60 protein-coding genes and 1 tRNA gene (1 of these 61 cut by a window edge) are annotated in these 54,458 nt (G+C 66.4%); 16 read left to right on the forward strand and 45 right to left on the reverse strand.

Features of this window, described 5'->3' with window-relative positions; translation table 11 throughout:
* Both JC881_RS02355 and JC881_RS02360 read left to right on the forward strand, forming a co-directional pair.
* Positions 1–69, forward strand: partial view of a recombinase family protein gene (locus tag JC881_RS02355; protein WP_198784103.1) — the 3' portion only. Its footprint begins 528 nt before the window's first position; the window shows 69 of its 597 coding nt (coding positions 529–597); its start codon lies off the left edge, out of view; its stop codon occupies positions 67–69.
* A gap of 33 nt (positions 70–102) precedes the next feature.
* The gene (locus JC881_RS02360; RefSeq protein WP_198784104.1) at positions 103–927 is read left to right on the forward strand and encodes a hypothetical protein; all 825 of its coding nucleotides are present in this window, start codon (positions 103–105) and stop codon (positions 925–927) included.
* Here JC881_RS02360 and JC881_RS02365 read toward each other — a convergent pair.
* The 3 genes from JC881_RS02365 to JC881_RS02375 are packed head-to-tail and all read right to left on the reverse strand — an operon-like array spanning position 856 to position 2,995.
* Entirely contained in the window at positions 856–2,055 is a 1,200-nt protein-coding gene (locus tag JC881_RS02365; protein WP_198784105.1) for a DUF4417 domain-containing protein, read from the reverse strand. The two genes, JC881_RS02360 and JC881_RS02365, sit on opposite strands and share 72 nt — an antisense overlap.
* A gap of 6 nt (positions 2,056–2,061) precedes the next feature.
* A complete protein-coding gene (locus JC881_RS02370; RefSeq protein ID WP_198784106.1) occupies positions 2,062–2,427 on the reverse strand; it encodes a hypothetical protein in 366 nt (121 codons plus the stop codon).
* On the reverse strand, positions 2,396–2,995 hold the full coding sequence (locus JC881_RS02375; RefSeq protein WP_198784107.1) for a hypothetical protein: 600 nt from the start codon (positions 2,993–2,995) through the stop codon (positions 2,396–2,398). Before JC881_RS02375 ends, JC881_RS02370 begins: the two co-directional genes overlap by 32 nt.
* Positions 2,996–3,098: 103 nt before the next feature.
* Here JC881_RS02375 and JC881_RS02380 point away from each other — a divergent pair, with 103 nt between their 5' ends.
* Both JC881_RS02380 and JC881_RS02385 read left to right on the forward strand, forming a co-directional pair.
* Complete coding sequence (locus tag JC881_RS02380; protein ID WP_198784108.1) at positions 3,099–3,470, forward strand: hypothetical protein; 372 nt, start codon at positions 3,099–3,101, stop codon at positions 3,468–3,470.
* 80 nt (positions 3,471–3,550) lie between these two features.
* A complete protein-coding gene (locus JC881_RS02385; protein ID WP_198784109.1) occupies positions 3,551–4,054 on the forward strand; it encodes a Shedu immune nuclease family protein in 504 nt (167 codons plus the stop codon).
* 213 nt (positions 4,055–4,267) lie between these two features.
* Here JC881_RS02385 and JC881_RS02390 read toward each other — a convergent pair.
* The 6 genes from JC881_RS02390 to tolB (JC881_RS02415) form a co-directional block, all read right to left on the reverse strand.
* Positions 4,268–4,343, reverse strand: a tRNA-Lys gene (locus JC881_RS02390).
* A 49-nt stretch (positions 4,344–4,392) separates the two neighbouring features.
* Positions 4,393–5,223, reverse strand: coding sequence for a tRNA threonylcarbamoyladenosine dehydratase (locus JC881_RS02395; RefSeq protein WP_443083332.1), 831 nt, complete (start codon positions 5,221–5,223; stop codon positions 4,393–4,395).
* A 31-nt stretch (positions 5,224–5,254) separates the two neighbouring features.
* Entirely contained in the window at positions 5,255–6,004 is a 750-nt protein-coding gene (ybgF, locus tag JC881_RS02400) for a tol-pal system protein YbgF (RefSeq protein WP_198784111.1), read from the reverse strand.
* The gene (gene pal, locus JC881_RS02405; protein ID WP_198784112.1) at positions 6,004–6,525 is read right to left on the reverse strand and encodes a peptidoglycan-associated lipoprotein Pal; all 522 of its coding nucleotides are present in this window, start codon (positions 6,523–6,525) and stop codon (positions 6,004–6,006) included. Before pal ends, ybgF begins: the two co-directional genes overlap by 1 nt.
* A gap of 24 nt (positions 6,526–6,549) precedes the next feature.
* Positions 6,550–7,719 carry a Tol-Pal system beta propeller repeat protein TolB gene (tolB, locus tag JC881_RS02410; RefSeq protein WP_198784872.1) on the reverse strand — a complete coding sequence of 390 codons (1,170 nt, stop codon included), beginning with the start codon at positions 7,717–7,719 and terminating at the stop codon, positions 6,550–6,552.
* 190 nt (positions 7,720–7,909) lie between these two features.
* Positions 7,910–9,226, reverse strand: a complete 1,317-nt coding sequence (tolB, locus tag JC881_RS02415; protein WP_443083324.1) for a Tol-Pal system beta propeller repeat protein TolB — start codon at positions 9,224–9,226, stop codon at positions 7,910–7,912.
* Between the two features lie 163 nt (positions 9,227–9,389).
* Here tolB (JC881_RS02415) and msbA point away from each other — a divergent pair, with 163 nt between their 5' ends.
* Positions 9,390–11,174: a lipid A export permease/ATP-binding protein MsbA gene (msbA, locus tag JC881_RS02420; protein ID WP_198784113.1), complete on the forward strand. Its 1,785-nt coding sequence runs from the start codon at positions 9,390–9,392 to the stop codon at positions 11,172–11,174.
* 9 nt (positions 11,175–11,183) lie between these two features.
* Here the strand turns inward: msbA and rng are convergent, their stop codons facing one another.
* The 8 genes from rng to JC881_RS02460 all read right to left on the reverse strand — a co-directional run bounded on the left by rng (position 11,184) and on the right by JC881_RS02460 (position 18,198).
* Positions 11,184–12,710, reverse strand: a complete 1,527-nt coding sequence (gene rng, locus JC881_RS02425; protein ID WP_198784114.1) for a ribonuclease G — start codon at positions 12,708–12,710, stop codon at positions 11,184–11,186.
* A gap of 7 nt (positions 12,711–12,717) precedes the next feature.
* A complete protein-coding gene (locus tag JC881_RS02430) occupies positions 12,718–13,320 on the reverse strand; it encodes a Maf family protein (RefSeq protein ID WP_198784115.1) in 603 nt (200 codons plus the stop codon).
* Between the two features lie 112 nt (positions 13,321–13,432).
* Positions 13,433–13,900 carry a 23S rRNA (pseudouridine(1915)-N(3))-methyltransferase RlmH gene (gene rlmH, locus JC881_RS02435; protein ID WP_042579728.1) on the reverse strand — a complete coding sequence of 156 codons (468 nt, stop codon included), beginning with the start codon at positions 13,898–13,900 and terminating at the stop codon, positions 13,433–13,435.
* Positions 13,897–14,586, reverse strand: a complete 690-nt coding sequence (rsfS, locus tag JC881_RS02440) for a ribosome silencing factor (RefSeq protein WP_198784116.1) — start codon at positions 14,584–14,586, stop codon at positions 13,897–13,899. The genes rlmH and rsfS overlap by 4 nt, the downstream gene beginning before the upstream one ends.
* Positions 14,586–15,215, reverse strand: a complete 630-nt coding sequence (gene nadD, locus JC881_RS02445) for a nicotinate (nicotinamide) nucleotide adenylyltransferase (RefSeq protein WP_198784117.1) — start codon at positions 15,213–15,215, stop codon at positions 14,586–14,588. Before nadD ends, rsfS begins: the two co-directional genes overlap by 1 nt.
* Entirely contained in the window at positions 15,212–16,129 is a 918-nt protein-coding gene (gene hemF / locus JC881_RS02450) for an oxygen-dependent coproporphyrinogen oxidase (protein ID WP_198784118.1), read from the reverse strand. Before hemF ends, nadD begins: the two co-directional genes overlap by 4 nt.
* On the reverse strand, positions 16,129–17,427 hold the full coding sequence (purD, locus tag JC881_RS02455) for a phosphoribosylamine--glycine ligase (protein ID WP_198784119.1): 1,299 nt from the start codon (positions 17,425–17,427) through the stop codon (positions 16,129–16,131). The genes hemF and purD overlap by 1 nt, the downstream gene beginning before the upstream one ends.
* Positions 17,428–17,472: 45 nt before the next feature.
* Positions 17,473–18,198 (reverse strand): YebC/PmpR family DNA-binding transcriptional regulator, encoded by a 726-nt coding sequence (locus JC881_RS02460; RefSeq protein WP_198784120.1) that lies wholly within the window; start codon positions 18,196–18,198, stop codon positions 17,473–17,475.
* Positions 18,199–18,315: 117 nt separating this feature from the next.
* Between JC881_RS02460 and JC881_RS02465 the strand changes: the two genes are divergently transcribed.
* From JC881_RS02465 to JC881_RS02480, 4 genes are read left to right on the forward strand one after another with little or no spacing between them, the layout of a single operon-like run.
* Positions 18,316–19,104, forward strand: a complete 789-nt coding sequence (locus JC881_RS02465; RefSeq protein WP_198784121.1) for a class I SAM-dependent methyltransferase — start codon at positions 18,316–18,318, stop codon at positions 19,102–19,104.
* A gap of 2 nt (positions 19,105–19,106) precedes the next feature.
* Entirely contained in the window at positions 19,107–20,141 is a 1,035-nt protein-coding gene (locus JC881_RS02470; RefSeq protein ID WP_198784874.1) for a chorismate transformation enzyme, FkbO/Hyg5 family, read from the forward strand.
* A 44-nt stretch (positions 20,142–20,185) separates the two neighbouring features.
* Positions 20,186–20,983, forward strand: a complete 798-nt coding sequence (locus JC881_RS02475) for a lysophospholipid acyltransferase family protein (protein WP_198784122.1) — start codon at positions 20,186–20,188, stop codon at positions 20,981–20,983.
* Positions 20,950–21,726 carry a glycosyltransferase family 2 protein gene (locus JC881_RS02480; RefSeq protein WP_198784123.1) on the forward strand — a complete coding sequence of 259 codons (777 nt, stop codon included), beginning with the start codon at positions 20,950–20,952 and terminating at the stop codon, positions 21,724–21,726. Before JC881_RS02475 ends, JC881_RS02480 begins: the two co-directional genes overlap by 34 nt.
* On the opposite strand, the gene JC881_RS02485 is transcribed toward JC881_RS02480, so the two are convergent.
* From JC881_RS02485 to JC881_RS02535, 11 genes are all read right to left on the reverse strand, one after another.
* A complete protein-coding gene (locus JC881_RS02485) occupies positions 21,717–23,108 on the reverse strand; it encodes an efflux transporter outer membrane subunit (RefSeq protein ID WP_332875178.1) in 1,392 nt (463 codons plus the stop codon). The genes JC881_RS02480 and JC881_RS02485 overlap by 10 nt on opposite strands.
* Positions 23,101–25,083 carry a macrolide ABC transporter ATP-binding protein/permease MacB gene (gene macB / locus JC881_RS02490; RefSeq protein ID WP_198784125.1) on the reverse strand — a complete coding sequence of 661 codons (1,983 nt, stop codon included), beginning with the start codon at positions 25,081–25,083 and terminating at the stop codon, positions 23,101–23,103. Before macB ends, JC881_RS02485 begins: the two co-directional genes overlap by 8 nt.
* The gene (gene macA, locus JC881_RS02495; RefSeq protein ID WP_198784126.1) at positions 25,080–26,243 is read right to left on the reverse strand and encodes a macrolide transporter subunit MacA; all 1,164 of its coding nucleotides are present in this window, start codon (positions 26,241–26,243) and stop codon (positions 25,080–25,082) included. The genes macB and macA overlap by 4 nt, the downstream gene beginning before the upstream one ends.
* Before the next feature lie 204 nt (positions 26,244–26,447).
* Positions 26,448–26,951 (reverse strand): disulfide bond formation protein B, encoded by a 504-nt coding sequence (locus JC881_RS02500; protein ID WP_198784127.1) that lies wholly within the window; start codon positions 26,949–26,951, stop codon positions 26,448–26,450.
* Positions 26,948–28,045: a sulfate/molybdate ABC transporter ATP-binding protein gene (locus JC881_RS02505; RefSeq protein WP_198784128.1), complete on the reverse strand. Its 1,098-nt coding sequence runs from the start codon at positions 28,043–28,045 to the stop codon at positions 26,948–26,950. The genes JC881_RS02500 and JC881_RS02505 overlap by 4 nt, the downstream gene beginning before the upstream one ends.
* 15 nt (positions 28,046–28,060) lie before the next feature.
* On the reverse strand, positions 28,061–28,963 hold the full coding sequence (gene cysW, locus JC881_RS02510) for a sulfate ABC transporter permease subunit CysW (protein ID WP_198784129.1): 903 nt from the start codon (positions 28,961–28,963) through the stop codon (positions 28,061–28,063).
* Between the two features lies 1 nt (position 28,964).
* The gene (gene cysT / locus JC881_RS02515) at positions 28,965–29,852 is read right to left on the reverse strand and encodes a sulfate ABC transporter permease subunit CysT (protein ID WP_198784130.1); all 888 of its coding nucleotides are present in this window, start codon (positions 29,850–29,852) and stop codon (positions 28,965–28,967) included.
* Entirely contained in the window at positions 29,853–30,869 is a 1,017-nt protein-coding gene (locus tag JC881_RS02520) for a sulfate ABC transporter substrate-binding protein (protein ID WP_198784131.1), read from the reverse strand.
* Positions 30,866–31,441, reverse strand: coding sequence for an RBBP9/YdeN family alpha/beta hydrolase (locus JC881_RS02525; protein WP_198784132.1), 576 nt, complete (start codon positions 31,439–31,441; stop codon positions 30,866–30,868). Before JC881_RS02525 ends, JC881_RS02520 begins: the two co-directional genes overlap by 4 nt.
* Positions 31,442–31,463: 22 nt before the next feature.
* On the reverse strand, positions 31,464–32,105 hold the full coding sequence (locus JC881_RS02530) for a peroxiredoxin (protein ID WP_198784133.1): 642 nt from the start codon (positions 32,103–32,105) through the stop codon (positions 31,464–31,466).
* Between the two features lie 78 nt (positions 32,106–32,183).
* Complete coding sequence (locus tag JC881_RS02535) at positions 32,184–33,152, reverse strand: LysR family transcriptional regulator (protein WP_198784134.1); 969 nt, start codon at positions 33,150–33,152, stop codon at positions 32,184–32,186.
* Between the two features lie 130 nt (positions 33,153–33,282).
* Here JC881_RS02535 and JC881_RS02540 point away from each other — a divergent pair, with 130 nt between their 5' ends.
* Complete coding sequence (locus JC881_RS02540) at positions 33,283–33,930, forward strand: FMN-dependent NADH-azoreductase (protein WP_198784135.1); 648 nt, start codon at positions 33,283–33,285, stop codon at positions 33,928–33,930.
* A 69-nt stretch (positions 33,931–33,999) separates the two neighbouring features.
* Here the strand turns inward: JC881_RS02540 and JC881_RS02545 are convergent, their stop codons facing one another.
* Positions 34,000–34,557: an NADPH-dependent FMN reductase gene (locus JC881_RS02545; protein WP_198784136.1), complete on the reverse strand. Its 558-nt coding sequence runs from the start codon at positions 34,555–34,557 to the stop codon at positions 34,000–34,002.
* Positions 34,558–34,703: 146 nt separating this feature from the next.
* Between JC881_RS02545 and solA the strand changes: the two genes are divergently transcribed.
* The 3 genes from solA to JC881_RS02560 all read left to right on the forward strand — a co-directional run bounded on the left by solA (position 34,704) and on the right by JC881_RS02560 (position 37,657).
* Entirely contained in the window at positions 34,704–35,933 is a 1,230-nt protein-coding gene (gene solA, locus JC881_RS02550; protein ID WP_198784137.1) for an N-methyl-L-tryptophan oxidase, read from the forward strand.
* A gap of 63 nt (positions 35,934–35,996) precedes the next feature.
* The gene (gene panE / locus JC881_RS02555) at positions 35,997–36,929 is read left to right on the forward strand and encodes a 2-dehydropantoate 2-reductase (protein ID WP_198784138.1); all 933 of its coding nucleotides are present in this window, start codon (positions 35,997–35,999) and stop codon (positions 36,927–36,929) included.
* Positions 36,930–36,946: 17 nt separating this feature from the next.
* On the forward strand, positions 36,947–37,657 hold the full coding sequence (locus JC881_RS02560) for an Asp/Glu/hydantoin racemase (protein WP_198784139.1): 711 nt from the start codon (positions 36,947–36,949) through the stop codon (positions 37,655–37,657).
* An 8-nt stretch (positions 37,658–37,665) separates the two neighbouring features.
* Here JC881_RS02560 and JC881_RS02565 read toward each other — a convergent pair whose 3' ends face one another.
* On the reverse strand, positions 37,666–39,024 hold the full coding sequence (locus tag JC881_RS02565; protein WP_198784140.1) for an NAD(P)/FAD-dependent oxidoreductase: 1,359 nt from the start codon (positions 39,022–39,024) through the stop codon (positions 37,666–37,668).
* A 121-nt stretch (positions 39,025–39,145) separates the two neighbouring features.
* Here JC881_RS02565 and JC881_RS02570 point away from each other — a divergent pair, with 121 nt between their 5' ends.
* A complete protein-coding gene (locus tag JC881_RS02570; RefSeq protein ID WP_198784141.1) occupies positions 39,146–40,159 on the forward strand; it encodes an alpha/beta hydrolase family protein in 1,014 nt (337 codons plus the stop codon).
* Here the strand turns inward: JC881_RS02570 and JC881_RS02575 are convergent.
* The 5 genes from JC881_RS02575 to JC881_RS02595 all read right to left on the reverse strand — a co-directional run bounded on the left by JC881_RS02575 (position 40,156) and on the right by JC881_RS02595 (position 44,903).
* Positions 40,156–42,111, reverse strand: coding sequence for a family 2A encapsulin nanocompartment cargo protein cysteine desulfurase (locus JC881_RS02575; RefSeq protein ID WP_233101584.1), 1,956 nt, complete (start codon positions 42,109–42,111; stop codon positions 40,156–40,158). The genes JC881_RS02570 and JC881_RS02575 overlap by 4 nt on opposite strands.
* Positions 42,112–42,174: 63 nt before the next feature.
* Positions 42,175–43,107: a family 2A encapsulin nanocompartment shell protein gene (locus JC881_RS02580; protein ID WP_042579703.1), complete on the reverse strand. Its 933-nt coding sequence runs from the start codon at positions 43,105–43,107 to the stop codon at positions 42,175–42,177.
* Positions 43,108–43,204: 97 nt separating this feature from the next.
* Complete coding sequence (locus tag JC881_RS02585) at positions 43,205–43,474, reverse strand: helix-turn-helix domain-containing protein (protein WP_013541111.1); 270 nt, start codon at positions 43,472–43,474, stop codon at positions 43,205–43,207.
* The gene (gene epsC / locus JC881_RS02590; protein WP_198784143.1) at positions 43,471–44,385 is read right to left on the reverse strand and encodes a serine O-acetyltransferase EpsC; all 915 of its coding nucleotides are present in this window, start codon (positions 44,383–44,385) and stop codon (positions 43,471–43,473) included. The genes JC881_RS02585 and epsC overlap by 4 nt, the downstream gene beginning before the upstream one ends.
* Positions 44,386–44,423: 38 nt before the next feature.
* A complete protein-coding gene (locus JC881_RS02595) occupies positions 44,424–44,903 on the reverse strand; it encodes a rhodanese-like domain-containing protein (RefSeq protein WP_198784144.1) in 480 nt (159 codons plus the stop codon).
* 177 nt (positions 44,904–45,080) lie between these two features.
* On the opposite strand from JC881_RS02595, the gene JC881_RS02600 reads away from it, so the two are divergent.
* A complete protein-coding gene (locus JC881_RS02600) occupies positions 45,081–45,443 on the forward strand; it encodes a hypothetical protein (RefSeq protein WP_198784145.1) in 363 nt (120 codons plus the stop codon).
* A gap of 82 nt (positions 45,444–45,525) precedes the next feature.
* Here JC881_RS02600 and JC881_RS02605 read toward each other — a convergent pair whose 3' ends face one another.
* The gene (locus JC881_RS02605; protein WP_198784146.1) at positions 45,526–46,479 is read right to left on the reverse strand and encodes a TauD/TfdA dioxygenase family protein; all 954 of its coding nucleotides are present in this window, start codon (positions 46,477–46,479) and stop codon (positions 45,526–45,528) included.
* A 145-nt stretch (positions 46,480–46,624) separates the two neighbouring features.
* Between JC881_RS02605 and JC881_RS02610 the strand changes: the two genes are divergently transcribed.
* Entirely contained in the window at positions 46,625–47,071 is a 447-nt protein-coding gene (locus JC881_RS02610) for a hypothetical protein (protein WP_198784147.1), read from the forward strand.
* A gap of 58 nt (positions 47,072–47,129) precedes the next feature.
* Here JC881_RS02610 and JC881_RS02615 read toward each other — a convergent pair whose 3' ends face one another.
* The 9 genes from JC881_RS02615 to JC881_RS02655 all read right to left on the reverse strand — a co-directional run bounded on the left by JC881_RS02615 (position 47,130) and on the right by JC881_RS02655 (position 54,422).
* Positions 47,130–47,345: a TOBE domain-containing protein gene (locus JC881_RS02615; RefSeq protein WP_042579699.1), complete on the reverse strand. Its 216-nt coding sequence runs from the start codon at positions 47,343–47,345 to the stop codon at positions 47,130–47,132.
* A gap of 49 nt (positions 47,346–47,394) precedes the next feature.
* Positions 47,395–47,991, reverse strand: coding sequence for a malonic semialdehyde reductase (locus JC881_RS02620; RefSeq protein WP_198784148.1), 597 nt, complete (start codon positions 47,989–47,991; stop codon positions 47,395–47,397).
* 22 nt (positions 47,992–48,013) lie between these two features.
* The gene (locus JC881_RS02625) at positions 48,014–49,300 is read right to left on the reverse strand and encodes an O-acetylhomoserine aminocarboxypropyltransferase/cysteine synthase family protein (protein WP_198784149.1); all 1,287 of its coding nucleotides are present in this window, start codon (positions 49,298–49,300) and stop codon (positions 48,014–48,016) included.
* Positions 49,301–49,411: 111 nt separating this feature from the next.
* Positions 49,412–50,275 (reverse strand): ATP-binding cassette domain-containing protein, encoded by an 864-nt coding sequence (locus JC881_RS02630; protein ID WP_198784150.1) that lies wholly within the window; start codon positions 50,273–50,275, stop codon positions 49,412–49,414.
* A 4-nt stretch (positions 50,276–50,279) separates the two neighbouring features.
* The gene (locus tag JC881_RS02635) at positions 50,280–51,245 is read right to left on the reverse strand and encodes an aliphatic sulfonate ABC transporter substrate-binding protein (RefSeq protein WP_198784151.1); all 966 of its coding nucleotides are present in this window, start codon (positions 51,243–51,245) and stop codon (positions 50,280–50,282) included.
* Between the two features lie 11 nt (positions 51,246–51,256).
* A complete protein-coding gene (gene ssuC, locus JC881_RS02640) occupies positions 51,257–52,114 on the reverse strand; it encodes an aliphatic sulfonate ABC transporter permease SsuC (RefSeq protein WP_198784152.1) in 858 nt (285 codons plus the stop codon).
* Positions 52,115–52,127: 13 nt separating this feature from the next.
* Entirely contained in the window at positions 52,128–53,297 is a 1,170-nt protein-coding gene (gene ssuD, locus JC881_RS02645; protein WP_198784153.1) for an FMNH2-dependent alkanesulfonate monooxygenase, read from the reverse strand.
* Positions 53,297–54,253 carry a sulfonate ABC transporter substrate-binding protein gene (locus JC881_RS02650; protein WP_198784154.1) on the reverse strand — a complete coding sequence of 319 codons (957 nt, stop codon included), beginning with the start codon at positions 54,251–54,253 and terminating at the stop codon, positions 53,297–53,299. The genes ssuD and JC881_RS02650 overlap by 1 nt, the downstream gene beginning before the upstream one ends.
* Positions 54,254–54,284: 31 nt before the next feature.
* Positions 54,285–54,422 carry a hypothetical protein gene (locus JC881_RS02655; protein WP_198784155.1) on the reverse strand — a complete coding sequence of 46 codons (138 nt, stop codon included), beginning with the start codon at positions 54,420–54,422 and terminating at the stop codon, positions 54,285–54,287.
* Between the last annotated feature and the right edge of the window lie 36 nt (positions 54,423–54,458).

The raw sequence follows: 54,458 nt of genomic DNA on the forward strand, positions 1-54,458 counted from the left end.
CCGAAGGTCGATATCGCAACTGCGCTCGGTATCTCGCGAGCAAGTGTTTATCAGTATCTTAAAAATTGATGAAATATTCTTATCGAGGCAGAATGAACCTCGATGGAGAAAAATTTCTCGAGCCAGTTCGCTGGCTTCTCTGATTCCACTTCTGAGGAACTGCATGCGATAGAAGGTATTGCACTTGCAAGACAGTCAAAAAATTTTGACCTGCTTCGGAGCGCAAAAATCTCGTCCGCGATTGGTACCCTGGAACTGCTTCCACTAGCACGGGTCTGGAAATCTATCGGGCTGCCGGCCGTAGCATCAGTGTGCCAGACAGTCACCTCTGCCATCCAAAGCGGCGAACCAACTGCCAGAGTTGACAAGGGAGTCGTTCACTTCCTCCGCGCCATCGAACCTGGTCCAGAGTCTGATCAGATTGATAGATTCCTATTGACGTTCCGCAAGAGCCTTAAATCTGCAGGTGTTGAAACGGCGTCAGCAATGGCAATCTCAGGGGCATTCGGCGAGATGCACGACAACATTTGGGAGCACAGTGGAAAACCCCAATCTGGGCTCTGCGGGTATGAAATTTACCCCTCTCGTTCCGTCGCTTTTGGGGTCGCGGACAGTGGATGGGGACTTTCGGGTGCGTACGCCGAAGCGCGTCCCTCTGAGCCCCAAAAACTCGCATCACAGCTTATGACAGCAGCCGTTATGAATGGAGCCTCACGCTTCAGCGAGACCGGTCGAGGCACTGGATTTAGCACTTTGCTTCGAATACTTCGCAAGTTCGACGCTTCGATTCGAGTGCGATCTGACGATGTCTCACTGAACCTCAAGCCAAACGGCGCAAGCGCGCATGAAGCCACGTTAAAAAGCCAGGCGCAACTGAGGGGATTCGTCGTTTGCGCTCAGATCAACCTTTGCCACACGAAGTCTTGAGATTCGCGGACTTGAAGAGAGCTTAGGACTCTGGCGAGCTAGGCGGTCAACCTGACGACACTGTTCCATGGTCAATTGGAAAATTTCCCCTACCGGCATCAAAGCTATGCTCGGGTCTGTAATCCAGCGATGGCGGCGATCACCGGTCGCGGGAACTAGTGTTTGTCGCTTACGCGCTTTCATGTGCGCGTTCGTGTCGAGCTGCGTGACAGTTTCAAAAATGCGGTGCAGTGTTTCATAGCGATGAACGCCGCCGCGCACAAAAATGCTTAGCGGCCAAGCTATATCCGCACCCATTCGAGCCAGGCGACTCAGATACCGGTCCATCGCCTCCGACGCACCCGCACCTGTCGCGAACTCAAAGGAAATGGTGCGGCATCCAGTCCCCTTGATCAGCTCAGCGTAAAAGTCGAAATCTGCCTGATTCCGGGCGTTCACATGTAGCGCGGTCGGTAGCCCTGCCCTGTTCATCTCGCTCCACACAATGCCGATCCGCTTGCGAGCGTGCAAATTGTCTGAACGCGGCACATCTGCAATCAAGCTGAAGTTTGGAGATGTCGCAGCAACAATGCCTGACGCTTTCAGGCCCGCGAAAAGTCGCTCTCTACCTGCTTTCCCCAATCTCCATATTTGCTCGATCCGATAGTCTTGGTCAACACCAGTCAGCACCCAACCTCCAGCGGGTGTACCGCCGAATTTCTGGTTCAGCTCTGAAGCGGTCAAGGCTACCAGCCCGTCGGCTGTTCGTTTGCAAGCTGCGTTTATGGGGAGGACGCCGAACTGGATAAGAGCCATATTGAGGCCAAGCATCGGTTTCTCGATAATTGGCAACCACACCGGCAGGCGCGGCCAAGCAACAGCAGGCTTCAATTCGATGCCGTCGAGTCCAAAACCCTCCACCTCATTCAAGCGCCGGACGAAGCGCTGAGGGGCATGCGAGCACACAACGTCGCAGGAATTCGGATCCTCGCAGCTACAAAAATCGAGGCAGTGAACGACCGAGCCATCAAGCTGCAGTCCTCCGCACGAGGTCTTGAGGTGACAGCTACCGCAACCAAGCAGGAGAGACGCGCTTTCTTTGTGCTGGATTTGCGAGATCGGAATCGACTGTTTTTCGTTCGGCAGCATGCGAGATCACTCCAGGATTCGTACGTGGATTAGGCCTGCCTCGGTATGGCGCTCTTCGATGACAGCAGCAAAGTATTTGTGCGGCCGATCAATCATCTCGGACACCAACTGCATCGCAGTCGGTCCCTCGACCGTTGCCACTCGTTCGTCCTTCAGATAGCAGTCAACTTGCCCGCCCCCCTCCGCTTTGAGGAGCAATACCGTCTCTGGAGCTAGCTTCTCAATCGCAGTGGTTGCCCTTGCGAGCAACACACGCGTGACAAACACGGGGGCATTCGCTCCAGTTAAGAGGTCGGCCGCAGCCAACTCGGCCTCTCGCGCCCAAGCTTTGTGGTGGTCCTTAGAGCGCGACCGGATGAACTCGATCCCCATGACGAATCTCCTTAAGAAGAGAGCGATACCGCCTAGAACGCCCTTCGCTTCTCACCGTGACCAAGCCCTTTCCGGCAAGGTCTGTGAGCCGGTTGTGCCAAGCGGTCACCCCCGGAGTTTTGCGAAGCTCAAACAAAGCTTTTGCGTCGCACTCATCTTGCAGAGCAAGCAAATCGAGTGTGTCCGCCAAGGTCTGGTCAATATCACCAACTAGCTTGGTGCATCGAATCCCGCCATCCCCGTACTCGCCAAAGAGATACACGTCGCCGTACTTAGCGGCAACGAACTCGGCTTCCTCGATCGTTTCTGGTGCGGCATTCACAAAGATCGTCGGCTTGTGAAACGTTCCCCCGATGTATTCACGGAGCCCCCGTAGTGATGCTCGAAACGCACTAGCGGTGACCATCTCAACCCCATGAAGATCAACCACCACAAGATCGTCGTCCAGCTTGGGCACACGGGCAATCAGTTCTGCCAACAGCTTCTTCCCTACGGCCTCGCCCGCCCAAACTTCGCCGCCACCAACTCCTTGGGCGGGGAGCAAAAAAAACGTCGGATACTTTTTCATCAAATCATTCACTGAATTCAGTGAATATACGACAATCTCAAGTGTCGCGCAATCTTTTCACTTATCGCTGGTCTTGACCAGCTCACCCAGCGTGGAGGAACGTATGTCTCGAATCGAAGGTCGCCTTGCAAGGACCCTGCTGAACAAGAAGACGGTCGTCACCCGCGCCGTGTTTTGGAAGATTCCACACTCCTCTGAGAAGGAGGACATCCGATTGAAGCTCGGCCGGTACAAAAAGCCAGAGGACTTCGAACTCGATGAGGAAGTTGAACTCCTCGCCCCAAAGAGCGAACTCACACTGGATCAAGAAGAGTTCCAAGCCCTGCTCGCGTTTCTGTCGGAGAGCTACGAACCTTTTCGCCAAGGCGTTAAGGCGTTCTTCCTCTCGACCGTCCTTTTGACACGGAGAACGCCACTCAGATTCGCGCGCTCTTCTCGCTCCCAAACAAGCGCGAGCTCATCCGTTTTATCCTGACGAACGACGTCATTCCGGAGGAGTTGGCGGCAGGCCTACAACAGGCGCGACGTGCGCGCGCCGTTCGAGAATTTGAGCGCATGCTTGCGGACGATCTACGCGAGGCTCCGTGGCAAGAATGGTTTCAACGGAACAGCTGGGTTCTCGGCAGCCAGTTTGTCAGAGTCCTCGACGAACGCCATATCGACACACAGCACATCTCAGACTTCTTGATGGAGGCCTATGACGGTTTCCTGGACGTCGTAGAGATCAAGCGACCTGACGGTGGTCTTGCGTTTTGGGCCGGGTCCCTCGATCACGGAAACTATGTTCCGTCGGTAGATTTGACGAAGGCAATCACCCAGGCAGCACGCTACATCTTCGAGGTCGAACGCGAGGCCAACAGCGTCAAATTTCTGGAACGAGTTGGAGGAGTTAAGACGGTCAAGCCTCGCTGCGTGCTTGTCTATGGTCGGTCAGCCAACTGGAATGACAGCCAAGCCGAGGCGTATCGAATTTTGAACGCGAGCTACCACAACCTAACCGTGCTCACTTACGACCACGTCCTAGAACGCGCGCGCCGCATCTGTGGGGTCAAGTCGTGACACTCCATGGCAAACGAGCCCATTTCAGAGCACCACACTTCGCCTGCAATCTCAAAGAGCGATGAAAACGTCTACGCCCTATCCATGTCATGCCACTTAGCTCCACAACGCATCGTGACATGAATCGTGACACAAGCTTCACCCAAGTTCGTTTGGCAAAAGAAAATGGCCTAGCAATTTCTCGCTAAGCCATTGACTTCATTCAGTATTTGTTGGTAGGACGTACTGGATTCGAACCAGTGACCAACGGATTAAAAGTCCGCTGCTCTACCAACTGAGCTAACGTCCCGGAACCATTTTTTGCTTCTTGCCGACGTTGAATCCGGCAAAGCCAAAGATTATAGCGTGGCGTTGCTCGCGATTTTGTCGAGAACCCAACCCGCCGCACATTGTCCAAAGGTGGCCGTGACGCTCACCACCGAGCCGTAGCCATGGCAATTGAGCGAACCGTCGCCTTCTTCGATCGCGCAGGACGCATCGGGTGGCGCAACGCTTTCGCGGCTGAAGACGCAGGTAACGCCGATCTTGCGGCCTTCGCGCGGCGCGCCGTGGTCCTTGCGCAGGCGCTGGCGAAGCTGGGCCAGCAGCGGGTCGTGCGTGACGAGCGAAAGATCGTCGATGTCGACCTTGTGCGCCTGCCGCTTGCCGCCCGCCGCGCCCACCGTGATGAACGCCGCGCGCGATGCGCGTGCCCACGCGGCCATGGTGAGCTTGGCCTTCACCTGGTCGCAGGCGTCAATGACGGCGGTGGTCGGGCCGTTCGCGGCCTTAGCCGCGTCGAGCAATGCAGTCCAGTTGCCGGGCTCCACGAACTCGTCGAGCGCAAGTACCTTGCAGTCCGGGTTGATCTGCGCGATGCGATCGCGCATGGCCTCGACCTTCGCCTGGCCCACGGTCGTATCGAGCGCGTGGATCTGGCGGTTGATGTTCGATTCCGAGACGTGGTCCAGGTCGACCAGCGTCAGCCGCCCCACCCCGCTGCGCGCCAGGGCCTCGACCGCCCACGAACCCACGCCGCCGATGCCGGCGACCAGCACGTGGGCGTTGCGGATGCGCGCGGCACCGGCCACGCCGTAAAGACGCTCCAGGCCGCCGAAGCGGCGCGCAAAGTCAGGCGCCGCGGTGTCGGTGACGACATCCGCGGCGGCTGGTGTGAACGCTGCAGGCAGGGTGGCGTTCAAGCGGCGTGCTCCGCCGGCACTAGCGCAGGCGCGAGAGACGCTCTCGGCCTGCCTGTGCGGCTTCGGACTGCGGGTACGCCTTGGCCAGGTCTTCCAGCGTGCGGCGTGCCGAGCGCGTGTCCTTCAGCTCGATCTGGCAGTTCGCGATCGACAGCACGGCCTCGGGGGCCTTGGCGTGATCGGGCGCGAGCGAGAGCATCGAGCGGAAGTTCGCGATGGCCTCGTTGTAGTTGCGCGTGGCGTACTGCGCATTGCCCAGCCAGAACAGCGCCGAGGCGTTGTAGCCGCTTTGCGGGTAGCGCTTGACGAATTCGGCGAAGGCCGTTTGCGACTGCGCGAACTGGCCGGCACGGAAGATGCCGAGCGCAGCCTCGAAGTCGGCCTTCTCCTTGGGATCGGCGTTGAACTCGCGGCCGTCGACCGTCACCTTGGACGGCTCGTTCTGCTTGAGCTTGTCGTCGATGGTGCTCTGGCGCGACTGCATTTCGCTCAGCGTGCGCGTGAGCTGTTCGTTCTGGCCGGTCATGCGCGCCAGGTCGCCCCGCATCTGCTCGATCTGGTTTTGCAGGTCGAGCAGGCTGCGGCGCAACTGGCCGTTCTCGTCGGTCAGCCGCTGGTCGGTTTGCTGGCGCATGGCCTCGACGCGCTGGCGCAGATCGAGAATGGCCTTGCGAGCCTCGTCATCCTCGAACAACGCGGCCTGCGATCCCATCGAGACGCACAGCAGGGCGGCAGCCAGCGCCGCGCCCCGCAACAGGACGCGTGGCATCACCGGGTGGTGTAGCGGATTTCAGCGCGGCGGTTCTGTGCCCACGCCTCTTCGCCGGAGCCCTGCACGGCCGGCTTTTCCTTGCCGAAGCTCACGGCTTCGATCTGGCTGTCGCTCACGCCCAGCAGCGTCAGTGCGCGACGCACGGCTTCGGAGCGCTTCTGGCCGAGGGCCAGGTTGTACTCACGGCCACCGCGTTCATCGGTATGACCTTCGATCGAGATGCGGCGCTGCGGAGCGCTCTTCAGGAAGCGCGCGTGGCCGTCGATGATCGACTGGAACTCGGGCTTGACCGTGTAGCTGTCGTAGTCGAAGTACACGATGCGCGCCACGCCCACCGGGCCTTGTGCATTGCCCGCGTTCGGGTCGGCATTGACCGGGGTCACGGCGCTGGCGCTGCCGCCTTGCTGGCCCGCAGAGCCACGGCCATCGGTCACGGGCGTGTCGGTGAGCTTCGTGCCCGACGAGCAACCGGCGATAAGGGCCACGATGGCCAGCGAATAAATTGTGCGTTTCAACATTTCGAACTCCTCAAATAAACCTGATCATTGCTTTTGAAACGGACCCCAGTCCGGTTCCCTGATGTCTCCCGCCTGTCCCGCCAGTCGTGCCTTTATTTTTCCGTCGAGCGTGGTCGTCATGAGCGCTTCGCGGTCCTGAAGGCGCGTTGCATAGACGATCAGCTTGCTATTGGGGGCAAAACTCGGGCTCTCGTCGGCGGTGGTGTCGGTGATGGACGCAACTTTGCCGGTCGCCAACTCCATCACCTGGAGTTTGAAGGCAGTGTCCACGCGCGCGATGTAGGCCAACCACCGGCCATCGCCGCTGACGGACGGAGAAATGTTGTAGGTGCCGCTCGTGGTAACCCGTGTCGGGTTGCCGCCGCTGGCATTCATCTTGTAGATCTGGGGCGTGCCCGCGCGGTCGCTCACGAAATAGATGGTGCGGCCGTCGGCCGAGTACGCGGGCTCGGTGTCGATGCTCGTGCTCTGGGTCAGCCGGCGCGGTTCGCCGCCGCTGGCCGGCACCGTGTAGAGCTGCGAGCCGCCGTCGCGGGTGAGCGTGACGGCCAGCGTGTTGCCGTCCGGTGCCCAGGCCGGCGCGCTGTTGGAGCCCCTGAAGTTCGCCAGCAGGCGGCGCTGTCCGCTGGTCACGTTGTGCACGTAGACAACGGGCTTGCGCGACTCGAAGGACACGTAGGCCAGTTGCTGGCCGCTGGACGACCAGGTCGGCGAGATGATCGGCTCGGGGCTCGCGAGCGCGGCCTGCGCGTTCTCGCCGTCGGCATCGGCCACCCACAGCGTGTTGCGGTTGCCGCCCTTGGTGACGTAGGCGATGCGGGTCGAGAAGATGCCCTTCTCGCCGGTCAGCTTTTCATAGACGAAGTCGGCGATGCGGTGCGACGCGAGACGCAGGTCGCCCTGCGGCACGGTGTAGCTCTGGCCGCCCAGATCCTGACCCTTCGCGACGTCCCAGAGACGGAACTTCACATCGAAGCGGCCGTCGGCCAGCCGGGTGACGCTGCCCACCACCATCGAGCCGGCGGTGCGCTGGCGCCACAGCGACAGGTCGGGGCGCGAAGCCTCGTCCAGTGCCTGGCCCGAGGCATCGACGCCGCGGAACTGGCCGCTGCGTTCCAGGTCGGCCTGGACGATGTCGGAGATCTTCTGGGATGAGCCATCCTGGCCCTTGAAGGGCACGAACGCGACCGGCAGGCCCCCTTCGACGGCGGCAGGCTTCGCAGCGCTTGCGCCGTCTTGCGGGCGCGCACTGCTGCTGCGATCGGGCACCGCCGCTTCATCGGGCTTGGTGTTCGATGCGCAACCGGCGATCAAGGCCACGATGACCAGCGAATAAATCGTGCGTTTCAATGTTTCGAACCTCTGGGGATGCATCTGGTTCTGGTCATTGCTTGCGGAACGGTCCCCAGTCGGGTTCTCTGATGTCGCCGGCCTGCCCCGCCAGGCGCGCCTTGATCTTTCCGTCGAGCGTGGTCGTCATGAGCGCTTCGCGGCCTTGCAGGTGCGTTGCGTAGACGATCAGCTTGCTGTTCGGCGCGAAGCTCGGGCTCTCGTCGGCGCTGGTGTCGGTGATCGAAGCCACATTGCCGGTCGCCAACTCCATCACCTGGAGCTTGAAGGCGCCGCCCACGCGGGAGATGTAGGCCAGCCAGCGGCCATCGCCGCTGATGGCAGGAGAGATGTTGTAGCTGCCGCTGAAGGTCACCCGTGCCGGATTGCCGCCGCTCGCGCCCATCTTGTAGATCTGGGGCGCGCCGCCGCGGTCGCTCACGAAGTAGATGGTGCCGCCATCGGCCGAATACACCGGCTCGGTGTCGATGCTCGCGCTCTGCGTGAGCCGGCGCGGCTCGCCGCCGGCCGCGGGGATCGTGAAGAGCTGCGAGCCGCCATCGCGGCTGAGCGTGACGGCGAGCGAACCGCCATCGGGCGACCAGGCCGGCGCGCTGTTGGAGCCCTTGAAGTCGGCCACCTTTCGGCGCTGTCCGCTGGACACGTTGTGCACGTACACCACGGGCTTGCGCGATTCGAAAGACACATAGGCCAGTTGCTGTCCATCGGCCGACCAGCGCGGCGAGATGATGGGCTCGGAACTGGCGAGCGCGGCCTGCGCGTTCTCGCCGTCGGCATCGGCCACCCACAGCGCATAGCGGGCGCCGCCCTTGGTGACGTAGGCGATGCGGGTCGAGAAGATGCCTTTTTCGCCGGTCAGCTTTTCATAGACGAAGTCGGCGATGCGGTGCGCCACGAGGCGAAGGTCGCCCTGTGGCACGGTGTAGTTCTGGAAGCCCAGTTCCTGCCCCTTCACCACGTCCCAGAGGCGGAACTTCACATCGAAGCGGCCGTCGGCCAGCCGGGTGATGCTGCCGCCGACCAGCGAGTCGGCAGTGCGCTGGCGCCACACCGACCAGTCGGGGCGCGAGGCATCGTCGATCGCCTGGCCCGAGGCATCGACGCCGCGGAACTGGCCGCTTCGCTCGAGGTCGGCCTGGATGATGTCGGAGATCTTCTGCGGCGCGGCGTCCTGGCCCCTGAAGGGCACGAGCGCGATCGGCAATTGCGTCAGCCCGACGCCCGACACCTCGACCCGGAACTGGGCCAGCGCAGGAAGCAAGGGGGTGGCAGCAAGGGCCGCAATGAGCGTGCGGCGTGCAAATAGCGATGAAGAAGGAGTTGGAGTAGGTGTTGTCAACGGCTTGTTCATGCGGTTCGGAGAGGTTTTCGGACAAAAAGTTTCGGTCCGACGCAACGGGCCACATGTTACACACTGGCCCGGCGGCCCCGTCACAAAACGTTTATCCATCGGTGCGGTCCTACACGACTCCTGCGAAAAGCCATCCCCGGGGCGACCCGTAGAATCCGCCGCCATGCAAGCATCCCCTGGCAGCGAGAACGCGCGCCCTCCCCTGATGCGCCGTCTGGCGCGCCTCATGACCTGGTTCGGCAGCTCGCGCAAATGGTGGGCCGTGGGCCTGTCCGGGGCCATGCTGGCGGCGATCACCGAGCCGCTGATGGCCGCCCTTCTGAAGCCTTTGCTCGACCGCGGCTTCACCCGCGGCGAGATGCCGCTGTGGTTCGTGCCCGCCGCCGTGCTCATGCTGTTCGCGGTTCGCGGCATCGCGCAATTCATCTCTCAATATGCGCTCTCGCGTATTGCCAACGAAGGCATGCAGAAGCTGCGCCGGGTGCTGTTCGAGCGCCTGCTCGGCGCCGAACTCGCCCTCTTCACGCGCCAATCGGCGAGCGCCCTTTCGAACACCGTGGTGTACGAGGTGCAGACCGGGGCGATGCTGCTGGTGCAGGCGCTGCTCGGGCTCTCGCGCGACGGCTTCACGCTGATCGCGCTGCTGGGCTACCTGGTCTACCTGAACTGGAAGCTGACGCTGATCGTCGCCTTCCTGGTGCCCAGCATCTCGTGGATCATGAAGGTGTTCTCCAAGCGCCTCTACAAGCTCACGCAGCAGGGCCAGCAGGCGACCGACGAACTGGCCTACGTGGTCGAGGAAAACGTGCTCGCCCACCGCGTCGTGCGCCTGCACGGCGCCGAAGAGGCGCAGGAGCGCCGCTTCGAGCAGCTGAGCCAGCGCCTGAACCGGCTGGCCGTGAAATCCACCATCGCCCAGGCCGCGACCACGCCGCTCACGCAGATGATGGCTTCGCTCGCGCTGTCGATCGTGGTGATGATCGCCCTCTGGCAGAGCGGCAAGCAGGGCTTCACCGTGGGCGGATTCGTCGCCTACATCACGGCCATGCTGATGCTCATTGCGCCGATCCGGCGCCTGGCCGAAGTGGCCGGGCCGATCACGCGCGGCCTGGCCGCGCTCGAGCGCGGCCTGATCCTGGTCGACGAGGTCGCGCCCGAATCGCAGGGCAGCTTCGAGATGGGGCACGCCGATGGCCATATCGAGCTGCGCAACGTGCAGGTCAGCTACCGCGGCGACGACGAACAGCGCGCGCTCGACGGCGTGAGCCTGACCATCCAGCCCGGCCAGGTGGTGGCCTTCGTCGGGCCCTCGGGCTCCGGCAAGACCACGCTGGTCAACCTGCTGCCGCGCTTCGTGCAGCCCAGCGGCGGGCAGGTGCTGCTCGACGGACACGACACCAGCGAATGGCAATTGAAGAGCCTGCGCGCGCAGTTTGCGATGGTGAGCCAGGACGTGGTCATGCTCAACGACACGCTGGCCGCCAACGTGGCGCTGGGCTCGGAGATCGACCGCGAGCGCGTCAACGAATGCCTGGTCGCCGCCAACCTGAGTGCCCACGTCGAGAACCTGCCACAGGGCATGGACACGGTGCTGGGCCACAACGCCACGCAGCTGTCGGGCGGCCAGCGCCAGCGGCTAGCCATTGCGCGCGCGCTCTACAAGAATGCGCCCGTGCTGCTGCTCGACGAAGCCACCTCCGCGCTCGACACCGAATCGGAACGGCTGGTGCAGGACGCCCTGCAGCGCCTGATGCAGAACCGCACCACGCTGATCGTGGCCCACCGGCTCTCGACCATCCAGCATGCGGACCGCATCATCGTGATGGAGCAAGGCCGCATCGCCGAGCAAGGCAGCCACGCGCAGCTGATGGCGCTGGACGGGCTCTATGCACGCCTGCAGACGCTGGCGGTGCGCAGCGCCACGCCGGGACAAGACCCGACGCTCTGAGCCGCTCGCTCAGAGCAGCACGATGTCGTACTGACCCTGCCCGATCGCGGGCTCTGACTGCAGCGAAATCGGCTTGCCGATGAAGTCGCTCAGCCCCGCCAGGTGCTGGCTTTCCTCGTCGAGAAAAAGCTCGATCACCTGCGGCGACGACACGATGCGGAACTCGCGCGGCGTGAACTGCCGGGCTTCGCGCAGGATCTCGCGCATCACGTCGTAGGCCACGCTGCGCGCGGTCTTCACGATGCCCTGCCCGCCGCAGGCCGCGCACGGTTCGCACAGCATGTGGGCCAGCGATTCGCGCGTGCGCTTGCGCGTCATCTCGACCAGGCCGAGTTGCGAGAACCCGCCGGCTGTGGTCTTGACGCGGTCGCGCGCCAGCTGCTTGCGGAATTCCGCCAGCACCTGCTCGCGATGATCGTCGCGCCCCATGTCGATGAAGTCGACGATGATGATTCCACCGAGGTTTCGCAACCGCAACTGCCTTGCAATCGCCTGCGCCGCTTCGAGATTCGTCTTGAAGATCGTGTCGTCGAAATTGCGTGCGCCGACGAAGCCGCCGGTGTTCACGTCCACGGTCGTCAGCGCCTCGGTCTGGTCGACCACGAGATAGCCGCCCGACTTGAGCTCGACGCGCCGGCCCAGCGCCTTGGCGATTTCCTCGTCCACCGAATACAGGTCGAAGATCGGCCGCTCGCCCTTGTAGTGCTGCAGCTTGCCGGCCGCCTGCGGCATGAATTCGAGACCGAACTTCAGCAGCACTTCGAACTGCTCGCGCGAGTCGATGCGGATGGTCTGCGTGTCTTCGATGGTCATGTCGCGCAGCACGCGCTGCAGCAGGCTCAGGTCCTGGTGCAGCAGCGACATCGCGGGCAGCTTGCTCGACGCGTCGCGGATGCGCGACCAGGTCTTGCGCAGGTAGGCGATGTCCTCGGCCAGCTCAGCATCCGACGAGTCCTCGCCGTTGGTGCGCAGGATGAAGCCGCCGGTATTGGCCGGCACCACGCCGCCGCTGTCGGCTGCCGCGGCCGCCTCGATGAGCGTCAGCATGCGCGTGCGCAGCGACTCGCGCTGCTCCGAAGGAATCTTCTGCGAGACACCGATGTGGTTGTCCTGCGGCAGGAACACGAGCAAGCGGCCCGCGATGCTGATCTGCGTCGACAGCCGCGCGCCCTTGGTGCCGATCGGGTCCTTGATCACCTGGACCAGCAGCGACTGCCCTTCGAACACCTGCTTCTCGATCGGCACCATCGGGCCGCCGTTGCGGTGATCGCGCTCGGGTGCCGGCGCGCTCGGCCGCGAGCCCGGCGTGAACGGCGCGACGATGTCGGCCACGTGCAGGAAGGCCGTGCGCTCCAGGCCGATGTCGATGAACGCCGACTGCATGCCCGGCAGCACGCGCGAGACCTTGCCCAGGTAGATGTTGCCGACCAGCCCGCGCTCCAGCGTGCGTTCGACATGCAGTTCTTGCACCGCGCCGTGCTCGACCAGCGCCACACGGGTCTCTTGGGGCGACCAGTTGATCAGGATGTCTTGCATGGAATTCTTAAGTATTGAAACCGGCGCTGCGAAGCAGCTGCGCGGTCTCGAACATCGGGAGTCCCATGATGCCCGAATAGGACCCGCTGATGTGCTCGATGAAGGCCGCCGCGGCGCCCTGGATCGCATAGGCGCCGGCCTTGCCGAGCGGCTCGCCGCCGGCGGCATAGCCGGCGATTTGCTTCTTCGTGATCGCGGCGAAACGCACGCGCGACACGCTGAGCGCCGCATGGCGGCGGCGGCCGTGCTGCAGCGCGACGGCGGTCAGCACGCGGTGGGTGCTGCCGGACAGGAGCGCGAGCATGCGCTCGGCATCGCGCGCGTCCTCCGGCTTGCCGAGGATCGTGCGGCCGAGCGCGACCGTGGTGTCGGCGCAGAGCACGGGCGCATCGGCCAGGCCCAGGCGCTTGCGCCGCGCGACGGCGGCATCGAGCTTGAGGGCGGTCACGCGTTGCACATACGCCGTCGGCGATTCATTGGGCAGCACGACTTCGAGCGACTCGGCGTCTTCTTCGGGCGTGGCCAGCAGCAGTTCATGGTGCACGCCGAGCTGGCCGAGCAGTTGGGCGCGGCGCGGGCTTTGCGACGCGAGGTAGATGAAGTCGGGCAAGTTCAAGGCTCCGTGAGATGCCAGACCCACGCATGCGGCGAGCGCGCAAGTCCGAACAGAAAGTGAAGGACGCGTCGGCGGACGATAGGCATGGCCGCACCGGGCGAGCGCGTCATTCCCGGTGGTACGGATGGCCCGCGTTGACCGACCACGCCCGGTACAGCTGCTCGACCAGCAGCACCCGCGCCATCGCATGCGGCAGGGTCAAGTCCGAGAGGCGGATGCGTTCGTGCGCCGCGGCCTTGAAGGCGGGATCGAGGCCGTCGGGGCCGCCGATGACCAGGGCCACGTCGTCGCCCTCGCCCTGCCAGGCCTGCAGGCGCGCCGCGAGCGCCTTGGTGGTGAGCGCGGTGCCGCGCTCATCGAGCGCCACGATGCGCATGCCGCGGGCGATGGCGCCCTCGATGCGTTCGCGTTCGGCGGCGTAGAGCGTCTCCAATGACTTGGAGCCGCGGGGTTCGGTCTTGACGGCACGCAGCTCGAGCTTGAGCTCGGGCGGGAAGCGCTTGGCGTAGTCGTCCCAGGCAGTCTGCGCCCAGTCGGGCATGCGCTGCCCGACGGCGACCACCAGGAGCTTCATGCGCGGCGGGCGGGCGCCTTCTTGGCAGGCGCCTTCTTTGCCGCGGGCTTGGCCGCAGTCTTCTTTGCGACGGGCTTGCCGATGATCTTGACCGGCGTGCGCGCGGTGGCCGAGGTCTTGCGGGCGGGTGCCTTCTTCGCGGCGGTCTTTCGTGCGGGCGAGCGACGGGCCTTCTCTTCACGGGCTTCCTGCTCGGCGGCCTTGACGGCTGTCTTGGCGGCGCTCGCGCGGCGCAGCGAAGGCTCCTTGGCGGCCGGCTTTTTCTTCTTGTCGCCCGCGTCTTCGGTGCTCGACGAGGTGCTGGCGGCGGGCTTGGCGCCGCCGAGCTTGGCGCGCACCGGCTTGTCGCCCCAGATCTCTTCGAGGTGGTAGTACTGGCGGATGGCCGGCTGCATGATGTGCGCCACGGCCGCGCCGCAGTCCACGATGATCCACTCGCCGTTGTCCTCGCCCTCAATGCGCGGCTTGCCGAAGCCGGCCTCGCGCACCGCGTCGCGCACGCTGGCGGCGAGCGCCTTGGTCTGGCGGTTGGAGGTGCCCGAGGCGACGATCACGCGCTCGAACAGCGGCGACAAGTGCTCCGTGTCGAATACCTGGATGTCCTGCGCCTTGACGTCTTCGAGACCATCGATGATGGCTCGCTGGAGTTTCTGGGTGTCTTTCTTGGCGGCGGCTTCAGTGGTCATCAGGCAGAGCGGTAGAGGTGGTGTTGGTCAATATAGCGTGCAACCGTGGGCGGAACCAGCGAGGAAATGTCCACGCCCAGTGCAACGCGCCGCCGAATCTCGGTGGCGCTGGTGTCCATGGCAGGCAGTTCTAGCGCCTCGAAACGCGCGCCAGCCGGGAGGTTGGGCAGCATGTTCGGATCAAAACGGGCAATGCCGCCCGTCGATAGTGCGCGATACGCTACAGAAACGATAGCAATGCCGAGTATAGCCTGCCAGCCGTGCCAGCTGGGCAGCGCGCCCGCCTGGTCGGCGCCCATGATCAAGACGAGCTGGGCGCCGGGCTGCTCTTTCTGCAACTCGTGCAGGGTGTCCAGCGTGTAGGTCGGGCCGTCGCGCAACACTTCGCGGCTGTCGATGACGACCTTGCCCTTCAAGCCGCTGAAAGCCAGCCGCGTCATCGCGAGGCGATCTTCCTTCGGCGTGAGCGTGCGGCTCTTGTGCCATGCCTGCCCTGTCGGAATGACGTGCAGCTCGGCCAGGTCGAGCTGCGCCAATGCGGCTTCGGCCAGCGCGACGTGCGCGTTGTGCGGCGGATCGAACGCGCCGCCGAAGACGCCGATGCGCGGGGCCGTGCCGGAAGAATTCACAACCAGTCGCGCCTCGGAAGAAAGTCGCTGTAGAGCGCAGCCTCGGGGCTGCCCGGCTCGGGCTGCTGGCGGTAGGCCCAGCTTGCGAGCGGCGGCATCGACAGCAGGATCGATTCGGTGCGCCCGCCCGACTGCAGCCCGAAGTGCGTGCCGCGGTCCCACACGAGATTGAACTCGACATAGCGCCCGCGCCGGTAGAGCTGGAATTCGCGCTCGCGCTCGTCGTAGTGCGTGTGGCGGCGGCGCTCGACCAGCGGCAGGTACGCCGGCAGGAAGGCATCGCCGACCGCGCGGATCAGCGCGAAGCCGTTGTCGAAACCGCCCTCGGCGAAATCGTCGAAGAAGATGCCGCCGATGCCACGCTGTTCGTTGCGGTGCTTCAAGAAGAAATACTCGTCGCACCAGGTCTTGAAGCGCGGGTACTTGTCGTCGCCGAAGGGCGCGAGCGCATCGCGGCACGTGGCGTGGAAATGCACCGCGTCTTCCTCGAAGCCGTAGCAGGGCGTCAAGTCCATGCCGCCGCCGAACCAGCAGACCGGCTCGCCGCCCTCGGGCAGCGCGGCCAGCATGCGCACGTTCATGTGGACGATCGGCACGTAGGGATTCCGCGGATGGAACACCAGCGACACGCCCATCGCCTCGAACGGCGCACCGGCGAGTTCAGGCCGGTTCTGCGTGGCCGAGGGCGGCAGCTTCGGCCCGCGCACCTGCGAGAACCCGCAGCCCGCGCGCTCGAAGAGCGCCCCGCCTTCGAGGATGCAGGTGAGGCCATTGCCCTGCAACGGCTCGCCCGGCGCTTTGTGCCAGGCATCGTGCAGGCAGGTGCCGCCGTCGGCCTTCTCGACCGCCGCGATGATCGACTGCTGCAGCCCGCGCAGGTAGCTGCCGACTGCCGCGGGGTTCGTCTGCTGCATCAGGCTTGGGGGGCGTTGCGCGCATGCACGGCGCGGAATCCGATGTCCTTGCGGTATTGCGCGCCGTCGAAGCGCACGCGCGCCGCGACTTCGTAGGCGCGCTGCTGCGCGAGCTTCACGCTGTCGGCCAGCACGGTCACGCAGAGCACGCGGCCACCGCTGGTCTTCAGGTCACCGTCCTGCATGGTCGTTCCGGCATGGAACACCACGGCGTCGGGCGCCTCGGGCGGAATGCCGGTGATGCGGTCGCCCTTGCGCGGCGAGAGCGGGTAGCCGTGCGCCGCCATCACCACGCCGAGCGCGACGCGCCGGTCCCACTGCAACTCGACCTGGTCGAGCGTGCCGTCGGTGGCGTGCCAGAACACCTCGAACAGGTCGGACTTCAGACGCATCATGATCGGCTGCGTCTCGGGGTCGCCCATGCGGCAATTGAATTCGAGCGTTTTCGGATGGCCGGACGCATCGATCATCAGACCCGCATAGAGGAAGCCGGTGTAAGGGATGCCGTCCTTTTCCATGCCGCGAATGGTCGGCAGGATGATCTCGCGCATCGCGCGCGCATGCACCTCGGCCGTGACCACCGGCGCGGGCGAATACGCGCCCATGCCGCCGGTGTTGGGGCCTTCGTCGCCGTCGAGCAGGCGCTTGTGGTCCTGGCTGGTGGCGAGCGCGGTGACGTTCTTGCCGTCGCACAGCACGATGAAGCTGGCTTCTTCGCCTTGCAAAAATTCTTCAATCACCACGCGCGCGCCGCCGTCGTTGTGCGACACGCCGAACTTGTTGTCGACCAGCATGAAGTCGACGGCTTCGTGCGCTTCCTCGGCCGTCATCGCGACGACCACGCCCTTGCCTGCGGCCAGGCCGTCGGCCTTGACGACGATCGGCGCGCCCTTGGCGTCGATGTACGCGTGCGCCGCTGCGGCATCGGTGAAGGCCTCGTATTCGGCCGTCGGAATCTTGTGGCGCTTCATGAACGCCTTGGAGAACGCCTTGGAGCTCTCCAGCTGCGCGGCCGCCTGCGTCGGGCCGAAGATGCGCAGCCCGTGCGCGCGGAATTCGTCCACCACGCCCGCGGCGAGCGGCGCCTCGGGGCCGACCACGGTCAGCGAGATCTTTTCCTGGATGGCCCACTCGCGCAGCGCGGCGGGCTCGGTGATGTCGATGCAGTCGTAGCGCTCGTCGCTCACGGTGCCGCCGTTGCCCGGCGCCACGTACACGCGGCTCACGCGGCTGGCCTGCGCCAGTCGCCATGCCAAGGCGTGTTCACGGCCCCCTCCTCCAATAACCAGTACCTTCATTCGTGGGCCTTCTTCATTCGCTGTGGATCAATGTTCATTCATTCGCTATTCGGCGAGCAGTGCGTTGTGGAAGACCGCCTGCACGTCGTCAAGGTCCTCGAGCACGTCGAGCAGCTTCTGCATCTTCGCGGCGTCTTCGCCAGTCACGTCCACCGTGTTCTCGGCGCGCATGGTGACTTCGGCCACTTCGGGCTTCAGGCCCGCGGCTTCGAGCGCGTTCTTGACGGCTTCGAATTCGAGGGCGGCGGTGATCACTTCGATGGCGCCGTCGTCGTCGGTGACGACATCTTCGGCGCCCGCTTCGAGCGCCACTTCCATCACCTTGTCTTCATCGGTGCCGGGGGCGAAGATGATCTGGCCGCAGTGCTTGAACTGGAAGGCCACCGAGCCTTCGGTGCCCATGTTGCCGCCGTGCTTGGAGAAGGCGTGGCGCACTTCGGCCACGGTGCGCACGCGGTTGTCGGTCATGGTGTCCACGATGATCGCGGCGCCGCCGATACCGTACCCCTCGTAACGAATTTCCTCGTAGTTAACGCCTTCGAGGTTGCCCGTGGCCTTGTCGATGTTGCGCTTGACCGTGTCGATCGGCAGGTTGACCGCCTTGGCTTTTTCGACCGCCAGCCGCAGCCGCGGGTTGGCGCTCAGGTCGCCGCCGCCGGCGCGCGCGGCCACGGTGATTTCACGGATGGCGCGGGTCCAGAGCTTGCCGCGCTTCTCGTCCTGGCGGCCCTTGCGGTGCTGGATGTTTGCCCATTTGCTGTGTCCGGCCATGGCTTTCTATCTCGCTGTCTTGTGTTTTCAAAGCAAGCTGCGAGTTTACTGTCCGGCGCACACAACGCCCGCCGGCGGCCCCGAATTCGGGCCGGGGCTTTTGGCGATAATCTTTCGATGACGCCATCGCCTACCGTCGGAACCGGGAATCCCGACACCCTCGCGCCTCACGCGCCCCTTCCGCTTTATTACAAGAACGAGGCAGAGCACCAAGCCTTTCTTCGCCGCATCTTCGACAGCACCGCGGCGGACTACGACCGCATCGAGGCCGTGCTGGCCTTCGGCACCGGCCCCTCGTACCGCCGCGCTGCACTGCAGCAAGCCGGCCTCGCCGCGGGCGCACAGGTGCTGGACGTGGGCATCGGCACCGGCCTCGTGGCGCGCGAAGCGCTCAAGATCATCGGCCCCACGGGCAAGCTCACCGGCGTCGATCCCAGCGCCGGCATGATGGAACAGGTCAAGCTGCCCGGCGTCGAACTGCTCACGGGCGTGGCCGAGGCGCTTCCCCGCCCCGACGCCAGCTGCGATTTCGTGAGCATGGGCTATGCGATGCGCCACATCAGCGACGTGGCCGCCGCCTTCAGCGAGTTCCATCGCGTACTGCGTCCGGGCGGCCGCGTGATCGTGCTCGAAATCACCAAGCCCGAAGGCCGCATCGCGACGGCGCTGCTCAAGGGCTACATGCGCGCCGTGGTGCCGCTGATCGCCCGCATGGTCGGGCGCCAGCGCAACACCTCCGAGCTGTGGCGTTATTACTGGGACACCATCGAGGCCTGCATTCCGCCCGAGCGGGTGATGCAGGCGCTGGGCGATGCGGGCTTCACCGACGTGCGCCGCTACCCGAGCCTGGGTGTCTTTTCTTCCTACACCGCCCGCAAACCAGAACAGATCGCTAAGGCCGCTTGACAGTGCGAGTTCAGGACGACACCTTTTCTTCCCACCTGCGCGTCGAACGCCTTTCGCTGGCCGACAGCCTGGCGCTGGCCACGAACGGAAAGGCGCCCTTCGCCGCTCTCGGCTACGGCACGCCGCACAGCGTGGCATGGATGCCGACAGTCAATGCGCGCGTGCTGTCGTCGCACGGCGCCATGGCCGACGTGTGGCATGTGACGGGCGCACACATCGAGTCGGGCACCACCGGCATCGCGCGCTGGCGCACCGACGGGCAGTGGCTCCTGGGCGCCATCGACCTGGACGAAACCGCCGAGAAGCAGGGCCTGGCCGAGCTCGCGCACCGCGCCTACCGTGATCTCTTCAAGACGCTCGCGCAGGCCGGAACGCCCCACCTGCAGCGCATCTGGAACTACCTGCCGCAGATCAACGCCGATGGCGGCGGCCTGGAGCGCTACCGCCAGTTCAACCTCGGCCGGCAGGAGGCCTTCTTCGAAGCCGGCCGCGCCGCCTTCGAGGGCGCGCCCGCGGCGTGCGCGCTGGGCATCCACCAGGGCATGCTGTCGATCCGCTTCCTCGCGGGCCAGGTGGCGCCGCTGCCGGTCGAGAACCCTCGGCAGGTCTCGGCCTACCGCTATCCCGAAACCTATGGCCCCCGCTCGCCGACCTTCTCCCGCGCGGCGCTCTCGGACATCGGCGACGGCAACATCGCGCTCTTCATCTCCGGCACCGCGAGCATCGTCGGGCACGAGACGCAGCACCACGGCGACGTGCAGGAGCAGACGCGCGAGACGCTGCGCAACCTGGGCGCGGTCATCACCGCCGCCAACGAGCGCGCCACCGCGACCTTTTCGCTCGCCGAGCTCGATTGCGTGGTCTATGTGCGGCACCCGTCGGACACCGAGGCGGTGCGCGGCGTGATCGAGGACGCACTGGGCGCCGACGCCCCGATGGCGCGCCATGCGGTGTACCTGGAAGCCGACATCTGCCGCAGCGACCTGCTGGTCGAGATCGAGGCGCACACGGTCGCGGCCGGTGGACTGCGGCCCTGAGCCGCCGCTCGACCGATCGAGGCCCGACCATTCCTTCCTCCATGATGACCCGCGTGCTGCGCACTCTCTGGGCGATCCCGCTCGCGCTGATGCTCTACGCGCTCTTGCTGTTCCTCGGCCTCATTTCGCTGGTCTGGAATTTCGTCGCGATGCTGCTCTACCCGGTGATGCCGATGGGACCCGCGCGCACCCTGGGGCGCATGACGATCGCCTTCGCCTACCGCATGTTCTGGTGGCTCGCCTCGGTGACCGGCATGATGCGCATCGACGCCACGTGCCTGGACCCGATGCGCGACGAGCCCGGCGTGATCTTCGTGGCCAACCACCCGACGATGCTCGATGCGCTCTTGCTGGTGGCGCGGCTGCCGCGCAGCGCCTGCATCATGAAGGCGGACCTGCTGCGCAACATCTTCCTGGGCGCGGGCGCGCGCCTGGCGCGCTACATCAGCAACGAATCGGCGCGCACGATGGTGCGGCTGGCAGTGAACGACCTGCGCAGCGGCGGCCAACTGGTGATCTTTCCCGAAGGCACGCGCACCGTGACGCCGCCTCTGAACGCATTTCGCCCGGGCGTGACGCTGATCGCCAAGCTTGCGCAGGCGCCGATCCAGACGGTGTTCATCGACACCGATTCGCCGTATCTGAGCAAGGGCTGGCCGCTGTGGCGCGTGCCGCCGCTGCCGATCGTCTTCACCCTGCGGCTGGGCCAGCGCTTCTCGCCGACGCCGGACAGCGACATCCTGCAGGCCGACCTCGAACAATACTTTCGCCAAAACATGGAGCAGCGCGCCACCGACGCGTCCCCCGAATGCCAGACGCCTCGCGCACCCACCTTGTCCTGATCCCCAGCTACAACGCGGGCGAACGCCTGTTCTCCACGGTCCAGGGCGCGCGCGCCCAATGGAACCCGGTGTGGGTGGTGGTCGACGGCAGCGACGACGGCACGGGCGAGCGCCTGCAGCAGATGGCGGCCAGCGATCCGGGCCTGCGCGTGTGGGTGCTGCCCCAGAACCAGGGCAAAGGGGCCGCCGTGCTGCACGGGCTGCGCATGGCGAAGGACGCCGGGTTCACGCATGCGCTGACGATGGATTCCGACGGGCAGCATCCCACCGACCTGATCCCCTCCTTCATGCAGGCCTCGCTCGCCCGGCCCGAGACGATGGTGCTCGGGCGCCCCGTGTTCGATGCCAGCGCACCGCTGTTGCGTGTGCGCGGGCGGCGCGTGTCGAACGGGTGGACGCAACTGGAAACGCTCTTCGCGGGCATCGGCGATTCGCTCTACGGCTTTCGCGTGTACCCCATCACCGACCTGATTGCCGTGATGGCGCGGCAGCCATGGATGCGCCGCTTCGACTTCGATACCGAAGCGGTCGTGCGCCTCGCGTGGCGCGGCGTGAAGCCCGTGAACATCGATGCGCCGGTGAAGTACCTCACGGCCGAAGAAGGCGGGGTTTCGCACTTCCGCTATGGGCGCGACAACGTGCTGCTGACGTGGATGCACGCGCGGCTGATGGTCGAGTTTGTCTTGCGGCTGCCCGCGTTGATTTTTCGCAAGCTGCGCGGGGCGCCGCCTTTTCAGGACTGATCGGTTGCCGCGCCGCCCAGCGCCTTGTAGAGCGTCATCGTCGCGTTGAGCTGGTTCAGCCGATTCAGGGCCAGCGACACCTCTGCCGACCGGCGCCTGTCTTTCGCGTCGAGCACCGGTTGCAACGCGGTCGCGCCGGCGCGGTAGCGCACTTCGGACAAGGTCTCCGCGCGCTGCGCCTGCTGCAGCGCCACCACCAGTTTCTCACTTTCGTCGCGCAACTGGGTGCGCGACGACAAGGTGTTCTCCACTTCCGACAGCGCCGTATAGAGCGATTGGCGGAAGCTGAGCACCGCCTCTTCGTACTGCGTCTGCGAGACGGCCACGGTCAGCCGCGCGGTGTTCCATTGCAGGAAAGGCAGCGCCAGCCCCGCGCCGAGCGTGGCGACGGGGTTCTTCAACAATTCGCCCAGTGCAGTGCTCGTCGTGCCCAGTGAACCGGTGAGGCTCAGCGCCGGATAGAAGCTGGTGCGCGTCGCATCGACGTTTGCCAGCGATCCGCGCAGGCGTTGCTCCGCGGCGCGCAGATCGGGCCGGCGGCCGAGCAGGCTGGCGGGCAGGCCGGCGTCGATCACTGGCAGGTCGATGTTCGGGAGTTGCGACGGCTCCTGCGCCGCGGTCTCCGGTGGACGGTCGAACAGGATCGCCAACGCATTACGCGCCTCGACGCGCTGCTGCAGCAGCTGCGTGTGCGCCGCTTCCTGGCTCGCGAGGTTCTGCCCGGCTTGCGCAACGTCGAGTCCCGACACCGCACCTGCGGCGTACTTGGCGCGCACCAGCGCGAGGATGCGCCGCGCGTCCTCCATGCCCGCTTCGCTCAACGCAATCCGCTGGTTGAGGTAGCCCACTTGCCAGTAGAGCCCCGCGGTCGTGCCCACCAGCGAGAGCGCGGTGGCCTGCCGGTCCGACTCGGTGGCTTTCAGCTCCCAGTCGGCCGCGCTGCGCTGCGCCGCAAGCCGCCCCCAAAGGTCGAGCTCATAGCTCAGCGTGACGAGCGATGTCGAACTCGACCCGGCCACGCCGCCGCGCTTCAGGTCGTAGCTGCGCGCCGTGCTGGCCTGCCCCACCACGCTCGGCGTGAGGTTGGTGTTCGCGAGCCCCGTCTGCAATTGCGCGCGCTGCACGCGGATGCCGGCGGCGGCGAGGTCGTTGTTGGTGCGCATCGCGTCGTCGATCAGCGCATCGAGCTGCGGATCGTTGAAGGCGCCCCACCAGCGCGCCGGAAACGCCGCGGCCGCGCTCGGCGTGCCGGGCTGCGGCTGCTGCCACACCGCTGGCACCGCCAACGGCCGCTGCTCGCGCCGCTCGGGCTGGAACAGCGTGCAGCCGCCCAGCGCCAACGCCACGGCGAGCGAACCCAGGGCAAAGCGAGCGCTACTCACGGGCCAACGCCTCGATCGGATCGAGCCGCGCCGCATTGCGCGCCGGCAAATAGCCGAAGAGCACGCCGATCAGCGACGCACACAGAAATGCCGACACCACGGCCCCCATCGAAAAGATCATTTGCCATTGCGTCACGAAGAGCGAAAACAGAAAGCTGATGCCATACGACAGCAGCACGCCGATCAACCCACCCACGAGGCACACCAGCACCGCCTCGGTCAGGAACTGCTGCAGCACGTCGCTCTGCCGCGCGCCCACGGCCATGCGGATGCCGATCTCGCGGGTGCGCTCGGTCACCGACACCAGCATGATGTTCATCACGCCGATGCCGCCCACCACCAGCGAGATCACCGCGATCAGCGACAGCAGCAGCGTGAGCGACTGGCTCGTGCGCTCGGCCGTCTTCACGATGCTGTCCATGTTGAAGGTGAAGAAATCCTTCACGCCATGGCGCAGCGTGAGCAGCCGCACGATGCTGTCCTCGGCCGCCTTGGTCGGCTGGTCGTCGCGGATGCGCACGGTGATGCCGTCGAAGTGCTGCTGCCCGAAGAGGCGGCTCGCGCCAGTGCTGTAGGGCAGCCAGATGTTGAGCGACTTGTTCTCGCCGAACACGCTTTTCTTCTCCTGCGCCACGCCGATCACCGTGCACGGCAGGTTGCCCACCAGGATGACCTTGCCGACCGGCTCGGCGCCGTCGGCAAAGAGCTTGCGCCGCGTGTTCTGGTCGATCACCACCACCTGCGACTGATGCCGCACGTCCTCGGCGGTGAACGCCGCGCCGCTGGCCATGTGCATGTCGCGCACGCGAAAGAACGCATCGCTCACGCCGTTCACGTTGCCGTTGATGTCGGCGCTGCGGTAGCGCAAGCGGAGGCTCCGCATCGTGGCGGGCGTCACGCTGTGCACATAGGGCTGCGCGGCGATGGCCTGCAGGTCGGGCGGCGTCAGCGTGCGAATGCTTGCGGCCTTGTCGTCGCCGAAGTCGCGGCCCGGGTACACGTCCAGCGTGTTGGTGCCGATGGCGCGGATGTCCGAGAGCACGAAGCGCTTGGCGCCCTCCCCGATGGCCACGATCGACACCACCGAGGTGATGCCGATGACGATGCCCAGCATGGTGAGCGCCGTGCGCATGCGGTGCGCCATCATCGAGCGCCAGGCCATGCGGAAGGCCTCGGCGAAGCGGGCCCAGCCGGTGCTGAAGCGTGCGATGCCGAGCTTGGGCTTCGTCATCGCAGGGGGGCCCGATGCATCGGCGCCGACCGCCTGCGCAGGCGCCGCGACGGTCGGCACGTTCGGGCGGTCGCCCACGATCACACCGTCGGCGATCTCGATGATGCGTTCGGTGCAGCTGGCCACCTGCATGTCGTGCGTCACGATGATGATCGTGTGGCCCTGCGCATGCAGTTCGCGCAGGATGCCGATGACCTCCTGCCCGCTCTTGCTGTCGAGCGCGCCGGTCGGCTCGTCGGCCAGGATCACCTGGCCGCCATTCATCAGCGCGCGCGCGATGCTCACGCGCTGCTGCTGGCCGCCCGAGAGCTGGCTCGGCCGGTGCTCGGTGCGGTCTTCCAGGCCCAGGCGCGCGAGCAGCTGCCGCGCCCGCGCATCGCGCGCGGCGCCCTCGGTGCCGGCATAGACGGCGGGCACCTCGACGTTGCCCGTGGCCGTCAGGTGCTGCATCAGGTGGTAGCGCTGAAAGATGAAGCCGAAGTGCTCGCGGCGCAGCTGGGCGAGCGCGTCGCTGTCGAGCGTGCCCACGTCCTGGCCCGAGACGGTGTAGGTGCCGCTGCTCGGCCGGTCCAGGCAGCCGAGGATGTTCATCAGCGTCGACTTGCCCGAGCCCGAGGCGCCGACGATGGCCAGCATTTCGCCGTTGCCGATGTCCAGGTCGATGTCCTTGAGCACCTGCACTTCCTCGTCGCCCGAGGGAAAGCTGCGGCCGATGCCTCGCAGCTTCAGCAGCGGCTCGGTCACTGGCGCTTTCCTCTGTTGCCGCCGCCTTCGCCGCTGCTGGCCGGGTCGAGCGCCGAGGCATCGCCGGTGATGACGGTGTCGCCCTCTTTCAGCCCCTCGAGCACCTGTGCCTGGAAGTTGTTGCTGATGCCCACGCGCACCTGGCGCTTTTCCACGCTCTGGTCGGGCTTGAGCACGCGCACCTCCTGGCGGCCGTCCTTGTCGCGCGCGCCCAGCGCGGTGAGCGGCACCGTGAGCGCGTGTTTCGCCTCGCCCAGCAGGATGGCCACTTGCGCGGTCATGTCCACGCGCAGCGTGCGGTCGGGGTTGGGCACATCGAACAGCGCATTGAAGAACACCGCGTTGTTGATCTTCTCGGGCGAGGGCTGCACCGCGCGCAGCGTGCCGTGGTAGCGCTTGTCAGGGTCGCCGAGGATGGTGAAGTACACCGGCAGCCCCGCCTTCACGCGCACCACGTCGGCTTCGGACACCTGCGCCTTCACGGTCATGGTCGAGAGGTCGGCCAGCTTCATCAACGTGGGCACCTGGAAGGCGGCCACCACGGTCTGGCCTTCAAGCGTGCTGATGGAGACCACGTCGCCGTCGATGGGCGCGACGATGCGGGTGTACGAGAGGTTGGTCTGCGCCGAGGCCAGGGCCAGCCGCTGCTGGCGGATCTGCGCTTCCAGTGAGACGCCGTCGGCACGCAGCGCGCGCAGCTCGGTGTCGGCGCTTTCCATGTCCTGGCGCGGCGCGGCGTCCTGCGCGAGCATTTCGCGCTGCCGGGCCCAGGTGAGCTCGGCCTGCTTGACGCGCACTTCCTTGGCGAGCTTCTGGGCCTGCAGGTTCTCCAGCTTGGCCTGCTCCTGCGCGAGCGTGTTCTGCGAAATGATGGGGTCGATCTCGGCGAGCCAGTCGCCCTTCTTCACGGTCTGCCCCAGCACCACTTTCAGCGACTTGAGCTGGCCGCTGACCTGCGCGCCCACCTCCACCTGCTTGAGCGCCTGCAGCACGCCGGTGGCGAGCACCGCGTTTTCGAGGTCGGTGCGCTGCACGGTGGCGGTGAGGTATTCGGTTTTCTTGGCCGGGCTCAGCCAGAAGAAAGCGATGACGGCCAGGACGACGAGCGCTGCAACACCGAGAAGGACTTTGCGCGATCGCCGTGGTGGGTTGTTTGGCATGCAATGAGGTGAAAGTGAAACACGCGGCGGGAGGGGATCGGATCGATCCTAGCCCCGCTTTCTGAAGGCCTGCTAAAGAGGGAGTTCCCTCGAAGGGCTACTTCGTGCCATTGTTGTCGCCGGCGCGCATGAAAAAACGGCGTGGCCCGCCGCCCCTTCCAGGGCCGGCGAGCCACGCCGTTTTTTGGGATGCGAAGAAAGAACTCAGCGCACGGTGCGGCGGCGCAGGAGCAAGGTGATCAGCATCAGCGAGAGCACCACGAACGCGATGAACGACCAGTTCGCCAGCGTCAGCCCAAACAGCGTCCAGTCGACCTTGGAGCAGTCGCCGCCGCCGCGGAAGATCAATGGCAGCGCGCGCTTGAGCGGAAAGGTTTCGATCATCCCGTAGAGGTCGCGCCCGCACGAGACGACTTCAGGCGGATACCACTGGAGCCAGCTCTGCGAGGCCGCCGTGTAGGCGCCGCCCACCGCCGACACCAGCGCCAGCACCCCGCCGGTCACCTGCAGCGCGCGGTTGCGGAAGATGGCCGCCAGCCCGGTGAAGAGGGCCACCAGCACCAGCGCATACCGCTGCACGATGCACATCGGACAGGGTTCGAGCCCCACCACGTGCTGCAGATACAGCCCGAAGGCCAGCATGAGGACACAGGCCAGGCAGATCAGCCCGAGCGCGCGGCGCGGCGCGCCGAAGTACCAATCGATCAAGGAGACACCCAATCTTCTTCTACGAACACCCTGGCCTTGCGCGGATTGGCGACGACGGTATCGCCCTCCTTCAAGCCCAGGTCACGGAACTGTTGCGCAGGGAGTTGCGCCTCGATGATGGTTCCGGAGCCCGGATTATCTGGATTCGATTCGGTGGGCTCAAGTTCCAGCCGCGCGATCGGGCCGACCACGATCGCGCGCGACAGGGTGGCGACGATGCCGGTGGCGCCCGGCACGTAGCGTGTCACATCCAGGTCATGCGGACGCACATAGGCCATGGCCTTGGCGTCGCGCGCGCCGCTGTGCTCGGGGGAATCCAGGCGCATGCCGTCGAGCTGCACCTGCCCGTTGTCGGCGCGGCCGTGAAAGAGGTTCACGTCGCCCAGGAATCCGTAGACGAAAGGACTCGCGGGCTTGTCCCACACGTCCTGCGGCGAGCCGACCTGCTCGATCTGCCCCTTGTTGATGACCACCACGCGGTCGGCCACCTCCAGCGCCTCTTCCTGGTCGTGCGTGACGAAGATCGAGGTGACGTGCAGTTCGTCGTGCAGGCGCCGCAGCCAGCGGCGCAGTTCCTTGCGCACCTTGGCGTCGAGCGCGCCGAAGGGCTCGTCGAGCAGCAGCACCTTGGGCTCCACCGCGAGCGCGCGAGCGAGCGCAATGCGCTGGCGCTGGCCGCCCGAGAGCTGCGACGGATAGCGGTCGGCTAGCCAATCGAGCTGCACGAGCTTGAGCAGGTCGGTCACCTTGGCCTTGATCTGCGCGTCGCTCGGGCGTTCCTTGCGCGGCTTCACGCGCAGGCCGAAGGCGACGTTCTCGAACACGGTCATGTGGCGGAACAGCGCGTAGTGCTGGAACACGAAGCCCACCTGGCGCTCGCGCACATGCACGTCGGTGGTGTCCTCGCCCGAGAAAAGAATGCTGCCGGTGTCGGCCGTCTCCAGCCCCGCGATGATGCGCAGCAGCGTGGTCTTGCCGCAGCCCGAGGGGCCGAGCAGCGCGACGAGTTCGCCCGACTGCACGTCGAGGTTCACGTCGCGCAGCGCGCGGAAGTCGCCGAACTGCTTGCTGATGTTGCGGATTTCGATGCTCATGATTTCTTTTCTCTCTCAGGCCGCCGTCGTTTCGGGCGGACGCTCCGGGGGCAGTTCTGCAATGGCCTTCATCTCGCGCTCGTGGCGCCACTCGATCACCGACTTGATCACCAGCGTGACCAGCGCCAGGATCGCCAGCAGCGAGGCCACGGCGAACGCGGCCACCGACTGGTATTCGTTGTAGAGCACTTCCACGTGCAGCGGCATGGTGTTGGTCTGGCCGCGGATGTGGCCCGACACCACCGACACCGCGCCGAACTCGCCCATGGCGCGCGCGTTGCAGAGGATCACGCCGTACAGGAGGCCCCACTTGATGTTGGGCAGCGTCACGCGCCAGAAGGTCTGCCAGCCGGTCGCGCCGAGCACGATGGCCGCCTGCTCCTCGTCGGTGCCCTGCGCCTGCATCAGCGGGATCAGCTCGCGCGCGATGAAGGGGAAGGTCACGAACACCGTCGCCAGCACGATGCCGGGCACGGCGAAGATGATCTTGATGTCGTGCTCGGCCAGCCACGGGCCGATCCAGCCCTGCGCGCCGAACACCAGCACGTAGATCAGGCCCGCCACCACCGGCGACACCGCGAACGGCAGGTCGATCAGCGTGGTGAGAAAGGCCTTGCCGCGGAACTCGAACTTGGCGATGGCCCAGGCCGCGGCCACGCCGAACACGAGATTCAGCGGCACGGTGATGGCCGCCGTGATCAGCGTGAGGCGGATCGCGCTCCACGCGTCGGGCTCCTTCAGCGCCTCCAGGTACGCCGAGACGCCCTTGCGCAGCGCCTCGGTCGCCACGGCCGCCAGCGGCAGCACGAGGAACAGGAACATGAACGCGAGCGCAATGCCGATCAGCGTCCAGCGGACCCAGGCCGCCTCGGTGGTACCGGCCTGCGCGCGGCGGATGATTTTGGAAGGTGCGCTCATGTCATGCCCCTCCGCGCTTGCGTTGCCAGGCCTGCAGGCCGTTGATGACCAGCAACAGCAGGAACGAAATGACCAACATCACCAGCGCGACCGCGGTGGCGCCCGCGTAGTCGTACTGCTCCAGCTTGCCGATGATGATGAGCGGCGTGATCTCCGAAATCATCGGCATGTTGCCGGCGATGAAGATCACCGAGCCGTATTCGCCGATGGCGCGCGCGAAGGCCATGGCAAAGCCGGTGAGCAGCGCCGGCGCGATCGACGGAAAGATCACCTTGGTGAAGGTCTGAAAGCGCGTCGCGCCGAGCGAGGTGGCGGCTTCTTCGAGTTCTTTCTCGGCATCTTCGAGCACGGGCTGCACCGTGCGCACCACGAACGGCAGCCCGATGAAGATCAGCGCGATCACGATGCCCGCCGGCGTGAACGCCAGTTTGATGCCGTGCGGCTCGAGCAGTTGCCCGATCCAGCCGTTGCCCGCGAGCAGCGCCGTGAGCGAGATGCCGGCCACGGCCGTGGGCAATGCGAATGGCAAATCGACCAGCGCATCGACGATGCGCTTGCCCGGAAACTTGTAGCGCACCAGCACCCAGGCCACCAGCAGCCCGAACACCGCGTTCACGAGCGCGGCGATCAGCGAGGCGCCGAAGGTGAGGCGGTAGGACGCCATCACGCGCGGCGCGGTCACGGCCACCCAGAACTGGTCCCAGGTCAGCGTGAAGGTCCGAAAGACCAGCGCCGACAGCGGGATCAGCACGATCAGGCTGAGATAAAGAATCGAGAAGCCGAGCGTGATGTGGAAACCGGGCAGCACGCGCTTGGCGCCGCCTGCCCGGTTGGCACGCGAAAAAGGCGCTCCCGCGGACGGGAGCGCCGAAGAAACTGCGCCGCTCATTTACTTCGCGCCGGGCGTATAGAGCTTGTCGAACTGGCCGCCGTCGTTGAAGTGCACCTTCTGCGCTTCGCCGAGGCTGCCGAACAGTTCCTGCACCGTGAAGAGCTGCAGCGGCTTGAAGGTTGCGGCGTACTTCTTGAGCACGGCCTGCGAACGCGGGCGCAGCGCGTGCTTGGCGGCGATTTCCTGTGCTTCTTCGGAATACAGCCAATCGAGGTAGGCCTTGGCGAGCTCGCCGGTGCCCTTCTTGGCGACGGTGCGCTCGACCACGGCGACCGGGTTCTCGGCCACGATGCTGATCGACGGGTACACCGAGTCGACCTTGCCGGTGCCGAACTCGCGGTCGATGGAGACCACTTCCGATTCGAAGGTGATCAGCGCATCGCCGATGTTGCGTTGCAGGAAGGCGGTGGTGGCGTCGCGGCCGCCGCGCGCCAGCACCGGCGTGTTCTTGAAGAGCTTGCCCACGAACTCGGCGGCCTGCGCATCGGTGCCGCCCTTCTTCTTGATGTAGCCCCAGGCGGCCAGGTAGGCGTAGCGCCCGTTGCCGCCGGTCTTGGGGTTGACGATCACGACCTGGATGCCGGGCTTGATCAGGTCGTCCCAGTCCTTGATGCCCTTGGGGTTGCCGTTGCGCACGAGGAACAGCATGGTCGAGGTGGTCGGCGATGCGTTCTCGGGGAATTTCCTGGTCCAGTCCTTGGCGACCACGCCGGTGTTGGCCAGGAAGTCGATGTCGGTGGAGGTGTTCATGGTCACCACGTCGGCATCCAGGCCGTCGGCCACCGAGCGCGCCTGGGCGCTGGAGCCGCCGTGCGACTGGTCGATCTTCACGTCCTTGCCGGTGGCCTTCTTGTAGTGCGCCACGAACGCTGCGTTGTAGTCCTTGTAGAACTCGCGGGCCACGTCGTAAGACGCGTTCAGCAGCGTGGTGCCCTGCGCAAAAGCGCTGCTGCCGGCGAGTGCGGAGGACGCCAGCGCGAGCACGGCGACGAAGGTCTTGATTCTGGAAGTCATGTGGTTGCCAAGGTTTCTGAAAAATCACGGCCCGCCGACCAGGCGGCGGGCTCGTCGGTCAGGGATTGGAGCAAAGCCAGGCCGAGCGGCCAGTCTCCGTGCCCCGAATCGATGTTGATATGGCCCGCATTCTGCATGCGCACGAACTCGCTGCCCCAGGCCCGCGAATATGCACCCGCGAGCCGGATGGGACAGTAGGGGTCGTTGCTGCTGGCCACCACGATGCTGCGGTACGGCAGCGCGGCATAGGGCACGGGCGCGAAGTCGGACAGCACCGCGCGGCGCTCCGGGTCGGCCGGGGCCACCAGCAGCGCGCCCTGGATGCGGGCGGCCGCCTCGGGCGGCAGGTGCGCGGTGGCGATGCAGCCCAGGCTGTGCGCCGCGATCACCACCGGGCCGGGGGTCTCCATCACCAGCTTGGCGAGCGCGGGCACCCAGGCGTCGCGCTTGGGCGAAGCCCAGTCGTCCTGCACCACCCGCGCGGCGCCCGGGATGCGCTCTTCCCACAGGCTCTGCCAGTGGCCGGGGCCGGAGTCGCGCCAGCCGGGCACGATGACGACGCGCGTCTGCATCTGCGAGTGCCGCCTCTGCCGCTTACTTGTTGGGCTGCGGCGTGATGCGCAGGTAAGGCTTCACGGCCTTGAAGCCCTTGGGGAAGCGCTCGGCCAGCTCCGCCGGGTCCTGGATGCTCGGGATGATGACCACGTCGTCGCCGTCCTTCCAGTTCACGGGGGTGGCCACCTTGTGGCTGTCGGTGAGTTGCAGCGAGTCGATCACGCGGATGATCTCGTCGAAGTTGCGGCCGGTCGATGCCGGGTAGGTGATGGTGGTGCGGACCACCTTCTTCGGGTCGATGATGAACACGCTGCGAACCGTGGCCGTGGCCGAGGCGTTCGGGTGGATCAGGTCGTACAGGTCGGCCACCTTGCGGTCGGCGTCCGCGATGATCGGGAAATTCACGGTGGTGTTCTGCGTTTCGTTGATGTCGCCGATCCATTCCTTGTGCTTGGTGGCCGGATCGACGCTCAGCGCGATGGGCTTGACGCCGCGCTTGGCGAATTCGCCCGACAGCGCCGCGGTCTTGCCCAGTTCGGTGGTGCACACGGGCGTGAAGTCGGCCGGGTGCGAGAAGAACACGACCCACGAATCGCCGGCCCATTGGTAGAAGTCGAGGGGGCCTTCGCTGGAGTCCTGGGTGAAATTGGGGGCGGTGTCGCCGAGTCGCAGAGTAGCCATGGTCGCTCCTGGGATGGATGGGAGCTTCGGATTGTGCGAACCCGGGCAAGGATGACAAACGAATATCTACTTGTTTGGTTATGGCGTTTTTCGCATAACGGGGTGCGAATTGCAGGGCTCGCCGTCCGGCCTCAGCAAAGGCGCACCCTCGATGCCCTGCAAATGCTCGAACAGGAAATCGATCAGACGCCGCACCGCCGGCACCAGCGCACGCCGCGGCGGAAACACCATGTGCGCGACGGCGTCCTCCGGTCCCCAGTCGCACAGCACCTTCTCCAGCCGGCCCGCCTCGATGTCGTCCGCGCACATGTAACCGGGCAGCAGCGTGGCGCCGATGCCGGCGATCGCGGCCACCTGCAGCGTCGCGATGTCGTCCGCCACGTAGCGCGGTGTGTGCGTGTGGACGTAGGCCTTGCCTTTCGGGCCTGAGAGCCGCCATTCGCTGCGGCCCTCGCCGTTGACCGACATCGCCATGGTGTCCAGCCGCGCAAGGTCGGCCGGTGTCTGCACCGGGCCCTGCCGCTGCATCAGCGCCGGACTGGCCACCAGCACCCCGCGTCCGGTGCCCAGGACCTTGGCCACCAGCGTGGCGCTCTCCTCCACAACCGGCCGCACGCGCAGCGCGATGTCGAAGCCCTCCTCGATCGGGTCCACCGGGCGGTTGATGACCCGCACGTCGACCCGCACCGCCGGATAGCGCTCCATGAAGAGCGGCAGCAACTGGGCCACCCCGCTGTATGCCATCGTGATCGGGCAGCTCAGCCGCACCAGCCCGCTCGGCTCGTTCTGCACCTGCGCCACCGATTCGGCGGCGGCCTGCGCCGCGTCGCGCATGGCGGCGGCGTGGCGCAGATAGATTTCGCCGGCCGGCGTGAGCGACAGTCGCCGGGTGCTGCGTTGCATCAGCTGCACGCCCAGGCGCTCCTCCAGTTCCGCCACCCGGCGCGAGAGGCGCGACTTGGGAATGCCGAGCGCCCGGCTGGCGGCGGCAAACCCGCCCCGCTCGGCCACTTCGGCGAAAAAAACCATGTCGTTGAGGTCTTGCATGGCTCAGATTGTCCCGCAATCAGGACGATCTATGCAAATTTTGGCTACTTATCAATCACTCGACTCAAAAATAGAATTCTCTCAACGCCGGCCACTTTGAGCGCCGACCCCCTCCACGAAAGTGATTGACATGAAGCTGCTCCACATCGACTCCAGCATCCTCGGTGCCTATTCGACCTCCCGCCTGCTGACGGCCGAGACCGTGGCCGCCTGGAAGGCCGCGCACCCCGACACCGTCGTCGAATACCTCGACCTCGCCGTCGACGCCCCCGCGCACTTCAGCGCCGACGCCCTGGCCATCAAGACCGGCCCGCAAGCCGAGCCCACCGAAGCCCAGCAACGCGAGAACGCGCTGTCTGAAAAGCTGGTGAGCCAGTTCCTGGCCACGGACGTGGTCGTCATCGGCGCCCCGCTCTACAACTTCTCGATCCCGACGCAACTCAAGGCTTGGATCGACCGCCTCGGGCAAGTCGGCCGCACGTTCAAGTACACCGAAACCGGCCCCGTGGGCCTGGCCGGCGGCAAGACGGTGATCGTGGCTTCCAGCCGCGGCGGCGTCTACTCGACCAGCGACTGGGGCCAGGGCGCCGAGCACCAGGAGAGCTACCTGAAGGTGGTCTTCGGCTTCTTCGGCATCACCGACGTGCGCATCGTGCGTGCCGAAGGCGTGGCGATGGGCGACGAGCCCAAGGCTGCCGCACTGACCGCGGCGCGCTCCGACATCCTGGTGGCGACGGCTGAAGCCGCGAACCAGAAGGACGTGGCCCAGGTCGCCTGAACGCGCCCCGTGCCAAAAAAAAGCCGCCCATCGGGCGGCTTTTTTCATGCGCATCGATCGCCGCGGTTGTCAGGCGGCCGAATGGCTCTTGATCCAGGCGACGTACTTGTCCATCCACCCCTGCAGGAATTTCTTGGAGCCTTCGTTGCCGATGTGGCCCTTGTCGTCGAACAGGTCGTCCTTGGTCTGCAGGAACACTTCGGGCGAACCCATCGTGGGCACGTCCAGATACGCCAGGATGTTGCGCAGGTGCTGCTGCGCGAGCGCGGTGCCGATGGCGCCCACCGAGATGCCCACCACGCCGGCCGGCTTGCCGCCCCAGGCGTTCTGGCCGTAAGGGCGCGAGGCGTGGTCGATGGCGTTCTTCAGCACGCCGGGGATCGAGCGGTTGTATTCGGGCGTGACGAACAGGAGGCCCTGCGCGGCCGCGATTTCGCTTTTCAGGCGCTTCACCGCGGGTGCCTGGTTGCCGTCCTCGTCCTGGTTGTAGAGCGGCAGGTCGTCGATGCGCACGTGCTCAAAGGTGAAATCGGCGGGCGCGAGGTGGGCCAGCGCAAGCGCGAGCTTCTGGTTGAACGAATCCTTGCGAAGGCTGCCGACTACGACGGCGATCCGGGTCTGGGCCATGGGTGAAACTCCTTGGTGTGGATGAAAAATCTGGTGGAGAGGTCTGAAGGGAAGGTCCGAAAGACGAAAGCGATTATGCGAATCGCCCATGACCTTTTCTGGAAAAGTTCTTGCGCCGTCGCGCGCCCTGCCAGATGCTGGAGGGCATGTCTCCCTCCTCCCCCTCCACTCACTACGACGTCATCGTCGTCGGCCTCGGCGCCCTGGGCGCGGCCACGCTCTATCAACTCTCGCAGCGCGGCGCCCGCGTGCTGGGCACCGACCAGTTCGCACCGCCGCACGACCAGGGCTCCTCGCATGGCGACTCGCGCATCACGCGGCTGGCGATCGGCGAAGGCGACGAGTACGTGCCCTTCGTGCAGCGCTCGCATGCGATCTGGCGCGAGCTCGAAGCGCGCACCGGCACGCCGCTCATGACCACCACGGGCGGCCTCGTCCTCGCGCCGCGCGACCGCGTGGCCGAGCACCACGGCAAGTCGGACTTCGTGCGGCGCACCATCGCCTGTGCCGAGCGCTTCGGAATCGCGCACGAGGTGCTCGACGCGGCCGGCATCCGCGCGCGCTTTCCGCAGTTCAAGCTGCACGGCGACGAGATCGGCTACCACGAGCGCGACGCCGGCTTCGTGCGGCCCGAAGACGCCATCGGCGCGCAGCTCGCGGTAGCCCGCGCCTCGGGCGCCCAGACGCGCACCGGCGAGCGCGTGCAGTCCGTCGAGCCGGTGGGCAACGGCGACGCGGTCCGCGTGCGCACCGATTCGGCCAGCTTCACGGCCGACCGCGTGGTGATCGCGGCGGGCGCGTGGCTGCCGGAATTCCTCGGCCGACAGGCGCGCGCCGACTGGCAGACGAACTTTTCGGTACACCGGCAGGTGATGCACTGGTTCGACACCGGCAGCGCCGCCGGCGATTTCGCGCCCGGTCGCTTCCCCATCTTCATCTGGATGTTCGGCGATGGGCAGGAGGACTACATGTACGGCTTTCCGTCCTCCGACCCCGCGCAGCCCGCGCTCAAGGTCGCGACCGAGCAGTACGTGGCCGCCACCACGCCCGACACCATCGACCGCAGCGTGCGCCCCGAAGAGACCGCCGCGATGTACCGCGACCGCGTGGCCGGCCGCTTCCCGCAGATCGATGGCCGTGCCCTGAAAGCGCGCGCCTGCATGTACACCGTGACGCCCGACCGCCGCTTCGTGATCGATGCGCTCGAGGGCCTGCCGAACGTGCTGATCGCCTCGGCCTGCTCGGGCCACGGCTTCAAGCATTCGGCCGGCCTGGGCGAAGCCATTGCCGACCACGTGCTGGGCCGCGCCATGTCGCACGGCCTCGACCTGCGCCCCTTTGCCCGCCAACGGCTGCTGGAGAAGGAAACTGCCTAGAGCAGCCCGGCGCGAACGCGGGCATCATCGTTCCCGATCTTTTGATTTCTGGAGCAATGCGCGATGAGATTCCTGGTGGTGGGTGCCGGTGCACTCGGTGGTTATTTCGGTGGCCGTTTGCTGGAGGCGGGGCGCGATGTGACCTTTCTTCTTCGTCCGCGCCGCGCGGCGCAGCTCGCGAAAACCGGGCTCGTGGTGCAGAGCCCTTTCGGCAACCTCGAATTGCCTGCGCCCAAGCATGTGCTGGCCGAGAACATCGACGGTCCCTATGACGTGGTCGTCGTCGGCAGCAAGGCCTACGACCTCGAATCGACGATGGATTCGTTCGCGCCCGCGGTCGGCCCGGACACCGTGATCCTCCCGCTCCTCAACGGCATGAAGCACATCGACCAGCTGGTCGAGCGCTTCGGCGACGCGCGCGTGCTCGGCGGTCTCTGCATGATCTCGGCCACGCTGGACGACGAAGGCCGCGTGCTGCACCTGAACGACCTGCATGGCCTGAGCTACGGCGAGCGCGCCGGCGGACGCTCGGCGCGCGTCGATGCCATCGCGGCCCAGTTCGCGGGCGCGAGGTTCGACGCCACCGCGAGCGAGACCATCGCGCAGGACATGTGGGAGAAGTGGGTCTTCATCGCCTCGGCGGCGGGCCTCACGAGCCTGATGCGCGCCGCCATCGGCGACATCGTCGCGGCCGGCGGCCAGGACGTGGCGCTCTCGATCTTCGACGAGTGCTGCGCCATCGCCACGCACAACGGCTTCGCGCCGCGCCCCGCCGCCATCCAGCGCGGCCGCGCGGTGGTGACGACGGCCGGCTCGCCGATGACGGCATCGATGTACAAGGACATCGTGCGCGGCGCGGCGGTCGAGGCCGACCACATCGTGGGCGACCTCCTGGGCCGTGCGCCCAAGAGTGATTCGCCCGTGCCCACGGCGCTGCGCACCGCCTACGTCCACCTCAAGGCCTACGAGGCCCGGCGCGCCCGCGAGGCCGGCTGACACCGGAGCAAAGCCCCATGGCCGACGCGCTCGCCTTCCTCCACACGGCGCAGCCGCATGTGCAGACCTTCGGGCGCCTGGTGCGCGACCTTGCGCCCGATCTCGAGGTGCGCCACCTGGTGATGGAGGAGCTCTTGGCCGACGCGCGCGTCGTGGGCATCAACAACGCGCCGTTGGTCAGGCGTGTGCACGAGGCCATGCGCGAGGCGGCATCGGACGGCGCCGCGGTGGTCGTATGCACCTGCTCGACCATCGGCGGCATCGCCGAGAAGACCGCCACCGGCGGCGCCTTCTCGGCCCTGCGCATCGACCGCGCCATGGCCGACCGCGCGGTGCGCACCGGCCCGCGCGTGCTGATCGTCGCGGCGGTGGAAAGCACGCTCGAGCCGACGACGGCGCTGATCCTCTCGGCGGCGACGCAGGCCGGCGTCGGCACCCGGCCGAGCGCACTGCTCGTCGAGGAAGCGTGGGCGCATTTCCAGGCCGGCGACACCGGCCGCTATGTGGAGACGCTGGCCGCGGCAATCCGCGGCGCGGTCGGCACGGCCGACGTGGTCGTGCTCGCGCAAGCCTCGATGGCGCCGGTGACGCCGCTGCTCGCCGACCTGGGGATCGATGTGCTCAGCAGCCCGGGGCTGGGCGTGGCGCATGCGGTGGCGACGCTGCGGGCGTCGGGCAACGCGTGGACGGCCGGCAGCATGGGCATGCTGTCGGGGTCGCAAGGCTGAGCCGGCCGCTACTCCGACTTGAGGATCGTCTCCCCCTTCAGCGTTCCCATGTCCTGCGTGTTGAAGCGGTGCCGCTTCCACCCGGCCCAGGTGCGGCGGAAGTTCGCGATCGAGATGCCGTAGTACAGCACCTTGAACATGCGCAGCGCCCCCCACATCGGCGTGCCCTTGTAGATGTCGCCGGCCAGCAGCGACATCAGCGCCTCCTTCACCCGGAACGGATTGCCCGGGTGCATGAACATGTCGCGGATGGTCGGGTTGGTCACGCGGTAGATGAACCATGAATACTCGCGCGGGCCCTTGCGCATCATGGCCTCGAAGCCTCGTCGCGCGGTCGCCAGTTCCGCCGGGTGGTCGAGCGCGGTGGCCACGAGCTCGGCGCCGTCGAAGGCGCTGTGCATCGCCAGGTACACGCCCGAGGAAAACATCGGGTCGATGAAAGTGAAGGCATCGCCCAGCAGCAGGTAGCGCTCGCCCGTCGCGTGCGTGCTCGTGTACGAGAAGTTGCCGGTGGCGTGCACCGCGTCGTCGACCAGCGTGGCGCCCTTCAGGCGGTCCTGCAGCACGGGGCACAGTGCGATGGTGTCGTAGAAGAAATCCTTCAGCGGCTTGTCGCGCGTCTTCAGGTAGTACGGCCAGCAGACCGCGCCCACGCTGGTGGTGCCGTCGGCCAGCGGAATGAACCAGAACCAGCCGTGCGGAAACCAGCAGATGCTGATGTTGCCTTCCTTCTTGCCCTCGAGCCGCTCGGCGTTCGTGAAGTGGCCGAAGACGGCGGTGCTGTTGTGGTCGGGGTTCTTTTCCTTGCAGCGGAATTTGTTGGCCAGCAGCGTGTCGCGCCCTGTGGCATCGACCACGAAGCGGGCGCGCCAGTTGCGCTTCGCACCGTCGTCCATCTCGGCCTGGACGGTCGCGCCGTCGGCGTCGAAGGCCACGTCGCGCACCTTGCAACCCTCGATCGTTTGCGCACCGCGCGTGGCGGCGTTGCGGAACAGCAGCTCATCGAGTTCCGAGCGGCGCACCTGCCAGGCGGAGTCGAGCGACTTGTCCCAGCCCTCGGCAAAGTCCACATAACTGCGGTGCTCGTGCTCGGGCGAGACGAACTCGATGCCGAATTTCGGCATGCCGATCTTCTCGACCTGGTCGCGCACGCCGAGCCTGTCGAACAGTTCGACGTTCGCCGGCAGCAGCGATTCGCCGATGTGAAAGCGCGGGTGGTGCGCCTTCTCCAGCAGCACCACCTTGCGGCCCTGTTGTGCCAGCAGCGCCGCCACGGTCGAACCGGCGGGGCCGCCGCCGATCACGATCACGTCGCAGGATTCGTTCGCGGCAGCGCCGGGTTCGGTGGCTTCAGTCGGGAGAGACATTCAGGCGGTACTACATTGTTTGACAATGCTGCGCAGCATAACGCCCTCGGCACAGGCACGGTCCCTGTGCCGACCCCCATTCCGCCGCAGATTGACGTTCGACCTTCACGCAGGATTCGCCATGCCCTTTCTTCGCTGTCTCGTCACCGGCGCCTTCGGTCTCCTTGCCGCATTCGCGCATGCCGCGGGCTTCGGCACCTTCGAGATACCGGCCGACGCCGAGGGCCCGGCGCTGCGCGGCGCGGTATGGACGCCCTGCGCCGCGCCGGCCGGCGAGATCAGGCTCGGCCTGTATGCGATTGCCGGCGTGCGGGACTGCCCGGTCGCGGCAAGCGGCCCGTTGCCGCTGGTCGTGGTGTCGCACGGATACGGCGGCTCCTTCCTCGGCCACCACGACACGGCGCAGGCGCTGGCCGATGCGGGCTTCGTCGTCGCGGCCATCAACCATTCGAACGACAACTTCCAGGTCCAGGGCAGCCCGAACGACAAGCTCTCGGCGCTCGCGACGCGCACCACCGACATCAAGCGGCTCGTCGACTACATGCTCGCGCAATGGCCCGCGCACGACCGGCTGGCGGCTGGGCAGATCGGCTTCTTCGGCTTCTCCAGAGGCGGCTTCACAGGCCTTGCGCTTGCCGGTGGCCGGCCGGATTTCGAGCGGCTTCCGTCCCGTGCCGCGGCGACCTGCGCATCGGCGCCGGAAGGCGCGGCCTGCGTGCAGGCCCGGCAGCGGTTGCGCGATCTTCTTGCCACGCCGGTGGTCCACGACGCCCGCATCAAGGCCGCCGTGATCGCCGATCCGCTCGCCATGGTCTTCGATGCCGAGCGCCTGAAGAACGTGACGATCCCGATCCAGCTCTGGGCCTCGGAGCGCGGCGGCGACGGCGTGCTGCCCCGCGACGTGGATGCCGCGCGGCGCGCCCTGCCCTCGCCGCCCGACTACCGCGTGCAGCCCGGCTCCGCGCACTTCGCATTTCTCGCGCCCTGCGGCGAGGCGATGGCCAGGACCCTGCCCGAGATCTGCAACGACACCGGCGGCTTCGACCGCGTGGCCTTCCACGCACAGCTGAACGCCGCGGTGCTCGCGTTCTTCAGGCAGCACCTCGCGCCGACGTCCAAACCTCAGCCCAGCTAGCCGGCGCGCCGCTGCCCGGCGAGGCGCCGCACCACGGCGACCAGCCGGTCCACCTCGTCGAAGGTGTTGTAGAACGCGAGCGAAGGCCGCACCGTCGTCTCCACGCCGAAGCGCCGCAGGATCGGCTGCGCGCAGTGGTGTCCCGTGCGCACCGCGATGCCTTCGTCGTTCAGCGCATGGCCCACTTCCTCGGTGGTGTAGCCGTCGAGCACGAAGGACATCACGCTGGCCTTGTCCGCCGCCGTGCCGATCAGCCGCACGCCCGGGATCGCACCGAGCTGCGCCATGCCGTACACGAGCAGCTCGTGCTCGTAGCGCGCGATGTTCTCGATGCCGACCTTGTTGACGTAGTCGATCGCCGCGCCCAGGCCCACCGCATCGGCGATGTTGCCGGTGCCGGCCTCGAACTTGTTGGGGATCGGCTGGAACACGGTCTTCTCGAAGGTCACGTCGGCAATCATGTTGCCGCCGCCCTGCCAGGGCGGCATGTCCTCGAGCACTTCGCGCTTGCCCCAGACCACGCCGATGCCGGTCGGGCCGAACACCTTGTGGCCCGAGAACACGAAGAAGTCGGCGCCGATGTCCTGCACGTCCACGCGCATGTGCGAGACCGACTGCGCGCCGTCGACCAGCGCCTTGGCGCCGGCGCGGTGCGCGAGCGCGACGATCTCCTTGACCGGCACCACGGTGCCCAGCGCGTTGGAGACCTGCGTGACCGCGACGATTTTCGTGCGGTCGTTCAAGAGTTTGCGGTACTCGTCGAGCAGCACCTGGCCCGAGTCGTCCACCGGAATCACGCGCAGCTTCGCGCCCTTGGCGGCCGCGAGCTGCTGCCACGGCACGATGTTGGCGTGGTGCTCCAGGTTCGAGACGATGATCTCGTCGCCCTCGCCCACGTGCTGCCCGCCCCAGCTCTTGGCCACGAGGTTGATGGCCTCGGTGGTGCCGCGCACGAAGATCACCTCTTCGACTTCGGGCGCGTTGATGAACTTGCGTACACGCTCGCGCGCGCCTTCGTACGCATCGGTCGCACGCGCAGCAAGCTCATGCGCCGCGCGATGGATGTTCGAGTTCTCGTGCGCGTAGAAATACGCGATGCGGTCGATGACCGACTGCGGCTTGTGCGTGGTGGCCGCGTTGTCGAACCACACGAGCTGCTTGCCGTTGACGCGCTCCTGCAGGATCGGGAAGTCGCGGCGCACGGCGTGGACGTCGAACGGCGGATGCTGGCCGCTGCCGGCGAGCGGCACCGCATCGGGACCGCGCGGATCGGGCTTGGCCGGCGTGACGAAGCCGTTGGGCAGGCGCACCGCATCGACGAAGTAGAACTGCGGCTTCTCACTCCCTTGCACCTGGGGTTGGCTCCCTCGCCCCTCCGGGGAGAGGGTTGGGGTGAGGGGCTGCGGCGATGGAACGTCAGCAAAGGATTGAGCGCCCCTGCCCTCACCCCAGCCCTCTCCCGCAGGCGGGAGAGGGGGCAAGACCTGCAGAGGCGGCGATACGGCGGAGGCGGCACTCGTCGTCGGATGCCCGTAGCCGTTGTTCAAAAAGTAGAACGGCGATGCACTCGCTTGCGGCGATGCGGGCGCACCGACCTGCTGCGGAACCCCCAGCACCGTGCCGCCCGAACGCGGCTCGAAGGCCGGCGCCACGGACAGCACGTTGTCCGGCACGCCATTGCCCGCCACCGCATGCGGCAGCAAGGCCGGCGCGCGATTGGCCAGCGATGGCAACTGGGTCGGCGATGCGGGCAACACATTGGCGCCCGGAATCTGCCCCTGCGGAATCGGCGTGCCCGGCACGCTCGGCCCGAAACCCGCCGGGCTCACCAGCGGCGAGCCCGGCGGCGCGATGTTGGCGGGAAACTGCGCGCCCGGCACCAGCCCGCTCGCCACGCCGGGCAACGAGGTTGGTGGCGTGCCGGGCAACGCCGAAAACATGGCACTGGCCATGCGCGCGAGGATGGCCGGATCGAACGGCGCCTCGCCCGGAGTCGTGGGTGTGCTCACCGCGGCTTACTTGTAGGTGTCGGGATAGTCGTGGTACTTGCCGATCTCGACGTCGTCGAGCACCGCCAGCGCGTCGGTGGTCAGCACCGCGAGCGAGCAGTACAGCGAGATCAGGTACGACGCGATCGCATGGTTGTTGATGCCCATGAAGCGCACCGACAGCCCCGGGCTCTGCTCGCCCGAGAGACCCGGCTGGAAGAGACCCACCACGCCCTGGCGCTTGTCGCCCACGCGCAGCAGGAGGATCTTGCTCTTGCCGTCGGCCACCGGCACCTTGTTCGACGGAATCAGCGGAATGCCGCGCCAGGTGATGAACTGCGAACCGAAGAGGCTCACCGTCGGCGGCGGCGTGCCGCGGCGCGTGGCCTCGCGGCCGAACGCGGCAATGGCCAGCGGGTGCGTGAGGAAGAACGCGGGCTCCTTCCACACCTTGGTGAGCAGCTCGTCCAGGTCGTCGGGCGTGGGCGCGCCGGTCAGCGGGAAGATGCGCTGCTCTTCGCTCACCTGCGCCAGGAGGCCGTAGTCGGGGTTGTTGATGAGCTCGCTCTCCTGGTTCTCCTTGATCGTCTCGATCGTCAGGCGCAGCTGCTCCTTGATCTGGTCGTGCGGGCTGCTGTAGAGATCGGAGATGCGGGTGTGCACGTCGAGCACGGTGCTCACGGCATTGAGGTAGTGCTCGCGCGGGTTCTCTTCGTAGTCGACGAAGGTGCGCGGCAGCTGGTTTTCTTCTTCGCGCGAGGTGCAGGTGACCTTGATCGACTCGGGGTTCTTGACCTTGTTGACGCGGTAGATGCCCGCCTCCACCGGCACCCATTGCAGGAGGTGCGTCAGCCAGCGCGGGCTGATCGTCTCCAGCTGCGGGACTGTCTTGGTGGCATTGGCTAGCTGGCGTGCGGCGTTGTCGCCAAGGGCGGTGGTACCACCGACTGTTGCGCTCATGGATCAAGGCTCCGGGGGTTGGAAAAGACACTGTGTGGGACGCCGATGCAGCGATGTGCATCGGCGCACCGAGTGTCCGGCGCCCCCGGGTTTTCCCTCAACAGGCTATAGCCGCCAAGTTGATCCGCCTCGCAAGGCGCGACTGCTCCAGTTGCTCGCAGCGCGCGAGCAGGTTCACGATGTTGATCCCGAGTGCCGTCGCGAGCTTCTGCGCGGTGACGATCGAGGGGATCACGCGGCCGCGTTCGACCTCGCCCACATAGGAGCGATTGAGGTCCGAGCGCTCCGCGAGCTGCTCCTGCGACCAGCCGTTCGCCTCGCGCAGCTGGCGCACGGTGACACCGAAATCTTCGACAAAGGCTTTCATGGTGCGCTCGCTTTCGGTGCGTTCTGCAAACTGGCCTGGGTCACGCTCGCGCCCGGCTTCACGTCGTCGGTGATCCACACGTTGCCGCCGATTACCGCGCCCTTGCCCAGCGTCACGCGCCCGAGGATGGTCGCGCCCGCGTAGATGACCACGTCGTCTTCCACCACCGGATGCCGCGGCAGGCCCTTCTGCAGGTTGCCCTCGGTGTCGGTGGGAAAGCGCTTGGCCCCGAGCGTCACGGCCTGGTAGAGCCGCACGCGCTTGCCGATGACGGCCGTCTCGCCGATCACGACGCCCGTGCCGTGGTCGATGAAGAAGCCCGCGTCGATCTGCGCGCCGGGGTGGATGTCGATGCCAGTCTGCCCGTGCGCGAGCTCGGCCACGATGCGCGCGAGCAGCGGCAGGTCGAGCCGATAGAGCGCATGCGCCAGGCGGTGGTGGATCATCGCGAGCACGCCGGGGTAGCACAGCAGCACTTCGTCCACGCTGCGCGCGGCCGGGTCGCCCTGGTAGGCGGCGAGCACATCGCTGTCCAGCAGGCGGCGCAGGCCGGGCAGCGCATTCGCGAACTGGCGCACGGCCTCGGTGGCCGCATCGTCGATCTCGCTGGCCGCGCGCGGTTGCAGGCGCGCATTGAAATTGAGTTCCAGCCGGGCCTGCACCAGCAGCGCCTGCAAGGCGGCATCGAGCGTGTGGCCGACATAGAAGTCTTCGCTCTCGTGGCGCAGGTCCGGCGGGCCGAGCCGCATCGGAAAGAGCGCGCCCTTGAGCGATTCGACGATCTGCGCGAGCGCATCGCGCGACGGAAACTCGCGCGCACCGGGCTCGCGCGAGCGCCGCTGCGAATCGCGCCATTCGTCGCGCACGCCATGCAGCGCGCGCACGATGTCGTTTACCTCGAAATGGGCCATGTGTTTTTTCTCCCTTGAATGTCTTGCGTGGGCAGCCGTCAGTCCTGCACCCAGGGCAGCTGATGGAAGCGCCAGCCGTCCGCGCCGCCGCGGTGCTGCTGCGCATCGATCTCGCCCTCGAAGCCTTCGAGCACGTTGAAGACGTTCGTGAAGCCGGCCTTCGCCGCGGCTTCAGCGGCCAGTGCGGAGCGCTTGCCGCTGCGGCACAGCAGCAGCGCCACGGCGTCCTTGCCGCCGTCCTTGGCGAGCCTGGCTTCGAGTTCGCGCACGAAGCGCGGATTGCGCGTGAGCGCGGTGCCCGTGGCCCAGGCCACATGCAGGCTCTCGGGCACATGGCCGACGAACTTGCGCTCCTCGCCCGAGCGCACGTCGACCAGCACGGCCTGGCCCTTCTGCACCAGGTCCCAGGCCACCGTCGGCCTCACGCCGCCGGCATAAGGCCAGTGGTTTTCGGCGGCCTTGGCGCGCGCCTGTTCCAGTGCTTCGGGCAAGACGAGTTCTTCAACTTCCACGGACATGCTGTGCGGCTCCTGTTGTGCGTTGGTAGTCGCCTTGATGGCGATGACCACCACTTTAGGATCGCCGCCCGGAACGTCAAACAACTGAAAAGTCGATTTCTAACAACCAATCGGTCTATAACGCGGTGCCAACGCTTGGACAATATGGCGTCGCCTCGCCCCGAAGGTTCGTTACGCATGCCGAAATCGACCCGTTTCCTGCTCAATCTTGTTGTGCTCTTCGCCAGCATGGGCGCCATCGACTGCCTGATGGCCATGCCCGACAACGCCAGTCCTCTGGCCATCGTCTATGCACTGATCTTTTCGGGGCTGATGTTCGGCTGGTGCAAAGCCCACGCGGCCGCGCGGGGCAGCGATCCGCCAACCGGCGCGGCCATCATGGCCGCCTTTCTAGCGCCGATTGGCGTACCGCTTTACTTTCTGCGCAGCATGCCCGTCGGCCAAGCGCTCTGGTCGAGCGCAAAAGCCCTGCTCTTCTTCGTCGGCCTTCTCGCGACCTATGGTGTGACGTCGATGCTCTTTGACCTGCTTCGCACCTGAGCGGGGCGAAGGCAAGCCAGGTGCTCTTGCCGGCCAATCACCAGTGCCCTGATCGATCACATCTTGAACTGCGCCTCGGGCATCAACCCGCGACCGCCTCCGCCGCCCGCACGGCCGGCGCGGTGAGGTCCACGCTCTTCGCGCCGTCCACGCCATACGGCACGTCGCCCGCGATCGTCACGCGGCGCACCACGCGGTGCTGGTCGCCGTAGTCGTTGATGGCGTAGTGCTGCGTGGCCCGGTTGTCCCAGATGGCCACGTCGCCCTGCGTCCAGCGCCAGCGCACCGTGTTCTCCAGGCGGTGCACGTGGCTCTGCAGCACGCTCAGCAGGTGGCCGGAGTCGTGGGTCGAATGGCCGGCCAGGCGCTTGACGAAATGGCCCAGCACGAGGCTGCGCTCGCCGGTCTCGGGGTGCACGCGCACCACCGGGTGCTCGGCTTCGAGCAGGCGCCGGGTGAACACCTCCTTGTAGCGCTTGACGCCCTCGTCGGCCAGGTCCGCGGGCTGCCGCGAGGCGGCGTAGTCGTAGTCGTTGCCATGCACCGCGCGCAGCCGGTCGGCCAGCGCCTTCAGGTCGTCCGAGAGGCTTTCGTAGGCGGCGACGGTATTGGCCCAGACGGTGTCGCCGCCATAGGGCGGGATGACGACCGCCCGCAGGATCGACACCTGCGGATAGGCCACCTCGAAGGTCACGTCGGTGTGCCACGAATTGGCGCGGCCGCCGTGGCGCGAATCGAGTTCGAGCAGCTTCGTGCCGTCCTTCGAAGGCACGGTCGGATGCGGCACCAGTTCGCCCCAGAGGCGGCCGAAGGCCTGCTGCTGTGCGTCGTCCAGGTGCTGCTGCCCGCGGAAGAACAGCACCTTGTGCTTCAGGAGCGCGGCCTTGATGGCGCGGAACACCTCCGGCTGCAATTCGCCCGAGAGCCGCACGCCGCGCACCTCGGCGCCGATGTGGCCGGCCTGGCGGACGATGTCCAGTTCGTTGCTGTCCTGTGCGTCCTGTGTCCGGGCTGGAGAAGAAAGAATGGCGCTCATCGAAGGTCCTCTGTGGGGTTGGTCGCAACGATTCTGCGAGGCGCCTGCGCAGGCCGGAAGGAAGCTGTTCGCAGTTCCTCATGCCCCATTCGACTAAGCCATGTTGGATATATCGACGTGCGCCAAAGAGAGGCACAGTCGCGCCATGGATCACAAAGTCATCACCCTCATCAAGTGGCTCTTCCTGGCCGTCGGGCTCGTCCTCCTGGTCGGCGCCATCTTCGTGGACCCCGAGGCCAAGCTGGCCTTGACGATCATGGGCGTGATCTTCGCGGGCGTCGGCGGCGGCATCATCGCCTTCGGCCGCTGGAGCGCGCAGAAGGAAGCCGACCTGCGCCAGAACGGCCAGCTCATCGAGGCCGAGTTCCAGGAGGTGGAGCGCAACGGCAGCATCGAGGTGAACGGCGAGCACCCCTGGCGCATCGTTGCGAAGTGGCACGACACCACGAACAACCGGCTGCACGTGTTCCGCAGCGCCAACCTCTGGTTCGATCCGACGGACTATGTGCAGGAGTGGATTCCCGTCTACATCGACCGGAACAACCCCAAGCGCTATCACATGGAAACGTCGTTCCTGCCCAAGCTCCAGTAACGCAAAAAAACCCGGCGCCACGAAGGCGCCGGGTTGTTCGCAATCGCCCGAGGGTCCGTCAGAGCTTCGCGATCGAAACTTCGGTCGATTTCACGAGCGCGACCACGTCGGAGCCGACCTTCAGCTGCAGCTCGTCGATCGAGCGCGTGGTGATGACCGAGGTCACGATGCCCCAGGCGGTTTCGACATCGACTTCGGAGACGACGTCGCCGCGGATGATTTCGCGGACCTTGCCCTTGAACTGGTTGCGCACGTTGATGGCTTGGATGGACATGATGGTTTGTCTTTCAGGTTGAAGAAATAAAAAGGAGGGGCGGACGGGATCAGACGATCTCGGCCACGTCGTCGAACGCGAGCCGCGGCCCGCGCTCGAAAGTGCCGGCGTGATCGGCCACGCCGAGGTTCACGAGAAAGTTGGCGCGATAGCGGCCGTCGGGGAAGAACGCCTTGTCGACCAGCTCCGCGTTGAAGCCCGACTGCGGCCCGACATCCAGCCCGAGCGAGCGCGCCGCCAGGATCAGGTAGGCGCCCTGCAGGCTGCTGTTGCGAAAGGCCGTGGCCGCCGCGGCCTCGGCGCTCTTCTCGAAGAAGGGCTTGGCGTCATAGGCCGGAAACTGCGTGGGCAGGTGCTCGTAGAAGCGCGTGTCGTGCGCGACGATCACCGTCACGCCGGCCGCCAGCGTCTGCGCCGTGTTGCCCGACGAGACCGCGGGCTTGAGCTTCGCCTTGGCCTCCTCGCTGCGCACGAACACATAGCGCGCGGGCTGCGCGTTGTAGGCGGTCGGGCCCCACTTCACGAGGTCGTAGAGCTTGCGGATGATTTCGTCGGTGATGGGCACCGGCTTGAAGGCGTGCACGGTGCGGGCCTTGCGGAACAGCTGGTCGAGCGCCGCTTCGGGAATGGCGTTGAGTGTTGTCATGGTTTTCTGTGCCTCGAAGCGGTCAGGACGCGGCGGCCAGGGCCACGTCGAGGTCTGCGATGAGGTCGTCGATGTGCTCGATGCCGACCGACAGGCGCACGGTGTCTTCCGTCACGCCGGCCTTGGCCAGTTCTTCGGGCGACAACTGCCGGTGCGTGGTCGAGGCCGGGTGCGTCGCCAGCGAGCGCACGTCGCCGATGTTCACGAGGCGCGTGAAGAGCTTGAGCGCGTCGAGGAACTTCGCGCCACCTTCACGGCCGCTGCCGATGCCGAAGGTCAGCACGCCGCTCGATTTGCCGCCGAAGTACTTCTGCGCGAGCGCGTGGTCCGGATGGTCTTCCAGCGCCGCGTAGTTGACCCAGCTGACGGCCTTGTGCGTCTTCAGGTGCTGCGCCACCTTGAGCGCGTTGCTGCTGATGCGGTCCATGCGCAGCGCCAGCGTCTCGATGCCCTGCAGGATCAGGAAGGCGTTGAACGGCGAGATGGCCGCACCCGTGTTGCGCAGCGGCACCACGCGCGCGCGGCCGATGTAGGCGGCCGGGCCCAGCGCCTCGGTGTAGACCACGCCGTGGTAGCTCACGTCGGGTTCGTTCAGGCGCTTGAAGCGCGCCTTGTGCTCGGCCCACGGAAACTTGCCCGAATCGACGATGGCGCCGCCGATGCTCGTGCCGTGGCCACCCAGGTACTTGGTGAGCGAATGCACCACGATGTCGGCGCCGTGCGCGATGGGCCGGCTCAGGTACGGCGAAGGCACGGTGTTGTCCACGATCAGCGGCACGCCGTGGCGGTGCGCGATCTCGGCGATGGCCGCGATGTCGGTCACGTTGCCCGCGGGGTTGCCCAGCGATTCGACGAACACCGCCTTGGTCTTGTCGTCGAAGAGCTTCTCGAAGCTCTTCGGATCGCGGTGGTCCGCAAAGCGCGTGGTGATGCCGAACTGCGGCAGCGTGTGCGCAAAGAGGTTGTACGTGCCGCCATAGAGCGCCGTGCTGCTCACGATGTTGTCGCCGGCCTCGGCAATCGTCTGGATCGCGTAGGTCACCGCCGCCTGGCCCGAGGCCAGCGCGAGCGCCGCGATGCCGCCTTCGAGCGCGGCCACGCGCTGCTCCAGCACGTCCTGTGTCGGGTTGTTGATGCGGGTGTAGATGTTGCCCGGCACCTTCAGGTCGAACAGGTCCGCGCCGTGCTGCGCGCTGTCGAAGGCGTAGGCCACCGTCTGGTAGATCGGCGGCGCGACGGCGCGCGTGGTCGGCTCGGGTGAGTAGCCGGCGTGCACGGAGAGGGTTTCGAATTTCCAGTTCTGCGACATGCGAGAGCCTTTCAGGGTGGAAAGAAGAGAAGAAACAACAAGCCGTTCACGCTGAGCCTGTCGAAGCGCCGCGCGAGGCTTCGACAAGCTCAGCCCGAACGGTCGCGGGCATCAGATCGCCCAGCGCAGCGCGTGCGCAGGGGTACCAAGCCAGCTGGCGTCGGTGCTGCTCTCAGCCTCTTCGGGTGTCCCGGGCTTTTGCAGCACCCTGTCGAGGATGCGTTTTTCGATGGCCGCGAAGGCCGGGTCGCCCTGCGAGCGCGGGCGGGCGAGCGCGATGTTTTCGTCCAGCGCGATGCGGCCGTCTTCGATCAGGATCACGCGGTCGGCAAGGGCCACGGCCTCCTGCACGTCGTGCGTCACCAGCAGCGCGGTGAAGCGGTGGCGTTGCCAGAGGTTCTCGATGAGCCGGTGCATCTCGATGCGGGTGAGCGCATCGAGCGCGCCCAGCGGTTCGTCCAGCAGCAGGAGGCGCGGGTGGTGCACCAGCGCCCGCGCGAGCGACACGCGCTGGCGCTGTCCGCCCGACAGGCGCGCCGGCCACTCGTTCTCGCGATCAGCCAGGCCCACCTGCGCGAGCACCTCCTTGCCGCGCGGCTTGGCGTCGTTCGCGAGACCCAGCGTCACGTTGTCGAGCACGCGGCGCCAGGGCAGGAGGCGCGCCTCCTGGAACATGATGCGGGTGTCGTCGTGCAGGCCGTTCACGGCCTTGCCATCGGTGTAGAGGCCGCCGGAGGTGGCTTCCTCGAGCCCCGCGATCAGCCGCAGCAGCGTGCTCTTGCCGCAGCCGCTGCGGCCCACGATGGCGATGAATTGCCCGGGCTCGATGGTGAGCTGGGTGTTGCGCAGCACGTCGCGCGTGCCGTAGCGCTTGTGCAGGCCGCGCGCTTCGAGGCGCACGCCGCCGGCGATGGCCTGGTGGCCCGGGGCTTGGGCCTGGGCCCGGGGTTGGATGTCTTTCAGAACGGCACTCATGGCTTCAGGCTCCGGGTTTGAAAAGCGCAACGTCGAGCGCATTGAGTTTTCTGGGCAGCAGCTTTTCGCCGAAGAACGCATCGGCGATGCGCTGCTGCTCGGCGAGGCCCTCGGCCACGACCGGGCGCACCGCGTAGCTGCGGCGGCTGTTGGCCTGTTCGATGGTCGCGGCGTCCAGGCCCCACACGGGCGACAGCAGCGCGGCCGCTTCCTTGGGGTTCTGCTTGACCCACTTGCCGGTCTTCTCGAGCTCGGCGTAGATGACGCGCAGCACGTCGGGCCGCGCCTTCGCGAACTTGGTGCTCGCAAGGTAGTAGCGCTGGTACGACGCGATGCCCGCGCCGTCTGCCAGCACGCGCACCTTCGACTGGCGCTGCGCGGCGGCGAGGAACGGGTCCCACACCACCCACGCGTCGATCGCGCCCTTCTCGAAGGCCGCGCGGCCATCGGCCGGCGTGAGGTACGCGGGCTCGATGTCCTTGAACGAGAGGCCGGCCTTCTCGAGCGCGGCGATCAGCAGGTAGTGCGCGCCGGCCGCTTTTGCGAAGCCGACCTTCTTGCCCTTCAGGTCGGCCACGGTCTTCAGCGGCGAGTCTTCTTTCACGACGATCGCCTGCGCAGCCGGCGACGGCGCTTCCTGCGCGATGAAGGTCAGCTCGGCACCGGCCGCCTGCGCGAACACGGGCACCGTGTCGGCCACGTCGGCGCTGAGGTCGAGGTTGTCCAGGTTCAGTGCTTCGAGCAGCGGCAGGCCGCTGGTGAACTCGTGCCAGCTCAGCGTGGCGTTGAGCGGGGCGAGTTGTTTTTCGAGCGTGCCTTGCGCCTTGAGCAGCGCCGTCAGCGTCGATGACTTCTGGTAGCCGAAGCGCACGGTGACGGGGCGCGGTGCGACGCTTTGCGCCAGCACGGCACTTGCGCCCAGAGCACCCAGCGTGGCGATCGCCGCGCGGCGGGAAATGGATGGGTTCATCTGCCCTGCCCTCACTTCGTCTTCTTCTGATAGCCCGGGTGCCAGCGCAGCCACCACTGCTCCAGGCCGCGCGCGAACAGGTCGGCCAGCTTGCCGAGCAGCGCATACAAGAGGATGCCCACGAGCACGATGTCGGTCTGCAGGAACTCGCGGGCGTTCATCGTCAGGTACCCGATGCCGGCCTGCGCCGAGATGGTCTCGGCCACGATCAGGATCACCCACATCAGGCCGAGCGAAAAACGCAGCCCCACGAGGATCGACGACAGCGCCCCCGGCAGGATCACCTCGCGGTACAGCTGCCAGCGCGTGAGGCCGTAGGTGCGGCCCATCTCGATGAGCTGCGGATCGACATTGCGGATGCCGTGGAAGGTGTTCAGGTAGATCGGGAAGAACACCGACACCGAGATCAAAAACAGCTTGGCCGATTCGTCGATGCCGAACCAGAGGATCACCAGCGGAATCAGCGCGAGCGCGGGGATGTTGCGCACCATCTGGATGGTCGAGTCGAGCAGCGTTTCGGCGAACTTCACCGAGCCCGTGAGCAGGCCCAGCGCGAGGCCCGCGCCGCCGCCGATGGCCAGGCCCGCAAGCGCGCGGCCGGCGCTCACCTTCACATGCGTCCAGAGTTCGCCGGACACCGTGAGCGACCACGCGGCTTTGACCACGTCGACCGGTGCCGGCAGCACGCGCGTGGAAAGCCAGCCGAGCGACGAGGCGATCTGCCAGAACACGATGAGCCCCACCGGCACGAGCCAGGGAACGAGGCGGCCCGCCACGTTGAGGCCGAAGGCCTTGAACGCGTTGCCGGCTCCTGCGCCTGCGCCTTCGTCGGTCGAAGCCACCGGGAGCTCCTGTACTTGTTCGGTCATGAGGATTCCTTGTTCAGCTTTGCGAGACGAGGCGCGACGGCGCATCGAGGTTGGCGACGACCTCGCCGAACGGACCGCTCAAGGAACCACCCGCCAGCTGCTTCTTCGCCGTGCGCGAGAGCAGCGGGAACACCAGCTCGGCGAAGCGGTAGGCCTCTTCGAGGTGCGGGTAGCCCGAGAGAATGAATTTGTCGAGCCCGAGCGCCGCGTATTCCTCGATGCGCGCGGCAACGGTCTTCGCATCACCCACGAGCGCCGTGCCCGCGCCGCCGCGCACGAGGCCCACGCCCGCCCACAGGTTCGGCGAGATCTCCAGCTCGGCGCGCGAACGCTTCGCACCCCCCGCATGCAGCGCGGCCATGCGGCGCTGGCCTTCGGAATCCATGCGCGCGAAGGCGGCCTGGGCGCGGATGACGGTGTCGTCGTTCACGCGGCTGATCAACTCTTCTGCGGCTTTCCATGCAGCGTCTTCGGTCTCGCGCACGATCACATGCAGGCGGATGCCGAACTCGACGCGCCGACCTTGCTTCTGGGCGCGGGCGCGCACGTCGGCGATCTTCTTGGACACCTCGGCGGGCGGCTCGCCCCAAGTGAGGTACGCATCGACCTGCTCTGCCGCGAGGTCGTGCGCGGCGGCCGAGGAGCCGCCGAACCACACCGGCGGATAAGGCTTTTGCACCGGCGGATACAGCAGCTTGGCGCCCTTCACGCTCAGGTGCTTGCCTTCGAAATCGAAGCCCTCACCGTCATGGCTGCGCGCAAGAATCTCGCGCCAGATGCGGATGAACTCGGCCGACTGTTCGTAGCGCGAGGCATGGTCCAGGTACACGCCATCGCCTTCGAGCTCGGCCTGGTCGCCACCGGTCACGAGGTTCACGAGCAGGCGTCCGCCCGAGAGCCGATCGAAGGTCGCGGCCATGCGCGCGGCGAGGCTCGGCTGGTGCAGGCCCGGGCGCACGGCCACCAGGAACTTGAGGTTCTTCGTCGCGCCGATCAGGCTGGAGGCGATCACCCACGGGTCTTCGCACGAGCGGCCGGTGGGGATCAGCACGCCTTCGTAGCCCAGGTTGTCGGCCGCGCCGGCGATCTGCTGCAGGTAGGCCAGGTCGATGGGGCGCGCGCCCTCACTCGTGCCGAGGTAGCGGCTGTCGCCGTGCGTGGGGAGGAACCAGAAGATCTGCATCACGCGACTCCCGCGCCAGCGGCTTCGAGCACGTTGATTTTTTTCGGGATCAGCTTCAGCTCGAAGAAGGTGTCGGCGATCTTCTGCTGCTCGGCGAGGATGGCCTTGGTGATCGGCACGATGCCGTAGGCCGTGCGCGCCACGGTGACGTCGGCCACCGGTTTGGGCAGGCCCCACAGCGCGGCCAGCTCGGCGGCCAGATCGCCCTTGTTCGCCGCGCCCCAGGTGTCGACCTTGTTGAGCTCTTCGACCGCGATGGCCAGCACGTCGGCGTTCTTCGCCACGTAGTCGAGCGACGAGAAGTAGTAGGCGCGGTTGCCCACCACGCCCGTGGCGTCGGCGAGGATGCGCGCCTCGAGCGTTTTCTCGGCGGCGGCCAGGAACGGGTCCCAGATCACCCACGCATCGACCGAGCCTTTTTCGAACGCGGCGCGCGCATCGGCCGGCGGCAGGTAGGCCAGATTCAGGTCGGCATACGAGAGGCCGTGCTTCTCGAACAGCTTGACGATGAAGTAGTGGACGTTGGAGCCCTTGTTGAGCGCGATCTTCTTGCCCTTGAGGTCCGCCACGGTCTTGATGGCCGAGCCCTTGGGCACCAGCACCGCCTCGGTCTGCGGGCGATGCTGCGTGGCCGCCACGTAGGCCAGCGGCGCACCGGCGGCCTGCGCGAAGATCGGAGGCGCTTCGCCCACGTCGCCGAAGTCGATCGAGCCGACGTTCAGCGCTTCGAGCTGCACCGGGCCGGCGGTGAACTCGGTCCACTTGACTGTGACGCCCAGCGGCGCGAGGCGCTTCTCCAGCGTACCGCGGCCCTTCAAGATATTGAGCGTGCCCTTCTGGTTGCCGATGCGGAACTGGCGCGCGGGCGCCTGCGCCAGCGCGGCGAACGAAGGCAGCACGATGGCGGCTGCGGCGCCCTGGACCAGGCGGCGGCGGGGGATGGAAATGCGGTTCATGGCTGTGCTTGGGTGTTGGGGCGCCACGCGATCACGCGGCAGAAATGAAGCTCACGATCAACGCGATGGCGCTGACCACGATGGCGCTGACGACGAGGTCGCCCAGCGCGTGCCAGAAGGAGCGCGGCGGCGTCTCGAACGCGTGGTCTTCGGTGGCGACGGGGTTCATGCGGAGATTCCTTGGTGCAAAAACTTGGGGCAAAGC

The organism is Variovorax sp. IB41, from assembly GCF_016405905.1.
Classification (GTDB): domain Bacteria; phylum Pseudomonadota; class Gammaproteobacteria; order Burkholderiales; family Burkholderiaceae_C; genus Variovorax.

Coding starts and splice junctions, on each gene's coding strand:
- JC881_RS02625 (WP_198784149.1), bottom strand. CDS start 49,300: ATGTCGCAGAACTGGAAATTCGAAACCCTCTCCGTGCACGCCGGCTAC.
- JC881_RS02475 (WP_198784122.1), top strand. CDS start 20,186: ATGACCCGCGTGCTGCGCACTCTCTGGGCGATCCCGCTCGCGCTGATG.
- JC881_RS02565 (WP_198784140.1), bottom strand. CDS start 39,024: ATGTCTCTCCCGACTGAAGCCACCGAACCCGGCGCTGCCGCGAACGAA.
- JC881_RS02610 (WP_198784147.1), top strand. CDS start 46,625: ATGGATCACAAAGTCATCACCCTCATCAAGTGGCTCTTCCTGGCCGTC.
- JC881_RS02460 (WP_198784120.1), bottom strand. CDS start 18,198: ATGGCCGGACACAGCAAATGGGCAAACATCCAGCACCGCAAGGGCCGC.
- JC881_RS02365 (WP_198784105.1), bottom strand. CDS start 2,055: ATGCTGCCGAACGAAAAACAGTCGATTCCGATCTCGCAAATCCAGCAC.
- JC881_RS02560 (WP_198784139.1), top strand. CDS start 36,947: ATGGCCGACGCGCTCGCCTTCCTCCACACGGCGCAGCCGCATGTGCAG.
- JC881_RS02535 (WP_198784134.1), bottom strand. CDS start 33,152: ATGCAAGACCTCAACGACATGGTTTTTTTCGCCGAAGTGGCCGAGCGG.
- JC881_RS02600 (WP_198784145.1), top strand. CDS start 45,081: ATGCCGAAATCGACCCGTTTCCTGCTCAATCTTGTTGTGCTCTTCGCC.
- msbA (WP_198784113.1), top strand. CDS start 9,390: ATGCAAGCATCCCCTGGCAGCGAGAACGCGCGCCCTCCCCTGATGCGC.
- JC881_RS02375 (WP_198784107.1), bottom strand. CDS start 2,995: ATGAAAAAGTATCCGACGTTTTTTTTGCTCCCCGCCCAAGGAGTTGGT.
- JC881_RS02620 (WP_198784148.1), bottom strand. CDS start 47,991: ATGACAACACTCAACGCCATTCCCGAAGCGGCGCTCGACCAGCTGTTC.
- JC881_RS02540 (WP_198784135.1), top strand. CDS start 33,283: ATGAAGCTGCTCCACATCGACTCCAGCATCCTCGGTGCCTATTCGACC.
- JC881_RS02385 (WP_198784109.1), top strand. CDS start 3,551: ATGCTTGCGGACGATCTACGCGAGGCTCCGTGGCAAGAATGGTTTCAA.
- JC881_RS02545 (WP_198784136.1), bottom strand. CDS start 34,557: ATGGCCCAGACCCGGATCGCCGTCGTAGTCGGCAGCCTTCGCAAGGAT.
- epsC (WP_198784143.1), bottom strand. CDS start 44,385: ATGGCCCATTTCGAGGTAAACGACATCGTGCGCGCGCTGCATGGCGTG.
- JC881_RS02630 (WP_198784150.1), bottom strand. CDS start 50,275: ATGAGTGCCGTTCTGAAAGACATCCAACCCCGGGCCCAGGCCCAAGCC.
- JC881_RS02465 (WP_198784121.1), top strand. CDS start 18,316: ATGACGCCATCGCCTACCGTCGGAACCGGGAATCCCGACACCCTCGCG.
- JC881_RS02520 (WP_198784131.1), bottom strand. CDS start 30,869: ATGACTTCCAGAATCAAGACCTTCGTCGCCGTGCTCGCGCTGGCGTCC.
- JC881_RS02505 (WP_198784128.1), bottom strand. CDS start 28,045: ATGAGCATCGAAATCCGCAACATCAGCAAGCAGTTCGGCGACTTCCGC.
- JC881_RS02575 (WP_233101584.1), bottom strand. CDS start 42,111: ATGGCCAGTGCCATGTTTTCGGCGTTGCCCGGCACGCCACCAACCTCG.
- panE (WP_198784138.1), top strand. CDS start 35,997: ATGAGATTCCTGGTGGTGGGTGCCGGTGCACTCGGTGGTTATTTCGGT.
- JC881_RS02480 (WP_198784123.1), top strand. CDS start 20,950: ATGCCAGACGCCTCGCGCACCCACCTTGTCCTGATCCCCAGCTACAAC.
- JC881_RS02650 (WP_198784154.1), bottom strand. CDS start 54,253: ATGAACCGCATTTCCATCCCCCGCCGCCGCCTGGTCCAGGGCGCCGCA.
- pal (WP_198784112.1), bottom strand. CDS start 6,525: ATGTTGAAACGCACAATTTATTCGCTGGCCATCGTGGCCCTTATCGCC.
- ybgF (WP_198784111.1), bottom strand. CDS start 6,004: ATGCCACGCGTCCTGTTGCGGGGCGCGGCGCTGGCTGCCGCCCTGCTG.
- JC881_RS02525 (WP_198784132.1), bottom strand. CDS start 31,441: ATGCAGACGCGCGTCGTCATCGTGCCCGGCTGGCGCGACTCCGGCCCC.
- JC881_RS02360 (WP_198784104.1), top strand. CDS start 103: ATGGAGAAAAATTTCTCGAGCCAGTTCGCTGGCTTCTCTGATTCCACT.
- purD (WP_198784119.1), bottom strand. CDS start 17,427: ATGAAGGTACTGGTTATTGGAGGAGGGGGCCGTGAACACGCCTTGGCA.
- cysW (WP_198784129.1), bottom strand. CDS start 28,963: ATGAGCGCACCTTCCAAAATCATCCGCCGCGCGCAGGCCGGTACCACC.
- solA (WP_198784137.1), top strand. CDS start 34,704: ATGTCTCCCTCCTCCCCCTCCACTCACTACGACGTCATCGTCGTCGGC.
- rsfS (WP_198784116.1), bottom strand. CDS start 14,586: ATGACCACTGAAGCCGCCGCCAAGAAAGACACCCAGAAACTCCAGCGA.
- JC881_RS02380 (WP_198784108.1), top strand. CDS start 3,099: ATGTCTCGAATCGAAGGTCGCCTTGCAAGGACCCTGCTGAACAAGAAG.
- JC881_RS02615 (WP_042579699.1), bottom strand. CDS start 47,345: ATGTCCATCCAAGCCATCAACGTGCGCAACCAGTTCAAGGGCAAGGTC.
- cysT (WP_198784130.1), bottom strand. CDS start 29,852: ATGAGCGGCGCAGTTTCTTCGGCGCTCCCGTCCGCGGGAGCGCCTTTT.
- JC881_RS02595 (WP_198784144.1), bottom strand. CDS start 44,903: ATGTCCGTGGAAGTTGAAGAACTCGTCTTGCCCGAAGCACTGGAACAG.
- hemF (WP_198784118.1), bottom strand. CDS start 16,129: ATGCAGCAGACGAACCCCGCGGCAGTCGGCAGCTACCTGCGCGGGCTG.
- JC881_RS02585 (WP_013541111.1), bottom strand. CDS start 43,474: ATGAAAGCCTTTGTCGAAGATTTCGGTGTCACCGTGCGCCAGCTGCGC.
- JC881_RS02570 (WP_198784141.1), top strand. CDS start 39,146: ATGCCCTTTCTTCGCTGTCTCGTCACCGGCGCCTTCGGTCTCCTTGCC.
- rng (WP_198784114.1), bottom strand. CDS start 12,710: ATGCAAGACATCCTGATCAACTGGTCGCCCCAAGAGACCCGTGTGGCG.
- ssuD (WP_198784153.1), bottom strand. CDS start 53,297: ATGCAGATCTTCTGGTTCCTCCCCACGCACGGCGACAGCCGCTACCTC.
- JC881_RS02605 (WP_198784146.1), bottom strand. CDS start 46,479: ATGAGCGCCATTCTTTCTTCTCCAGCCCGGACACAGGACGCACAGGAC.
- JC881_RS02370 (WP_198784106.1), bottom strand. CDS start 2,427: ATGGGGATCGAGTTCATCCGGTCGCGCTCTAAGGACCACCACAAAGCT.
- JC881_RS02530 (WP_198784133.1), bottom strand. CDS start 32,105: ATGGCTACTCTGCGACTCGGCGACACCGCCCCCAATTTCACCCAGGAC.
- ssuC (WP_198784152.1), bottom strand. CDS start 52,114: ATGACCGAACAAGTACAGGAGCTCCCGGTGGCTTCGACCGACGAAGGC.
- macA (WP_198784126.1), bottom strand. CDS start 26,243: ATGCCAAACAACCCACCACGGCGATCGCGCAAAGTCCTTCTCGGTGTT.
- JC881_RS02655 (WP_198784155.1), bottom strand. CDS start 54,422: ATGAACCCCGTCGCCACCGAAGACCACGCGTTCGAGACGCCGCCGCGC.
- rlmH (WP_042579728.1), bottom strand. CDS start 13,900: ATGAAGCTCCTGGTGGTCGCCGTCGGGCAGCGCATGCCCGACTGGGCG.
- tolB (WP_443083324.1), bottom strand. CDS start 9,226: ATGAACAAGCCGTTGACAACACCTACTCCAACTCCTTCTTCATCGCTA.
- JC881_RS02580 (WP_042579703.1), bottom strand. CDS start 43,107: ATGAGCGCAACAGTCGGTGGTACCACCGCCCTTGGCGACAACGCCGCA.
- JC881_RS02635 (WP_198784151.1), bottom strand. CDS start 51,245: ATGAACCCATCCATTTCCCGCCGCGCGGCGATCGCCACGCTGGGTGCT.